Raw genomic sequence first — 46,375 nt, 5'->3', positions numbered from 1 at the left:
AACGATCAGTGCTTCCCCAAGTCTTGCTTCGGATCCGGAAGCTCAGACCTGCGAGCCGGGAGCTAGGGTGTCGCGGGTGCCCGAGTTGACGCAGGAGATGCCTGATCTGACCCGCAGCCGGCGCCGGACGCTGGCGGTGCTGTCGGCGGGTCAGGTGCTGAGCGGGATCAGCTTCGGTGCCACCGTGTCGTTGGGCGCCGTCCTTGCCGCGGTGATCTCCGGGGACGACGCGCTGTCCGGCCTGGCGACGGCGGCCATCACGCTCGGGACGGCTGCCACCTCGATGCCGCTCGCCGCTTTGGCCGGACGCCGGGGGCGGGCGGCCGCGTTGGCGTCCGGGATGGCGGTGGCGCTGGTCGGTGTCGGGCTGGTGATCGGCGCGGTACCCGTCCGGTCGTTTCCGATGCTGCTGGTCGGGTTCGCGCTGATCGGCGCCGGGCAGGCCGCCAATCTGCAGGCCCGGTTCGCCGCCACCGACCTGGCCACGGACGTGTCCCGCGGCCGCGACCTGTCGTTGGTGGTCTGGGCGACGACGCTGGGCGCAGTCCTCGGTCCTAATCTGGTCGGTCCGGGTGAGGCCCTGGGCCATCTGGTCGGCATGCCGGAACTGACCGGTCCCTATCTGTTCACCGTTGTCGGGCAACTGTCCGGCATCGCCCTGTACTGGTTCGGGTTGCGGCCCGACCCGCTGCTGTTGTCCCGGCAGATCGCGCTGAGCCAACGCGGATCGGACGCCCTACCGGAGCGCGCCGACCGTCCGGCGGCGGCGCGCTACGCGATGCTCGCCGTCGTCGGCGCACACGCCGTGATGGTGTCGGTGATGGCGATGACGCCGATTCATCTGTTGCACCACGGGGCGACCCTCACCATCGTCGGCCTGACCATCAGCCTGCACATCGCCGGCATGTACGCGCTCTCCCCCGTCTTCGGCCTGCTCGCCGACCGTTGGGGACGGCTGCGCACCATCGCACTCGGCTACCTGATCCTGGCGGCCAGCGTCGCGGTGATCGCACTCGGGGCGTCCGACGCCCGCTGGGTGACCGTGGCGCTGATCCTGCTCGGCCTCGGCTGGAGCGCCTCCACCGTCGCCGGCGCGGCACTGCTGACCGAAGCGTCCGCTCCCGCGCTGCGGGTCCGCCGGCAGGGTCGCAACGACGCCGCGATGAGCCTGCTCGGCGCTCTCGGCGCGATCGCCGCCGGCGGCATCCTGGGCTGGATCGGCTTCGAAGGACTCGCCCTGCTCACCCTCCCGGTGATCCTGCTGGTCGTCGCCCTGGCGCCGTTCGGACGCCGCTAGCCCAGCGGAGGCGTCTGCTCGACGTCGCACCCTTTCGACGGCCTCGCCCGGTTCAGGCCGGTGCAATTCCACCGAAAGGGAGCAACGTCACCACGGAGTCGGCCGGAGTGGGACGGGGCGGAACTCGCTCAGTCCTCCAGGGTGGTGAGGTCGCCCTCGTCCTGGCCCAACGCGCGCGCCTTCAGGACGCGGCGCATGATTTTGCCCGAGCGGGTCTTCGGCAGCTTGTCGGGGAAGTCGATGGCGTCCGGCTTGGCGATCGGCGACAGGTGGGACGCCACATGCGCCCGCAGCTGCTCGGCCAGCTCCTGACTACCCGCGACACCCACCCGCAGGGTGACGAAGGCGTGGATGGCTTGGCCCTTCACCTCGTGCGGCAGCCCGACCACGGCGGCTTCGGTGACGTCCGGGTGGGACACCAGCGCCGATTCCACCTCGGCGGTGCCGAGCCGGTGACCGGACACGTTGATCACGTCGTCGGTGCGGCCGATGATCCAGAAGTAGCCGTCGGCGTCGCGGCGGGCGGCGTCCCCGGCCAGGTAGACGCCGGGGTACTTCGACCAATAGGTGTCGATGTAGCGCTGATCGTCGCCGTACAGCGTCCGGAACATGCCGGGCCACGGATTCTTCAGCACCAGGAAACCCTCGTCGCCGTCCGGCACTTCTTCGCCGGCCTCGTTGAGGATGGCGGCGTCCTGGCCGAAGAACGGCTTGCCGCCCGAGCCCGGCTTCTGGGGCTCACCCGGCACCTGGGTGATCTGGAACATACCGGTCTCTGTCTGCCACCAGGTGTCGATCACCGGGCAGCGCTCCTTGCCGATCACCCGGTAGAACCAGCGCCACGCCTCGGGGTTGATCGGCTCGCCGACGGTGCCCAGCAGCCGCAACGACGACAGGTCGTGCCGATTCGGCCACGCCTCACCGAAGCGCATCAACGACCGGATCGCGGTGGGCGCGGTGTAGAACTGGGTGATCCCGTAGTACTCGACCAGCTGCCACCAGCGGCTCGGGTACGGGTAGGTCGGGCCGCCCTCGAACATGAACGTGGTGGCACCGGTGAGCAGCGGCCCGTACACCAGATACGAGTGTCCGGTCACCCAGCCGGGATCGGCGGTGCACCACCAGCGGTCCTCGGGACGCATGTCGAAGGAGTACTTCAGCGTCGTGTAGATGCCGACCATGTAGCCGCCGTGGGTGTGCAGGATCGCCTTCGGCTTACCCGTCGAACCCGAGGTGTACAGGATGTACAGCGGGTGCTCGGAGTCGAGCTTCTCGGTCGGGCAGTTGCCCTTGGCGATCGGCAGCGCCTGCAGGTCGTGGTACCAGTGGTCGCGCAGCGGATCCATGACGACCTCGGAGCCGGTCCGCTTGACCACGATCACGTTCTCGACGGTCGGCGAGAATTTCACCGCCTTGTCGACGATCTCTTTCAGCGGGAAGACCTTGCCGTTGATCCACGAGCCGTCGGCGGTGATGACCAGCTTCGACTGGGAGTCGTCGATCCGGTCGGTGAGGGCGTCGGAGGAGAAGCCGGCGAAGATCACCGAGTGAATGGCGCCGATCTTGGCGCAGGCCAGCATGGCGAAGAAGACTTCGGGAATGCGCGGCAGGTAGATCGTCACCTTGTCGCCCTTGACCACGCCCATCGCCTTGAGCACGTTCGCCATCTGGTTGACCTGGCGGTGCAGCGAGAAGTAGCTGAAGGTGCGGTGCTCCTTGCCGTCCTCGCTCTGCCAGATCAGCGCCAGCTTGTTCTTGTTCGGCCCGGCCACATGCCGGTCGAGGCAGTTGTGCACGATGTTGACCTCGGCACCGGTGAACCACTTGAAGAACGGCGCGTTCGAATCGTCGACCACCTTCTCCCAGGGCGAGAACCACTCCAGCTCGCGGGCCCGGTCGGCCCAGAACCCTTCCGGATCGGCGAGCGCCTCGGCCCGCAGCTTGTCGGGGTAGGGAACGTGGGACTCGGCCGCGATCGAGGGATCGGGGTAGACGACGTCGCCTTCGAGCTGTGCCATTGCGGGGATCTCCTCCGTTGGAGCCTGGTACGGGTTATGGCGAGACTAACCGCGCCGAGCGGCCGCGCGAAAGGATTCCGCTCGGTGTTCTGCCATGCAGCACACCGAGTCCTAGCCTGGGCGCATGGAGGCGATCACCCCGGACGCCGCGCGCCGACAGTTGCTGGCGCTGGAGCCGCTGACTCACCGGCTGCCGCCGGGAGCGGACCGGGCCGCGGTCGACGCGCTGATCGCGCCGGCGTACTGGGAGGTGGGCGCCTCCGGCGCGGTCTATCGCCGTGACTACGTGATCGAGGTGGTGACGCAGCGCTACGCAACCGGCGTCGACCCCGACGACAACGCCCGGGTGGTGGACGACTTCGCGGTGCGGCAACTCGCGGACGGCGTCTGGCTCGCCACCTATCTGCTGCTGCAGGGCGAACGCAGCTCGCGCCGGTCAACCCTGTGGGAACGGACGCCGGACGGCTGGCGCGCGCTCTATCACCAGGGCACGCTCACCCAGTCCTAACCCAGCGTGGTGGCGAACGCCTCCAGTGCCTCGTAGGGCAGATCGCCGCTGATCACCACGGTGCTGTCCGGCCCGCTGCGGACCAGGGCACGGGTCCGGTCGTCATCGCTGACGAAACGCTGCCAGGGCTCGCCGCCGAGTTGGCTCTCACCATCGGCCGTGCCACCGCGGGTGGCGTCGCGGATGAGTCCCCGCGGGTCGGCGTCCCGCTCGTCGAGCCCGATGTAGATCTGATCGGGGGTGAGGAAGCCCAGCTGCAGGGTATTGCCGATCGCCGGCTTCTGGTCGAGCCCCGGCTCGCCCTGCGGCGTCCAGCGGGCCCGGACCGGCGTCCAGGTGTCGGGCAGCTCCTTGGGTGCGAGCACCGGGAAGGGTGCCTCGGCGCGCGCCTGGGCCACCACCGGCTGCCAGTCGACGGCTGTCGCCTTGGGTTCGGGGATGCGGCTGAACCACAGGTAGATCAACACGACCGGGATCAGCAGAGCCGCCACGGCGACCAGCATCTGGGGCACGGTGGGACTCGGACGACGGGCTGCCACCCGCCCATTCTCCACTACTTCCGGACGGCCCCGGACGACCTGTCGACCCCACCGCGCACGTCACCCACTACGCTCCCAGCCATGTCACCGGTCCTGCGCAGCGCCGCCGCCCTCGGCGCACTGGTCGCCGCCAATGTGGCGGCCGGGCGCCTGATCGCCGGACCGCTCAACGATCTGCCCGCCGAGCACCGGCTGAACCACGACCTGCGCGGCCGCGGCGGGCCGCCCGCCGCACGCCTGGCCCACGCCGTGTCACACAGCTCCGACACCTCGCGGGCCGTCGGCATCGGCGTCGGTCTCACCGGCCTGCTGCTGGTTCGCGGCCGACGTCGCGCCGCCCTCGAGCCCGGCCTGGCGATGGCGCTCGCCTCGGCAACGCACGTGATCAGTTCCGCGCTGGTCGGACGGCCCCGGCCCGCGGTGGAGCGTCTCGGCACCAAACAGCCCACGTCGAGCTTCCCCAGCGGGCACGTCGGTGCGATGACCGCCCTTGCCGTGGCTCTCGATCACGCCGGACGGGCGTTGCCACGACCCGCGCGGGTGGCGCTCCGTGCCGGGCTGGTCGGCTATCTCGGGCTGCTCGGCTGGTCGCGGCTGTACAACGGCCAGCACTACGCCAGCGACGTCCTGGCCGGCTATCTCAACGGATCGCTCGCCGCTCTGATCGCGCTGCGCGCCACACGTCCAGGCGACGAAGCTGCCGATGCGTGAACTCGGCCGGGCGACGACGCCCCAGGGCGAGATCGTGCTGCGGCAGCGCGGCGAGATCCAGGAACTGATCGTCAACGGCGTGTTTGCGATGGACTCCACCGAGGTCACCAGCGAACTCGCCTTGGCCGACGCCGCCGGCACCGCACCGGGACGGGTGCTGGTCGGCGGGCTCGGGCTCGGCTACACCGCGTCCCGGCTGCTCGACAACGGCGCACGCCACGTCGACGTCGTGGAGCTGGCCGGGCCGCTGATCGAGTGGGCCGTGCAGGGCGTCACCGCTCAGCTGGAACGGGTGGCGCACGATCCCCGGATCCAGTTGCACCATGGCGACATCGCCGAATGGCTGCCCCGGCGCGAGGAGAGCTACGACGCCATCCTGCTCGACGTCGACAACGGCCCGGGCTTCCTGATCCACGTCCAGAACGCGAGGGTCTACGCCGCCGAGTGGCTGCGGACGGCGTCCGAACGGCTCACGCCCGGCGGGGTGCTGGTGATCTGGTCCGAGGACGCCGCCCCTGAGCTGGCTCGCGCACTGGCCGGGCTGGGCGTCCTCACCGAGACGGTGATCGAGGTGGACCGCGAGGGACGCCGGTTCGGCTACGCGCTCTACCAGCTGCGCCGAGCCGCCTCCTGACTGAGGCCATCCCGTCGCTCACCGTTGGTCGAGCTTGTCGAGACCTTTCCCGAGCCGCGGCAGCTTGGTTTCGACAAGCTCAACCAACGAGACCTACTAGCGTGAACCCATGAACCGCATCCCCGGCGCCGTCCTCACCGTCTCCGACCGCGCCAGCGCCGGCGCCTACGCGGACCGGTCCGGACCGCTGGCGGTCAGCCTGCTCGCCGCACACGGCATCGACGCGACCCTGGCGGTCGTCCCGGACGAACCCACAGCGATCCGGCGCGGCATCCGCTCGGCGATCAAGCACGGCGCCCGCGTGGTGATCACCACCGGAGGCACCGGCATCGGCCCGCGCGATGTGACACCGCAGGTCACCACCGAGCTGCTCTCGCTGCCACTGCCCGGGGTGGTGGACGAGATCCGCCGTCGCGGCGCCGAGCAGGTGCCGACGGCCGTGATCTCCCGGGCTGAGGCGGGTATCGTCACCTCGACCAAGCGGCCCTCCGCGTTCGTGGTGAACGCACCCGGGTCGACGGGCGGCGTCCGCGACACCATCGCGGTGGTCGGGCCATTGGTCGCCCACATCGTCGACCAGTTGGACGGCGGCGACCACAAGCCCTAGCCGACGCGATCAGCGCTTCCAGTCGCCGCTGCGTCCGCCCGATTTGGCGACGATCCGGCAGTCGGCGATCACCGCGGACCGGTCGACGCCCTTCACCATGTCGACGATGGCCAGCGCCGCGACGGTGACAGCGGTGAGCGCCTCCATCTCGACGCCGGTGCGGTCGGCGGTCCGGACGGTGGCGGTGATCACCACCCCTGCATCGGTGATCTCCAGATCGAGCACCGCGCCGTGCACACCGATGACGTGCGCCAGCGGCAACAGGTCCGGCACCTTCTTCGTCGCCGCGATGCCGGCGACCCGGGCCACCGCCAGCACGTCGCCCTTCGGCACGGTGCCGCTGCGTAGTGCCTCGACGACCTCGGGCGAGCAGGTCACCAGCCCGGTGGCCGTGGCCTCGCGCACGGTGGGTTGCTTGCCGGTGACGTCGACCATGCGGGCGGCGCCGGCGGCGTCCAAGTGGGTGAAACGCATCCGGTCACACTGCCATGACTTCGAGGATGTCGCCGACCGCGACCGCCTCGCGTTCCTCGGGCACGATCGCGAGCGCGTCGGCCCGGTGCAGTGAGGCCACCAGGTGCGAACCTGAGCCGAGCCGGTGGGTGAGCCGGACTCCGTCCAGTTCGGTGACCACCGGAACGTACTGGCGCCGTCCGCGCGGCGACGGCCAGCCGTCCAGGGCCGCCGCCCGGCGGCGCACCACGGATGCGGACGCGCCGGTGAGGGCGTCCAGCAGGGGCCGTCCGAACATCTGGAACGACACGAACGAGCTGACCGGATTGCCCGGGAAGGCGACCAGAGGGACGCCCTCCACCAGCCCGCAGCCCTGCGGCTTTCCGGGTTGCATCGCCACCGCACAGAAGTCCAAGCCGGCGCCGAGCTGACGCAACGGCTCGTAGGCACCGGCCGACACCCCGCCGGTGGTGAAGATGACGTCGACCTGCGGCAGGCCGGCCAGCAGCTCGGAAAGAGCGCCCGGCTCGTCGCCGCAGCGCGCGACCGTCACCAGTTCGGCACCGGCCGCGGTCACCAGACCGGCGACCATCACCGAGTTCGAGTCGGGGATCTCGCCCGCGGCCAGCGCGCGTCCGGGCTCGACAAGCTCGGCACCGGTCGCGATCACCGCCACCTTGGGCCGCGCGCACACCGACAACTCGCCGTAGCCGACGCTCGCCGCCGCCCCGATCGCGGCCGGGGTGAGCATCGTCCCAGCCGGAAGCACCAGATCGCCGGCGGCCAGATTGTCCGCCGCCGGGCGGATATGGCGTCCGGACGGCACCGATTCCACGATCCGCACCCGGTCGGGCAGCGGCGTCGCGCCGGCCGGCTGATCGGTGAGTTCCACCGGCACGACGGCGTCGGCACCGGGTGGCACCCGAGCGCCGGTCATCACCCGGACGGCGGTGCCGGGCCGCACCGCCGGAATGTCGCCGCCGACGGCCGCGCTCTCGCCGGCCACGGCCAGTTCGACCGGCACCTGGGCGACGTCGGCGGCGCGCACCGCGAAGCCGTCCATCGCCGAGTTGTCGAACGGCGGGACGGCGACCCGCGCGATCAGGTCGTCGGCCAGCACCCGTCCGGCGGCCTGCGCCAACGCCACCGGTTGCGCGTCGAGCCGGCGACCGGCCACCAGGGCCAGCACCCGCTCCCGGTAGTCCTCGACCGCGATCATCGCGCCTCCAGGTGGTCGCCGACCGGCAACCGGGAGCACTCATTCTGCATACGCTCAACCTAGCTTCAGGTTCCCCTCATCGCAGGCTGATAGCGTCACGCCAGCACTCGTGGACTTCGGGGGGAACCGCGTTGAGCAGAAGGGCCTGGCATGCGCCGCTGACGACGCTCGTCGTCATGCTCGCCCTGTCCGGCACCGCACTCCCCGCCGCCGCCGAACCCACCACGCCGCCGCCCACCGCGTCCGCTCCGGCACCTGCCGACAGCCCGGCTCCCAGCGCGTCCGCATCGAGCAGCCCGGCACCGGGTGCCGACGGCACCAACTCGGCGCAACCGTCGACGGACACCGCGCCGGCACCAGGTTCACTCGCCAGTGCCTCGCCGTCCGGTTCAGCCGCTGCCGCATCCCCCGAACCGTCCACCGCTGCGCCGTCCGCACCGCGTCCGGCACTGGACGCCTCCACCGCCCGGTCGAACCTGCTCGCCGTGTCCTGGACGCCCGTCCCCGGCGCTGCCGGCTATCGGGTCCAACTCAAGAGCGCTCGCGCCGGGGCGCCGCTGCAGACCCTGGTCGCCACCCGGACGGCGGCCGCGTTCAGCCGGCTGAAGCCGCATACCCGCTACTGGGTGCAGGTTTCCGCCGCCGACGCCACAGGCCTGCCGCTCGGATCGGCGTCGGTGGAACTGGCGGTGCAGACCCCCTACCCGCTGACGGCTCCGATCGTCGAGACCCGCGCCACCTCGTCCGTGCGCGGCGAACTGTCCTGGATCAAGCCGGCGAAGGGCACCAAGCTGCAGCTGGAGTGGACGGCGCCGGGCAAGAAGCCGAAGCGCAGCACGCCCACCGGTACCCGGCTGGTCGCCCCGCAGCTGCGCCCGGGCACCAGCTATCGAGTGCGGGCTCGGCTGATCAACGCCCGCGGACCGCAGAGCGACTGGAGCGGCGTCCAGCGCCTCACCACGCCGGACGGCGACCCGCTGCGGGTGGGCAGCTACAACATCCAGTGCGCCAACTGCCGAGCCTGGGGTCCGCGCCGGCAAGCGGTGGTCTCCACCATCGTCAATTCCGGCCTGGACGTGGTCGGCCTGCAGGAGGCGTCCCATGCGCTGCTCAAGGGAACCAACCGCACCCAGTTCGAGGACGTCGCCCGGCTGCTCGCGCCGGCGGGGTATCGGCTCACCAACCTGACCCGGTTCAACTGCCGCAACGCCGAACGCCCCAAGAAGTGCAAGCCGGTGCAGCGGGGCGCATCGGGCGCCGTCCGGATCGCCTACAAGACCGCGACCGTCCGGCTGATCAGCCAGGGCTCACAACAGCTGGCCGACCTGCCGGGCATCGGCCGTGACCGATACGTGGCCTGGGCGGTCTTCGAACACCGGATCAACGGCAAGCGCTTCCTGTTCACCAGCACCCACCTCGAGCCGCGCAACGACCCCGCCGGATCGCGCACCTTCTACACCATTCGCAATGCGCAGGCGCGCAAGGTCGTCCAGACCATCGCGGCGCACCGTGGCGGGCTACCGGCGATCGCCGTCGGCGACTACAACTCGACCAAGTGGGACGCGCCGACCAATGCGCCCTACGACATCATGCGGGCGGCCGGCTTCATCGACCCACTGGGCAACGGCTACCGGTCCACCAGCCCGAGCGGCTCTGCCACGGTCGAGAAGCGGATCCACACCGAATACTCGAGCTACAACAACCTGCGGCGCGACGGCCGGCGCACCAGCGGCGTGAACGGCAGCAACCCGGACTACATCTTCGTCACCCGGATGCGGGTCACCGACTACGAAACGGTGGTCAACCTCAACGGCGACGGCACCTTGCGCGGCCCGCTGGCCTCGGACCACAACCTGATCCGAGCCACCGTCCTGCTGCCCTGAACCTGAGCCCTCGCTCGTCATCCCGGACTTCCCTCGTCGTCCCGGACAATCGTCATCCCGGACTTGATCCGGGATCTCTCCCCGCCTGAGATCCCGGGTCGGGGCTGGGATGACGTGAACGGAAGATGACGTGAATGGACCGGCGCTTCCCTGAGCATTTCTCATCCTCATCCCAGCATTGAGAGTGCGTGTGACGCTTGACAACGGCTCCCTGTAAGGTTTGTCGCGTCCCGGATTCCGTCCACCCCCAAGGATTCCTGAGGTGACCATGCCCGCATGCCTTTTCGCGCTCCGCCGCGCCCCCGTGGCGCTGGGGCGCGCGATCGCATCGGATCCGCCGTCCGCTGCTGCGGAGGCATCGCCCTCCGAACCGTGGGTCCCCCTCCCACCGTTCGGCTCGACAAGTCACCACCTGGGTAGGTCCGTCAGGGCTGGCCGGTTCTTCCCCGACCGAGGACCGTCCCCCTATCCCGCGTCGACGACCTGCTCGTCGACCGGGAGCCGTTCCCGTCCCAGAAGAGGAGACTGTCATGCCCCCCGTTACCCATGACGCCACCCCTTACCCGAACCCCTCTGTTTACCCGAACCCCTCTGTCGATCGGCACCCGCGCCCCAAGGCGGTGCGGGCATGAGCCGTCGCCTTCTCAGCCTCGCTGTGGCCGCGTTCACCCTGGCGGCCGTCACCTTGCTCAGCCCACCGACTCAGGCGATCGGCGCCTGGGTGGCGCCCGGCGCACCGGCCGGCGGCGTGCGGTCGACCACCGCGTCCGCGATCTCCTGGACGCCCGTGTGGGGCGCCCCGCGCTACAAGGTGAAGTACTCCACGACGAAGACCTTCAGCTCGCCGAAGTACCTCACCACCACCGAACCCGAAGCCGAATTGAGCGGCCTCAAGGCCGGCACCCGCTACTACGTCGCGGTCGCCGTCGCGAAGACGACCGGCGACCTGCTCAGCCCCTACGGCAAGACCGGTGAGGTGGTCACCCGCGGCAAGGGCAGCAGCTATGTCACTCTCACCCCGGGCGGACTGCAGTTGGTCGCCCGGAACTCCGACTCACTCACCCTCGCCTGGCGGGCGCGCTCCGGCATCGGCAGCTACCAGGTGAAGTACGCCGCCAACTCCAGCCTGTCCGGCGCGAAGTACGTCAGCACCAAGGACACCGGGCTGAAGCTGACCGGGTTGAAGAAGGACACCGACTACTGGGTGAAGCTGCGGGCCAAGTCGACCAACGGCAAGACGACCACCACCTTCAGCACCTCGCTCAAGGCGTCCACGACCGCCGGCAGCGTGGTCGCACCGCTACGGGCCGCCAGCTACAACATCCTCTGCGCCAACTGTTCCTCCAGCCACCCGTGGGCGAAGCGCCGCTCCACCCTGGTGCAGGCGATCAAGGCCCAGGACCTGGACGTACTCGGCACCCAGGAGAGCTCCCAGGGGCTGACGCGCGCCGCGGACGGCACCGACAAGGCCCAGTTCGACGACCTGCTCGACCTGCTCGGCTCGCGGTACGCGATCACCAACTCCTACCGCTACAACTGCGAGAAGTCGACCAGTCCCAACAACTGCAAGCCGAAGGATCGCGGCGCCTCCCACGACGTCCGGATCATCTACAACTCCGACCGGATCGCGGCCGTGCGTCAGGGTTCGCTCGAGTTCGACGCCCAGGCGCCCGACGACACCACGCGTTTCCTGGCCTGGGCCGAACTTCGGCAACGCTCCACCGACAAGCACTTCTTCGTGGTCAACACCCACCTGGATCCGCGGGACGACAGCGTGGGCTCCAGCCTGCATCACAACACCCGCGCCGCGCAGACCCGCGAGCTGGTGGACACGATCAAGAAGCAGAACAGGTCCGGGCTGCCGGTGATCATCCTGGGCGATTTCAAGACGAACAAGTACACCTCGCCGAGTAATGCGCCCTACGACGTGATCACCGATGCCGGTTACCTGGACCCGCTCGGCAACACCTACAAGTCGACGGTCCCCGACCGTTCGGCGATCGTGGAACACCGGATCGGCACCGAGTTCAACACCAAGAACAACCTGGCCGCGACGGCTCCCAAATCGGTCTACACCAACGGCTCCGTGATCGACTACATCTATGTGTCGCGCGGCGTCCGGGTCAACGAGTGGGAAACCGTGGTGGACGTCGACGACGCCGGCAAGTTCAACGGCACCCCGCCGTCCGATCACAACATGGTGCGGATCACCGCCTACCTGCCCTGACCCCCACCCATCGGGTCCGCCGGGCCCTCGATCGTCATCCCGGACCTGATCCGGGATCTCTCCCACCTGAGATCCCGGGTCGGAGCCCGGGATGACGTGACTGGATCAGCACTTCCCCAGGGAGGGCTATTCCGGGTCGGCGGACGACGAGTGCAGCCGGGGCGGGTCGGTGGCGAACAACCGGGCCAGCACCCGCCGTCCGGACTGGCCGTCGTCGTGCGGGTTGAACCGGGCCTGCCACTGGTCGTACTTCGCGGCGTAGGAATCGACGCGATCAGCGGCTGCCGAGCGGACCGCCGGGGCGACCAGCGCCGGGTCGTAGACCACCGGTCCGGGCGCCAGTTCCTCCAGGTCGAAGTACACCCCGCGGAGCGAATCGCGGTAGTCGTCCAGGTCGGGCACGAAGAAGATCATCGGACGCCCGGTGGCCGAGAAGTCGAACATCACCGAGGAGTAGTCGGTGATCAGGATGTCGGAGGCCAGGAACAGCTCGGTGATGTCGGGATAGGTGGTCACGTCGAGCAGATGCTCGGCGGTCACCGCCTCGCTGATCTCGTGGGTGCGGGTGTGCCCCCGCAGCAGCAGCGTGTACCCCGCACCGAGTTCGGCCGCGAGTGCGGCCACGTCGAGCAGCAACTCGGCCTTGGTCTGGTCGTCGCGCCAGGTCGGCGCGTACAGCACCACCGTGTCGTCCAGCGGGATCCCGAGCAGTTCCCGGATCGGACGGCCGTCACCGCCGGCCAGCGCGTCGTTGCGGGGATAGCCCTCCTCGAGGATCGGCCCCTCCCAGGCATAGGCCGAACGGAAGATCTCGCTGCTGTGCCGGTTCTGGCTGAGCAGCAGATCCCACTTGTCCCGCTCCTTCTTGAGCGCCCGCTCCTGGATCGGATCGAAGCCGGGCCGGTCGAGGCCGATCCGCTTGAACATCGAGCCGTGCCAGGTCTGCAGCACCACCTGATGGGGCTGGTGGGCGAATTTGACCCGCAGCCAGTCGTTGGCGATCACCCATCGGGAACGACCTCGGGCGTTCCACCAGGCCCGGGTGTTGTAGACCACCGGGACGGCGCCCGGCGGCACCCCGACCGAGTTGTCCACCACACCCCAGTAGCGGGTGAGCTCCGGATGCTCGGCGGCGATCAGCGCATCGAGCGCCCGCGGGTTGCAGGCGGCCGAACGCCCGTAGAACGACTCGAAGAAGACGCTGTCCTCGGGTTCGAAGGTGGTGTTGCGGTACTCCTCCTCGAGGACCCGCTGGTGGTAGAAGCCCAGCTCGTCGTCGGCCCGCGGCGCCTTCACCCGGAACTGCAGCCGGCGTCCGCCGTCCACCTGGAACCGGAAGCGGAACAGCGGGTGCTGGGTCTCGCGCGGCAACTGGTCGATCAGGTCGCTGTCGGTGCCGATCCAGAACCACTCGTTGTCGGCGGTGAGCCCGCGCAGTGTGTACGCACTCGCCTGGGGCGGCAACGGGGGCCTGCCCCAGGTGCTGCTCATCAGCGGGCAGAACGCCTCGAACCGTCCGTCCTCCACCCGCAGTGTCGCCGGAAGGGTCTGATGGGCGCCGACGAACTGGAGCGACGCGCCGGTGGCATCGCCCCGTACCCGCCCGGCGACCCGGACGCCCAACTCCGGCTCGGTCTCGAACGCCACGGACGAAACCAGCAACGACACCGGTGTGTCACGGACCAGCAGGCACCCGTCCGCGACGTAACCGCTCAGTTCACCGCCCTCGCCCAGTTCGGGACCCGGCCGGTTCACGGCCACCTGCAGCCGACGGCCGTCACGGTCGGTGACCCACGCCTCGTACCAGGCGTGCCGCACCCATCCGTGCAACCCGTCCACGTCCTCGGCGACCAGTCCCGCACCGGTGGTGGTGGACGGCGCCGGCGGCGGCAGTTCACCCTCCAGCCGCAGCACCCCGGACGCTTCGCTCGCCGCGGCCAGCGGGACCACGCCGGTCTCGTTGACCAACTCACCGCCGGTCAGGCCCTCCCCGCGCACCTCGAGCAGCATCCGGCGGCCGGAGAACTCGAGCGAACCCAGCGTCGCGGCGGGCTTGCGGACGTCGATGACCAGGCCCTCGTCGGCCACCCAGCGCGGCACCACCTGGACGCCGTCCAGCGCCCGAGCGGACGGGAATTTGGCCGAGCCGCCGCCGAAACGCTTCTCGAAGCCTCCGGTGCGGGTGCGTCCGCGCCCGAAAACGCTGACCTGTGCGCACAACTGCATCGGCTCGCCGCCGAACAGGCCACGCAGGTCGAACACGGCGCGGAAACCCGTGTTCGAGTAGTCGAAGTCACTGTCCTTGGTCCGCCCGCTGGCCGCCAGGTCACGGCGGAACTCGACCGTCGCCGGCACCCGCAGCCGACGCGGCCCAGCAAGCCAGACCCGCACCACCGGCGGTTGATCGGGGAATCCGATCCCCCGCTCGAACGCGAAACCGGTGATCTCGAACTGGTGGTCGTTCAGCCAGCGCGCGCTCTGCAGCTGAGCGACCCAGGCGACCGGCTTGCGGGCGACCAGGCTGACCAGGCGGCGCGAGCCCAGCAGAGTGGTGCGGTACACCTTGTGCAGCACCGAGTCCGGATTGTCGTTGATACGCCGGAGGGTGAGATAGACCGCACGCTTGTAGAAGTCGATCCGCGACGCCATATGTTTCCTCAGTTGAAGATGGTGGCCTGCGAACGGGCCCGCTCGATGATATCGGCGATCGCGATCGATTCAGCCGTGCGCAATTTGAACGATTCCGGGGTCTGATTGCGGATCATCCAGGCGAACTCGGCAAGCTCGTAACGCAGGCCGTCGCCGTCGAATTTGTAGTAGTACTTCTTGTTGTGCGCCTGATTCTCGAAGCGCGCCTCGAAGTACTCGGTCAGCCACCACGGCGCGGGCACATAGACATAGCCCTTGGTGCCGGCCACCACCAGTTCACCTTCGGCCTTCACCCCGATACCGGTGCGGGCCGAGGCGATCGCATGCTTGTAGACGATGTCGATGCGGGAATACAACTCGACCTCGCTGCCCTCGGGCCGATACGAGTAGGTACGCACGTCGACGTAATCGGTGCCGAGCAGCTTGACGATGGCGAGCAGCGGATAGGTGGCCAGCTCGGAGATGCTGCCGCCGTCCTCGCCGTGCAGCTCGCGCCCCTCGTGGACCAACTTGGTGAAAGTGGCGTCAACCGATCGGACGGTGCCGATGGTGCCGATCCGGGCGACCGCCACCATGCGCTGGAAGCCGGGCGCGAACGCGGTCTTGATGGCCTCGACCAGCACCACCTCGCGAGACGCGGCCAGCTCGTACAGCTCCGTCGTCTGCTGCTTGCTCAGCGTCATCGGCTTCTCGCACAGCACATGGACGCCGGCCTCGATCGCCGCCCTGGCGTAGTCGTAGTGGCTGGCGTGCGGCGAGGCGATGTAGATGGCGTCCACATGCTGCAGCAGGTGCTCGAAGGTCTCGTTGGCCCATTGCAGCTCGCAGCGCTCGGCGAACGCCTTCGCCTTGTCGTAGTTCCTGGTGTAGACGGCTTCGACGCTGACCCCGCTGACGTAGCGCGCCTCGGCCACGAAGCGTGCCGCGATCCGTCCGGCGCCCACGATGCCGACCCGCATCACGCCGCCCGATTCATTGCGCAACTGGGTGCTCGAGACACCCTTGGTGCGGTCCAGGTACACGACCTGGCAGTAATCGTTGAGGTAGTCGAATTTACCCAGCCAGTCCGAGCCGATCGCGAAGATGTCGACGGCGTACTTCTGCATGTCCTGGACCTTCTGGCCCTCGTACTCCTCGATGATGATCTCATCGGCGAGACCGCTGTCCTGCACATTGCGAATGCGATCCATCAGGCTCTGCCGCACATTCAGCTTGCCGCGGGAATCGTCGTAGTTATCGGTGGTGACACCCACGATCAGGTAGTCGCCGAGCTCTTTCGCACGCTCCAGCAGCCGGCGGTGACCCTCATGAAACAGATCGAACGTGCCGTAGGTGATGACCCTCACCGATGTCCTCCTCGCAGAATCCGCGTCCCGGACTGCCGCACGGGCATCGACGTGGCAGGCTGGGGCGGACTCAAGTATCGCAGCAGTCGGAGAGGTATCGATGGATCGCATCATGCGCGCCGCGGCGGGGCGGGGACGTGCGGCGTGGCGAGCGCTCACCGGCGCCCCGGCGCAGGCCCGGCCACCGAAGGAGAAGGCACCCACATCGAGCCCCAGCGGCCCGGCACTGACCAAGCGATCCGATCCGATACCACCGATGCAACCGTTCCCGGATGCGCTCTACCTCTTCGCGGTGGGCGGGTTGCCGCGGAATTTCGCCGGCCGGACGTCGTCGATCTTCGCCAAGGCCCGGCTGTTCAAAGAACTGGCCGGAGTCGATTCGGCGGTACTCACCTTCAACCACTCCTCCGAACTGGACGACGTCACCCAGCTGTTCCGGCAACGCGGCTCGCTCATCGAGGGGATCACCACCGTCAACCTCCTCGACTACCTGCCGGACGACAGCACCCGGGTCGGCCCGCCGGTCAGCCATCAGCTGGACGAACCCGGCCTGCACCCGATCAAGGACGCCGACCAGGAGCTCTACCGGTTCTACGACGACGAGGGCGTCTACCGGATCTACAAGCGCTTCGACTACGCCGGCCGGCTGATCGTCCGGGACTGGTTCACCGTCAACCGCAACCGCACCAGGCGGGACGAGTTCCGGCTCGACGGAACCATCCGGCGCACCGTCTACATGGACCTGGTGCAGAACCGGCCGCGGCAGGACATCTACTACCGCAACGACGGCACCCCGCACTTCAACCTGTGGCGAGTCACCGAGCCCGAGACCGGACGCCACTACATCGAGCAGGTCACCCTGTTCGACACCGAGGGCCGGCCGAGCCGGGTGCTGAGCGGGTACGAGGAGATCCTGCACAGCTGCCTGGACAACTACCTGGCCGGACGGCGCGCCTTCATCTGCACCGAGGCCCGCGACGTCGATCCGTGGATGCTGTCCTATCGCCGTCCCAACGTGAAGCGGCTGTTCGTGCTGCACAACACCCACGTCCGGGCTCCCTACGACAACATCAAACGGATCCGGCCCAGCTATCAGGCCTTGTTCGCCCACCGCGACGAGGTGGACGCCACCGTCTTCCTCACCGACACCCAGCGGGCCGAGGCCGAGGCCGTGTACGGCAAGCAGGCGAACTTCCGGGTGGTGCCGCACGCGGCCCCCGCGGTGTCGCCCGAGCAGACGGTGGAACGGGATCCGAATCTCGTGGTGATGATGGCCCGGCTCGATCCGCAGAAGCAGATAGACCACGCGCTGCGGGCGTGGGCGCGGGTGCACCGCCTGCTGCCCGAGGCCCGGCTGGAGATCTACGGCCGGGGCCCGCTGCTGACCCAGCTGACCGAGCAGATCAAACAGCTCAACCTGGGTTCGTCGGTCACGCTGGCGGGGTTCACCACCGATCCGCACGGCGTCTACCGCCGGGCCGGGCTGTGCATCATGACCAGCAAGTACGAGGGCGCACCGCTCACCCTGCAGGAGGCCTTCGCATTGGGCTGCCCGGTGGTCAGCTACGACCTGCGGTACGGTCCCTCCGACATCATCGAGGACGGCGTCAACGGCTTCCTGGTGCCCTACGGCGATCAGCGGGCGATGGCCGACACCATCGTCCGATGCCTGACTGAACCCGGACTGCTCGCCCGGCTCTCCTCGGGCACCGTGCCGGCCGTCCGGCCGTTCACGCCGGAGTCGTGCGTCGCCCGCTGGTCGGGCCTCTACAACGAACTCGACGCCCAGGGCTGGGCCGAGCCGTCCTGACCGCGGGCGAGGGTCAGTCGCCGGCGCGGTTGCGACGCACCATCAGCACCGCGCCCCAGCCGATCAGCCCGGCCACCACGATGCCGCCGGCGACCAGCCAGCCGGCTGCCGAGTTGTCGGACGCCGCCGGCTGCTCGGCGGGTGCGGTGGCGGTCGGAGAAACCGACGGTTGCGGCGTCGCCGTCGGCTCACTGGGCGAAGTGCCGGGGGTCGACGGGGTGGCCGGCGTGGATTCGCCCGGTTTCGCCGGCTCGGTCGCGTTGGGATCGGGATTGGCCAGTACCGGCGGCTGCTCCTCCTCGCCGACCCAGACCTCCTTGTCGAGCGGCGTCCAATTGCCCTTGCCGTAGGCGAACTGGAAGGCGCCGCCGCGCGGCTTACCGGAGGTGTCGCTGGTGCGGTAGTAGACGCTGTAGGTGCCTTTGGGCAGGTCGAAGTCCAACTGGCTGGTGACGTTGGTGCCCTCCACGATCAGGGCGCCGGTGGTCACGTTGCGACCACCCGCGTCGAACACCAGGATCTTGGCGAGCTTCGCGCTGGCCTTGGTGCGGAAGGCGAGGGTGACCCAGCCGGGCACCTCGGACAGTTCCTGGCGCGGCTGGGGGTCGCTGCCGACCAGATAGTCATCGGCCGCACGGGCCCGAGTGCCCCCCAGTGCGAGCACCGACAGCGTGCCGATCAGCAACGCGGCGATTAGTCGGCGGTAACGCATCGAGGCCACCCTTCGTCACACGGGCGCGGTGTGCACCCTGGAATCCTCGGGCCCACCACAGTACCGGGGTACGAAGTGGCGAAGCGGGAGCCCACGGCTTCCTGGGTTATCATCCTCAGGGAAATCCTAATCAAAGGCACCGCTGAATTTCGCCGCGCCCCGGCGAGTTCTCGCCGGTGTGACGAACTCGGGGGTATGGATGCCGTTCTCGGCCAACCGATCCAACTGGAAACAACGCCTACTCGCGATGCTGGGCGTCGCCACGCTGCTCACCGCGATCGTGGCGACCCCGGCGGGCGCCATCTCGTTCACCATGGACGACAACACCGGTGAGGCGCAGGCCGTCCCGCAGGACCTCAGCGAGTGCCCGACGCTGACCTCGGAGCCACGTGCGTTCGAGGCCTGGTTCAACACCGACGACATGGAGTACCGGGGCTACCTGGACGCCAAGAACCAGTCGCCCTGGAGCTACGCCAACCGGATGGCCCAGATCGTCTGCGGCGCCAAGAAGAACGCCACGATCATGATCGGCATGTACTTCATCCGGGCGATCGGCACCACCGAGCGGCCGGAGTCCGACAGCGAGATCATCTGGCGCGCGATGGAGTACGTGAAGAAGAAGCGCAACGTCAACATCGGCTTCGTGATGGACGGCGGCAGCATCACCCCGGCCTCGGCGAAATCCAACATCGTCAAGCGACTGGTCAGCAGCAAGATCGCCAAGATCTACTGGTGCTACAACGGCTGCTTCAACACCAACAAGTCGAGCGTGTACCCGTACGCGATCAACCACGAGAAGTTCATGACGATCTCGGACACCCTCTGGGCCGGCGACGACAAGAAGCATCCCGCGGTGTTCTCGTCGTCGGGTCAGTTCGCCCGCAGCCAGGTGCGCACCTACTGGCAGGAGGCGTCCCTCATCTACGGCGACCAGAAGCTGTACGACAACTTCTCCGCCCGCTACCAGAACATGAAGATCTGCTCGGGCTCGACCACCGGCTCGGCCGACTGCAAGAAGGGCAAGTTCGTCACCGTCGGCGACGTCAAGCCGACGCTGAAGAAGGACCGCGGCATCTGGATCGACACCCTCTACCGGCACTACACCGACTCGGGCCGCGGCACCTCGGTCTCGTTCAGTCCACAGCCGAAGGACGTCGACGACTACTACTCGGCGCAGTTCAACGACGTCGACTGCCTGGTCGACAACAAGATCCGGGTGGCGATGTACCGGCTCACCATCACGCGGGCAACGATCATGGTGAAATCCCTGGTCAGCCTCAAGAACCGGGGTTGTGACGTGAAGATCCTGCTCTCCCAGCAGGGCGGTGCGCAGACCGTGTCGAAGGACGTGGTGAAGGTGCTGAAGAAGTACAACGCCACCACCATGGTGCGCTGCACCAAGGTGCCGATCCACACCAAGATGATCCTGATCACCCCGGCCACCAGCAACGCCGGCCGGGCTCTGTTCGGCACCGCCAACATGACCACGTCCGGGCTGCGCTACAGCGAAGAGCACGTGATCACCATGGACACCCGCCGCGCCAACAACGCCACCGCCGAGGACATGCGCCGGGCGATCGGCGTCTACCAGGCCGGCTGGAACGAACTGAACCAAGGGAACAGGGCCTGCAAGTGACGAACCGCAGCACAACAATGAGACTGGGCCACCGCAGCCTGATCGTCGCGATCATCGGCACCCTCGCATTCGCCCTCAGCGTGGTCGCTCCCACGCCGCGGGCGAACGCGGCGCTCGGCAAACCCACCAGCGTCTCCGCCAAGGCCATTTCGGGTTCGAACGGCGTCACCGTGACCTGGAAGGCGCCCTCCGACGGCAAGCCGGCCGCCTACCGGGTCTACTACGGCACCAGCTCGAGCCGATCGAAGGCCTCGTCGAAGTATGTGACCGGATCCCCGCTGACGCTGTCGGCACTGAGCACCTCGAAGACCTACTACGTCTGGGTCCAGCCCTGGAGCGCCGCCTCCAGCAGCGGCACCTCGACCGGCGCGGTGAGTTCGGCGGTCAAGGTGAAGACGTCCAAGTTCTCCTACAAGGCGCCGATCGCGATCCAAGCGGTCAACCCGACCAAGACCAGCATGGAGATCACCTGGCGCACGGTGACCGGCTCCCCGGGCTATGTGCTGCGGGCCGAAGCCAAGGGCGAGAAGACCAAGTACCAGTACGGCTTCGACGGCTCGGCGGTGTTCACCGGGCTGAAGCCGGGTGTCAGCTACAAGTTCACGGTGGCCAACCGGCTTCCGGTGGCGGGCAACACCGACCTGCCGGGTATCCGGATGAGCGGCTACTCCAGCGCCAAGTCCACCAAGTCGACCAACCCGGCCACGGTGAAGCTGCCGGACGGCACCACCACCCCGATGTACGACCAGCCCACCAGCTTCAAGGCCACCGACACCGATCACGAGAGCATCAGCCTGTCCTGGAAGGCACCGCAGGGCTATGACGCCGACAAGCACCTGTTCCGCGTCTATTGGGCCGAGAACCAGGAGATGACCGATCATGACGGCTATGCCAGTCTGACCGGCACCTCCGGCAAGGTCACCAAGCTCAGCTCCAACACCAACTACTACCTCCGGATCCGGATGGTGCAGAACTTCACCGATGCCAAGGGCAAGGTGACCACCGTGGCGGTCTCCGACCGCACCGAGGCCATCATGGCGAAGACCCGTTCGCCGAAGGGCTTCATCTCCGGCACGGTGACCGGCGCCGGCGGCAGCACGCTCGCCGACTACGTGGCGGTGGCCTACTCCAAGTCGTCCGGCGACGTGAACGCCCAGGTTCCGGTCTCGACCTCGGGCAAGTACAAGCTCGAAGTGCGCCCCGGCGACTACTACGTGCAGCTCGCCTACGTGGGCAGCGGCAACTACACCACTCAGTGGGTGAACACCAAGGGCACCGCATACGCCCGGGAGGAGGGCACCGTGGTCAAGGCCAAGCTCGGCAACACCCCGGTGACCGCCGACACGGTGAGCATCGGTCAGGGCAGCATCCTCACCGGCAAGGTGGAGGGCAGCAACGGCAAGCCGGTGCGTGACGTCTTCGTGGCCGCCCGCACGGGCTGGACGAAGGACCGCGAAGTGGTGTCGCAGTTCGCCACCAACAGCGCCGGCGAGTTCACCTTGCGTGGGCTGCCCCCGCGCAAGGGCGTGTACATCCGGATCAACGGCTCGCTGATCGGCCGCGGGGCGGCGTCCTCGGCGCTGATCACCACGCCGGCCGCCGGTGACGACAAGAGTGTCGGCACCATGAAGCTTCCGAACTGAAGGGCCACCGCGTGGTGACGTCATCGCCGTGGCGCAAAGCGTTGGGGCGGGGACGCCGCGCGCTGGCCACCTTGGTCGGCGCCCGGGGGACGGTGCCACCGGTGACGCCGCCGTCCGCTGAATCCGACGCGACCGCCCGCTACCGGCAACGCGTGGCGACGGGTGAGCCGCCAGGCCGTGCCGCCCTGTCCGTCGCCCGTGGGGCGCTGGCCGCTGATTCCACAGCGGAGGCGTTGCAGTTGGGGTACGGGCTGCTCCAGCAGCCGGCGACCGCCCAGGCCGGCCGGGCGGTGCTCGGGTTGTGCCATCTGGCCACCTCGACGCCGGCGCAGGCATGGGCCGAGTTCGAGGCGGTGCAGGACGTCGAGCTGCGGGGCGCGGCCTGCCCCGAGTACGCGATCGCCGGCTTCGGTGCCGATCCGGACGGCTGCGCCGCACGCTGCACCGCCCTGGTCGGCGAGGCACCCGACTCACTGACCGGCTATCCCGCGCTGGTGCTCGCCCGTCATGCCTTCTCGGTGGGTCATGAGCCGCTGGCCCGGTTGACCGCCGACGTCGCCGAGACCGGCGGTTTCGGAGAACTCACCGACTACTGGGCGAGCGAGTTCGCCCGGCTGCGCAGCTGGTTCACCGACGGCTTCCGCCGGGCACCCCAACCCGACCTGGAAGCCGACTTCCGCTTCGGGGTGCTCGACTACAAGCAGCCCGACAACGCCTCCCGCAACGTCGGTGACTACATCCAGACCCTGGCCAGCCTGGGCCACCTCGTCCGCCGGCAGGGCTTCGAGTTCGACGGTGATCCCGAACTGGTCGCGGCCATGCGCTCGCTGCGAGGCACGGTGAAGCCCGAGCGGCTGATCGAGGGGCCGCCAGCGCGCATTCAGCTGGTCGAGGTGCAGCGCGACGGCAGCGTCTATCAGGATCTTCCCGCGCCGACCTGGGCGGTGATGTTCGGCTGGTACCTGCATCCCACGTTCTCCGGCGGCTACAACCTGCCGTTCCATCCCAATCTGCGACCGCTGTTCGTGTCGTTCCACCTGAACAAGCCGGACGCCCTCACCCCCGACGCCATCGACTACCTGCGGCGGTGGGCGCCGATCGGCTGCCGCGACTGGCAGACGGTGGCGTTGCTGGACGCCGCGGGCGTCCCGGCGTTCTTCTCCGGTTGCATCACCACCACGGTCGACACCGTATTCGCCCGCACCGGCCCGGACGAGCGCACCGGCACCGCCTACATCGATGCTCAGGAGGCGCCCGAGGAGGGCGAGCAGATCGAGCAGTCGGTGGGTGACATCCGTCCGCTGCCGCTGGCCGAGAATCTGGCGCTGGCCCGCGAATGGGTGCAGCGCTACCACGCCGAATACGCCGAAGTCAGCACCAGCCGGCTGCACAGCTATCTGCCGGCCCGCTCCGTCGGTTGCCGGGTCGACTTCCGTCCGAAGAATCCCAGCGACCCTCGCTTCGGCGGCCTGATCGGCATCGACGACGCGGCCTACGAGCGCATCCGCCACGGAATCCTGGACAAGCTCGCCGCGATGCTGCCGCTGCTGGCGCAGCACACCGACGAAGCGGAGGTCTACCGACGCTGGCGCGAGCTGTGCGCACCCGATGTCGCCGCCGCGCAGGAGTTCCTGGGTGCCTTCGGCTTCGGACGCCGGCCGCTTCCGCAGGTCACCCTGCCGAGCGTCGGTGCCCGGGTGATCGTGATCAACGCACCGCGAGCGAGCAAGCCGCTGCGCCGGCTGCTGGAGTCGGTCTCCCGGCACGCCGCCGGCTACGACGTGATCGTGGTGGGCGCGGAAGCCGACCTCGGCGACGGCGTCCACGTCGTGCCCGCGCCTCAGGGCCAGGAGTTGGCCATGGCCGCGGTGCTGGATGCCCTGCCGGACGCCACCCGCGCCCTGGTACTGACCTCCGACACCGTGCTGCGCGACGACCCGGCGGAACTGTTCGACGCCCCCACGTCGGCGGCCGGCCTGGCCGCCGAACTCGACGTCCGCCGTGCCCGGCAGAGTCTGTCGGTGCTGATCCGCCGGGTCTCCGCCCGGCAGGGTGACGACCCGGGTCGGGCCTTGGCCTTCGTGGCGTCCGCGCATCGGCGCTGCGGGCACGGCCGACAGGTGCCGGACGTCCGGGCCTGCGTGATCGACGCCGGCGCCCTGCGCGCCGCCGGCTGGTCCGACCTGGCCGGTGAGCTGATCGGCACCTACTCGGCACGCTTCGCCGAAGCCGTGGCCGTGGTCACCGCGGGCGACTTCCAGCCGCTGCCGAGCCACGCGCTGACCCGGGTCGCCCTGGAGCGGCACGATCCGGACGCCGTCGTGCTGCTGGGTGCGGGTGCGGCGCGGATCCGCCCGTCCACGCTGACCGGGCACTGACCGCATGACGGATTTTGCTAGCCTCGACGTCATGTCCGACGCCTCCGCCGCGCCGCCGAAGGTGGCCATCATCGTGGTCAGCTACAACGCCTTGTCGTACGCCAGGAAGATGCTGAAGAGCCTGCGCACGACGCGTGGCGTCGACTACGAACTGGTGGTGGTCGACAACAACAGCGGGCGCAAGACCAAACTGTTCTGGACGGCGATGCGGTTCCTCGGCCGGGTCAACCGGCTGGCCCTGCTGGACCGCAACACCTTCTTCGCCGAGGGCTGCAACATCGGTGTCGCGATGGCGCCCCGCGACGCCAGCCACATCCTTCTGCTGAACACCGACACCGAGGTCCGCGACCCTGACTGGCTGCGGCGGATGCTGGCCGTGCACGAGCGCGGCGCGACCGGCCTGCGCTACGTCACCAGCGGCCCCTGGCCGCGCAGCGACGGGTTCTGCCTGCTCGTCGACCGCGACGCCTGGGGCGACGGCCTCGACGAGCAGTTCCAGTGGTGGTGGTCGGTGACCGCGCTGGAGGCCCGCCTGCTGCGCGACGGTCTCCAGGTCAGCGCCGTCCGCGACTACGAGGACGTGCTGGTCCACCATTGGGGCAAGAGCGGCAAGGCGTTCAAGAAGGCTCGCTCGGGCGACGCCAGCAAGGAAACCGTGGCGGGCTGGTTCGACGGCCACCACGTCCGCGTCATCGACCAGCTGCCGGCCGTCACCGACTGAGCCTGGGGCACCTGGTTCGACAAGCTCAATCGGCGGTGACCCGGCTCAGGACTTGACCCGGAACTCGTTGCGAATGCTGGCCGCGTGCGCGACCGCCTCGGCGGTCAACCGGTCGGACTCGGCCACGAAGGTGGCAGTCGGGCCGTGCGGATGGTCACCGAGCACCCAGCGCTTGATCTCCAGCCGCTGCGCGCGCTGGCTGTCGCCGTTCACCACGTCGTCCATCACGGCGGTGAAGTTCTCCAGCGAGCGTTCCATGATGTACGAGGCGCGCTGGGTCGGGAAGGTGTGGAAGAACAGCTCCCGGGACAGCCGCCGCGGGTTGGTGGTCACCAGCGGCCGCTCGGTGTAGAGGAAGTCGGTCACCACACTGGAGATGTCCGAGATCATCGCGTCGGCCATGTCGAAGCACTGGTACAGGGTCAGTTCCGATTCGGGACCCACGTAGAGATGATTGCCGGGATGCCTGGCCAGCAGGTCGACGATCGCCACCCGGGCCTCCACCATGCCCGGACGCTGCACCCCGCTGGCCGGGTGCGGCTTGAAGATCACCCGGACGTCGGGGTACTGGGCCAGGATCCGCTCGATCATCTGCGGGCCCATCCGCTCCAGGGAGGAGTAGTTCGACTCCTCGTAGTAGCCCTCGAAGGTAGGTGCGTAGAGCACGGTGAACGGGCCGCCCGCGGGCAGCGGCCCCACCCGCAGCGACTCGACCTGGGGGCGTCCGACGATCGCGTACTGCTTGCGCGGCATGTGGATGCCGGCCGCTTCGTAACGCTCCACCGCCGCCTCACCGGCCACCCAGACCTCGTCGTAGACGCGGGCGACCGGGTTCGCCGAGGTGGACTTGTCGCTGTCGCCATGGTTCAAGAAGACGTGCTTGAGCCGCGCTTCACGCAGCAGGTGGACGTTCTTCCCTGCGTTGGCCAGGTAGAACGCCAGCTTGACGCTCGGCCTGGTGAGCTCTTCGCAGTGCCGGGTGCTGGGGGCGTAGACCACCGGCAGCGTGGTGGGCCGGATCGGCTTGAGGTGGCTGGCCTCGCGCACCATGATGAACGCCCGCTGGTGGATCTTCTCGATGGTGGGCACCCACTGATTGAGGATGTACTGCGACTGTCCCGCGTCGGCGGACATGTAGACGACCGCTTCGGGGCCGAAGGCGTCCAGTTCGTCGGTCACCTCGCGGGCGATCCTCGCCTGGGACTCCTCCGATCCGAGCCGCCGTACCCGGCGGGCGTAGCCGGCTGAGATCGCCGCGATCACGGCGACGAAGACGATGCCGATCAGCAGCACGATGAGCCAGCCCAGGCCCAGCGTGGCCGCGACGCCGACCAGCACCGCGGCGACGACATCGGTGGTGACCAGCCACTTCGGCATCCAGCTGGACTGCCGGTACAGCCGGGCGAAGGCGACGGTGGACGCCGGCTGCGGCCCCTCGGGCCGGTAGATCAGCGGCGGCTGCTTGGAGGCCAGCCAGGCCGTCCCGGCCACCTGCACCAACTGGGCGAGCAGCACGATCAGCAGCATCGCGGCCCAGGCCAGCGCGGCCACCGGGTGCTCGATCCTGGCCAGCACGGCCAGCAGCAGGATGCCGCGGAGCAGTAGCCGCACGTGGCTGGGCATGCCGAGCCGGCGCATCAGCAACGTCTCGCGCTGCAACTCGCGGCTGGCCAGGTAGTCGATGAACGCGGCCAGTCCGTAAGCGACGACGGCCGGCCACAGCCAGCCCAGCAGCGCCGAGACGACCAGCACCACCCACAACGCCACGGTCGCCACCAGGAAGTGGCGGTTGACCAGCTCGGACACCGGCACCAGCCAGCGGGCCAGCGGACGCTCCCCGATCACCGCGCCGGCGAACTCGAAAGAGCGCGGCATCCGTACCGGTTGCTCCGCCTCGGCGGTCTTGGGCGGGGTGGCGACCGTCACCGTCGGCTCGGGCGCCGTGGCGCTCGGCTGGGCTTCCTGGTCACTCATCGCGTCCTCCGACATCAACGTTTCGACTCCTCATAGGCGCTGACGACCTCGTCGCTGGGGCCGTCCATCATCAGCACGCCCTTATTCAGCCACAGCACCCGCTCACAGGTGTCGCGGATGGACTTCATCGAATGCGAAACCAGGAAGATCGTCCCGGCCTGATCGCGGATCTCCCGGATCCGGGCCTCGCTGCGCTGCCGGAAGCGCCGGTCGCCGACGGCCAGCGCCTCGTCGACGATCAGGATCTCGTGATGGCGCGCCGCGGCGATGGCGAACTTCAGCCGGGCCTGCATGCCCGAGGAGTACGTCTTCATCGGCAGGTCGATGAACTCCTCCAGCTCGGAGAAGGCGACGATGTCGTCGCGCATCTCGCCGATCTCCTTGGAGGAGAAACCCATCGCCAGGCCGCCCAGCACGATGTTGCGCTCGCCCGACAGGTTCGGGATCAGCGCCGCGCCGACGCCGAGGAGGTTGGGCCGGGCGGAGGCATAGACGGCGCCGGACTCGGGCGGGGTGAGCCCGGTGATGGCGCGCATCAGCGTCGACTTGCCCGAACCGTTCGACCCGATCACACCGATCGACTCGTTCTCGTAGGCGACGAACGACACCCCCTTGAGGGCGTGCACCTCGCGGACGCCGCGCCGGGTGCGCGACAACAACCCGCCCTGAGTGTTGCGGGCCACCTTGCCGCTGCCGTAGGCGCGGTAGACGACGTGCAACTCGTCGACCATCACCGCGGGACGGCGGTTCGGGTCCAGCGTCAAGGCGGCTTCAGTCACGTCCGTACCTCTCCTCGGCGACCCAGAAGAAGACCAGCCCCACCACGAAGGTGATCACCGCGTAGAGCGAGAAGTACAGCCAGTAGTACGGGTTGTACGAGCCACCCATCAGCGAGTGACGGGCGATGGTGAGCACCTGGTAGAGCGGGTGGAAGTCGTACACCGCGATCACCCACGGGTGGGAGTCGAAGATCCGGTTGACGTCGAACAACACGCCCGAGGTGTAGAACAGGATCCGCGAGATGAACGGCAACACCTGGGTCAGGTCGCGCACATGCACGGTGAGCCGGGCGGCGATCATCGCGATGCCCGCGTTGAACAGTGTGTAGAGCGCCAGCAGCGGCACCAGCAGCAGCCAACTCCAGGCCGGTGGGTGGCCGAGCAGCGGCAGGATCAGCAGCAGCAACCCCATGGAGGGCAGCAGCGACAGGAAGTGCTCCATCACCTCGGCCAGCGGCAGGGTGAGCCGGGGGAAGGCCAACGACTGCACCAGCGACTGGTTCCCGGTGATCGACTTGGCTCCGTCGGACAGGCTCTTGGAGAAGAACTGGAACAGGAAGACGCCGATCACCACGTGCGCCACGTAGTCGGTCGGCCGCCGGTCGCTCTGCAGGAAGTAGAAGATGGTGCCGTAGACGATGGCGTTCAGCACCGGCTGCAGCAGCAGCCACACGACGCCCAGCCGGTTGTCGTCCAGATCGGCCCGCAGCCGGAACTGCGCCATCTTGACGATGAACTGGCGACGGGCCCAGGTCTGCTTCAGATAGGAAGCCAGGGGAGGACGCGCCCCCACCCGGTGCAGCCCACGGTCAGCTGCCAGTTGGGCCACGGTCATGGATGGACGGGACCTCCGATTTCAGGGCGAAGCCGATTGCCTCGCCACGCCTGGTGCAGTCTAGTGCCTAGGCCGCTGAGACTGTCGCGCTCACGCTCCGGGGTGGCGCGCTCGGGAACCGGACGCCGACGAGCCGCCGCCGGAACATGCGCGGCGGCGGCTCGTCGGGGTCTCAGGAGCGGTGCTGCAGGTAGTAGCTGACCAAGTTCTTGGTCGACGGATCCTGCGCGTCGAGGGCGGCGGTGTCGCCGGCGACGGCGGGCGCGATCTGCAGGGCGAGCTGCTTACCCAGCTCGACACCCCACTGGTCGAAGCTGTCGATACCCCAGATCGAACCCTGCACGAAGGTGATGTGCTCGTACAGCGCGATCAGCTGGCCGACCACCGACGGGGTGAGCGCCGGCGCCATGATGGAGGTGGTGGGCCGGTTGCCCTCGAACACCCGGGCGCTGACGATCGCCTCCGGCGTCCCCTCGGCCCGGACCTCATCGGCGGTCTTGCCGAAGGCCAGCGCCTTGGTCTGGGCGAAGAAGTTGGCCAGGAACAGCTCGTGGACGTCGACGTCGCCGTCCTTCAAGGCATGGGCCGGGTTGGCCACCGTGATGAAGTCTGCCGGGATCAGCTGGGTGCCCTGGTGGATCAGCTGGTAGAAGGCGTGCTGGCCGTTGGTGCCCGGCTCGCCCCAGAAGACCTCACCGGTCTCGGTGGTCACCGGCGACCCGTCGAGCCGGACGCCCTTGCCGTTGGACTCCATGGTCAACTGCTGCAGGTAGGCGGCGAACCGGTGCAGGTACTGCGCGTAGGGCAGCACCGCATGCGACTTGGCCTTGATGAAGTTCACGTACCAGATGTTCAGCAGACCCATCAGCAGCGGGACGTTCTTCGCCGGCTCGGTGGTCACGAAGTGCTGGTCGAGGGCGTGGAAGCCGCCCAGGAAGTCGGCGAAGTTGTCCGGGCCGAGGGTCAGGATCAGCGGCAGGCCGACGGCGGAGTCGACCGAGTAGCGGCCACCCACCCAGTTCCAGAAGCCGAACGCGTTGGCCGGGTCGATGCCGAACGCCTCGACCCGGTCGAGTGCGGTGGAGACCGCGACGAAGTGCTTGGCGACGGCGTCCGCGCGCTGCTCGTCGGAGCCGTCGATGGCGCCGGACTCGGTCAGTGCGTTGAGCAGCCATTCGCGGGCCAGCCGCGCGTTGGTCAGGGTCTCCAGCGTGGTGAAGGTCTTGGACGCGACGATGAACAGCACCGTCTCGGGGTCGACGCCCTTGGTCTTCTCGGCCACGTCGGTGGGGTCGATGTTGGAGACGAAGCGGGCCTCGAGGCCGGGGGTGACGTAGGGCTTGAGCGCCTCGTAGACCATCACCGGGCCGAGATCGGAGCCGCCGATGCCGATGTTGACGATGGTGCTGATCTTCTTGCCGGTGACGCCGACCCACTCGCCCGAGCGGACCCGCTCGGCGAAGGCGTACATCGAGTCGAGCACCTCGTGCACCTGCGCGACGACGTCGACGCCGTCCACCTCGAGCACGTCGCCCTTGGGACGCCGCAGCGCGGTGTGCAGGACGGCGCGGTCCTCGGTCACGTTGATGTGCTCGCCGCTGAACATCGCGTCGCGATGCGCGGCCACGCCGGTCTCATCGGCCAACTGGATCAGAGCGTTCAGGATGTCGTCGTCGATCAGGTTCTTCGACAGGTCGACATAGAGGTCGGCCGCGGTGAAGGAGAACCGGGAGGCACGCTCCGGATCGGCGGCGAAGGCGCCGCGCAGATCGGGGACGAGCCCGTCGTGGAGTTGCTGGAGCCGTGTCCAGGCCTGGGTCGTGGTGGGATCAACGGGTGTCTGCATGGCACGCAGCCTAACCAGGTGATCCGGGCTGGTCACTCCCAGCGGGCGGAATCTCCCGCCCGCTGAACGTGGAGGACGAACGTGGGAAGGTCAGCGATCCTTGACGGCCACGTGGACGTGATCCATGTGGTTGGCGGTCGCACTGCCCCGGTCCGCCATGTGCCGCCAGGTCGGCCGGTACGGCGTCCAGATCTGCTGCCGGTAGATGATGTGGTCGACCCCGAACTCCTTGGCGTGCGCCACCAGGAAGTCGCGGATCGCGTTGCCCTGAGAGGTGTCGGAGTAGGTCATGAAGTCGATCGCCCGGCCGAACTGGTGCACCGACAGGCTGTGCGCCCGCCAGCCACCGACGTTCTTCACGTTCCAGCGGGCCATCACGGCGCGGTAGACCGTCATCGCCTCGGGCTGCAGGCCGAGCACCGAACCCTTGGGCACCTTGCGCTTGGCGGCCGGCGCGTTGGCGTCCGCCACCTGCTTCGGCGACGGCTTGGAGTTGGACAGCGCCGAACTCAGCACCCACGCCTGGCGGTTCTTCACCCGCACCATGCGGTACTTGCCGTTGACCTCGGGGGTGACGACCACCTTGTCGGCCGCGTCCAGGCCGGCCACCTTCGACGCGCCGGACGCCGGGGCGGAGACCGCCGTCACCTTGTCCTTGGCGTACATCGTCCGGGTGGGCTGCAGCGTGGGGCTCTTCACCGCCTTGCTGGCGGCCGCCACGGCGAGGGTGTCCTCGGCGGCGATCTGCGGACGCGACACGTCACGCGAGACGGCGGCCGCATCGCGGCCCGACACGTCGGGCGTGGTCATCGGTGCCGCGATCGGGGCGGCGACGGCCGTCCCTGACATCGCCAGCGCACCGGCGGTCGCCGTGACGGCGAGGCCGAGGAACGCGGCACCGATCCGGTCGGTGGCATTCAGGTGCCAACCACGGCGACTCGGCTTCGAAGCTTCTGGTGCCTCTTCCAGGTGCGACTCGGTGGCAGCGGGGCCCCCGGCCCGTCGCGGCTGGTACATACGGCACAACCTCCTGAGAAATCTAGGACGATTTCTAAAGTTACTCTAAGGATTGGTCTCACCCCAAATCGAGGCGCCCCCACCCGTGCAGACCCGGACGGCGCACCCCGACGACAGCCGCCGCCGGGCAGCCGGGCCCACCGCTCAATCCAAGCGATAACCCTGGCAGCGATGACGCAGCCCCGACAGGTCGGCCTCGGTGATGTCGTCGGCACCGAAGGCGCCCACCGGGCACACCGCCAACGCTCCGGCCTCCAGCCACATCTCGCATTGGAAGCGTTCCAGCTTGCCGGTGGCGATCAGCGGTTCACCGGGGAACATCGCGGTCAGCGTCTGAGCGTACAGGGAACCCAGCGCGTCGCACGGAATCACCTGGACGGCGGCCGGCCGGAGCTCCAGCGCGGTCGCCACCTCCGCGGGCGTCAGGCCACCGAGGACGACCGGGACTCCCTCCGCGGCGTCCACCAACTCGGCGGAGGCGAACGGCGAGAGCAGCAGGTCGGCCGTGCCGCGCCCGGCAGCCAGCCGGACCTGATCGGCGTTGCGCAGGTTGCTCACCCCCAGCCGCACCCGGCGTCCGAAGACCTCGCGCAGTCCGATCAGTTCGGCGCGCCGCTCGAAGGGGACGGTCCAGGCCGACAGCCCTTCCTGGACGAGCACCTCGCCGGCGGCCACCAGGTCGTCGGAGTCGCCGACCGGCAATTCCACGATCATCCGGCTGCCCGCCAGCACCTCCACCCACTCCATGAGGCATCAGGCTAGTGGGCCCGGCCGGCAGCACTAATGTGACGTCATGGAACTGAGCAGCGACGCCATCCCAGCCGGCTCGACCATCGAGCCCACCTACGCCGAACCTTCGTGCGGCGGCCAGAACGTCAGCCCCGACCTGCGCTGGTCGGGGGCACCCGAGGACACCTCGAGCTACGCGCTCACCTGTTACGACCCGGACGCCCCGACCGGCAGCGGCTGGTGGCACTGGATCGCCTTCGACATCCCCGCGGACGTCACCGCGCTGGACGCCGGCGCGGCGCTCCCGGCAGCGGCCCGGGAATGGCAGAACGACTACGGCTACGACGGCTACGGCGGCCCCTGTCCCCCGCCCGGCCCGGCACACCGCTACGTCTTCACCGTGTACGCCCTGGACGTCGCCGAACTCGGCGTCCCCGAGGGCGCCACCAGCGCGGCCTGCCGGTTCAACCTGCTCGCCCACGTGCTGGACAGCGCCTCGTTCACCGCGACCTTCGCCGTGGCAGGTTGAGGTGACCGCCGAGCCGCCCGTTCTTCCCGCCGACTCCAAGGACTGGACCTGGGTGATCGCCCAGGGCTGCCCCGAATGCGGCTGGACGCCGCCGCCGTCGGACGAGATCGCGTCCCGTGTCCGGGCCACCGTTCCGCGCTGGCGGGCGGTGCTGAACCGCGACGACGTGGCCGCCCGGACCCGGCCCGAACGCTGGTCGGCGCTGGAGTACGGCTGCCACGTCCGCGACGTCTGCCGGGTCTTCGCCGGCCGGCTCGACCAGCTGCTGACCGAGGACAACCCCACCTTCGCCGACTGGGATCAGGACGCCGCCGCCAGTGACGGCCGCTACTACGCCGAGGATCCGGCCGAGGTCGCCGAGGACTATGCACGCGGCGCCGAGCAGATCGCCGCGGGTTTCGCCGCCGTCCGTGCCGGTCAGTGGGAACGCAAAGGCACCCGCAGCAACGGATCGCTGTTCACCGTCGCCACGCTGGGTTCCTACTTCCTGCACGACCTGGAGCATCACCTGGCCGACGTCGACGGCTGAGCCCCGGCCACCACTGGTCGAGCTCGACCCCGCCGGTCGAGCTTGCCGAGACCCACCACCGTCAGACCACTCGGTTTCGACAAGCTCAACCAGCGAGCGACGCGGCACTCTCCGAGTCGCTCACGGTACCGTGGTTGAGATTTCAAGGAAGGCTCCGGACGTGCCCAATCCCACCCTGCAGGTCATCGTCGCCAGCACCCGCCCGCGTCGCGTCGGACGCTCGGTCGCCGACTACATCGTCGAGCGGTTCAACGCTCACGGCGGCTTCGAGATCGAGGTGGTCGACCTGGCCGAGGTCAACCTGCCGCTGCTCGACGAGCCGCACCACCCGCGGCTGGGCCGCTACGAACACGAGCACACCAGGGCGTGGAGCGCCACCATCAGCCGCGGCGATGCCTACCTGATCGTGATGCCCGAGTACAACCACTCGTTCAACGCGGCGCTGAAGAACGCCCTCGACTACCTGAATGCCGAATGGCGGGGCAAGCCGGTCGCCGTCGCCAGCTACGGCGGCGTCAGCGGCGGCACCCGGGCGGCGTCGGCGATCACCGAGGTGCTGGTCACCCTCGGCATGATCGTGTCCAACGTGGCGGTGGCGATTCCGATGGTCCAGTCGCACCTCAGCGACGGCCGCTTCGTCGGCTACCCGCAGGTCGACCAGGCCATCGAGGCCACCCACACCGCGCTGCTCACCCTGACCCGCGGACTGACCGGCGCCTGAAGTGGCCATCCTGCTCGATCCGCCCCGGTGGCCGGCCCACGGCACCGAGTTCGGCCACCTGGTGTCCGACTCCTCGCTGGACGAGCTGCACGCCTTCGCACAGGCCGCCGGCATCCCGGCCCGGGCGTTCGACCACGACCACTACGACGTCCCGGTGGCGCGCTATCCGGATCTGATCGACGCCGGTGCGCTGCAGGTGCCGTCCGGTGAACTGCTGCGCCGCCTGGTGGATGCCGGGTTGCGCGTCCGGCCACGCGAGCGGACGCCGAAGCGACCCGTCGCACTCGCCTCAGCCCAGGCGTCCTGGCAGGCACTGCTGCCCAACGCCCCGGCGCTGGCCGACGATCTGCTCGCGCGCTGGTCGGAGCCGCACCGGCGCTACCACGACGTCCGGCACCTGGCGCAATGCCTGGCCGCACTGGATCAGCTGGCCGCCGACACTCCTGTGCCGCGACCGGTGGCCCTGGCCGCCTGGTTCCACGACGCGGTGCACCAGGGCGAACCGCAACGCGACGAGGAGGCCTCGGCAGAACTGGCCGAGGAGTCGCTGATCCCGCTGGTCGGGCCGGCCGAGGCCGCTGAGGTGGGCCGGCTGGTGCGCGTCACGATCGCCCACGACCCCGATCCGGACGACGTCGACGCGGCTCTGCTGGTGGACGCCGACCTGTCCATCCTCGGCCAGCTGCGCGGCCGCTACCACGTCTACCTGCGGGACGTGCGCGAGGAGTACGCCCGCTACGACGACGACCAGTTCCGGCAGGGCCGGCTGGCCGTGGTGCGCGGGCTGCTGGCGCGGCGTCCGCTGTACTCCACCGAGACCGGACGCCGGCTCTGGGCCGCCCGGGCCGAGGTCAACCTCACCGAGGAGCAGGCCCGGCTGACCCGTTGAGGAACACTGACCAACGCGACCACCGTTGGTTGAGCTTGTCGAAACCCGGAGGAAGGGATCTCGACAAGCTCGATCAGCGATGGGTCAGTACGTCCTTGACCTCCGGCTGGCCTGGGCTCGGCCTGACCCACCGCGCTCTACCGTTTCCGCATGACCTCCCGCTACCGACTTCTCGACATCGGCTGGGTGCTGGCGACCAATCTGTTCGTGCTGGCCGGCGTCATCGTCTGGGACTGGCCGGCGGGCAACGTCTTTCTGGTGTTCTGGATCGAGAACGCGGTCCTCGGGGTGACCACCGCGGTGCGGATCGCCACCGCCGAAGGCGCCGTGGACGGACAACCCCGGCCCGATTCGATACTCAGGTTCCCCGCCTGGGGCCGGGTCGGCTTCTTCCTCGTCCACTACGGGATCTTCTCGTTCGTCCATCTCGTCTTCGTGACCATCCTGGCGATCGGGGCAGGGGTCGAGTGGAGCTTCTGGGCGCTCGGCATGCCGGCGCTGCTGATCGCGCTGCGCTACGTCGTCGATCTGGTCCGGGACTGGTTCCTGGGCGGACGGCGCCGCCAGGTGAACGCCGAGCAAGCATTCTGGTCGCCCTATCCGCGGCTGATCGTGCTGCACGTCGCCACCCTGCTGGGCTTTTTCATCGCCTTCCCGTTCGGCGGCGGCCTGCCCCGGGCGCCGTGGTCGGCGGCCGTCGACGGGGTGCGAGCCTGGTTGGCGTCCTTCGGATACTCGCTCAGCACCGGTACGTTGCTGGTCGCGCTCCTGATGATTCTCAAGACGGTGGCCGATCTGGCCATGATCCGCGGCTGGACCGGACGGCTACGCACCACCGACTGAGCCGCCGGGCCGGGTCAGAACGAACGAACACCCCCGCCGGCTGCGGAACCGCGGACTATCGTGACGCCGTGCTTCCGCCCGTCACCCATCGACGACGCCTCCGCGTCTGCCTCGCCGCGCTCGCAGCCGCCGCACTCACCGGCTGCGCGGTCGCTCAGCCGGCCGTCAGCAGCGGCCCGACCCCCGCGTCGTCGACGGCCCCGACCAGCCCGGCCACCCCGTCCGGCACGCCCTCGCACAGCGCGACCACCTCCACCACGCCGTCCGTGTCGCCGACCCGGACCGCGACCACAGCTCCGACCGACACCCGGAAGGCGGCGCAACGCTCGCGGGCATTCACGGTCGACGGCATTCCGGTGGTGTCCAAGAAGCACCCGATCAACGCCGGCTACCGGCGCAGCAGTGTGACCTCGCCCTACGGATTGACCCGCGAAACCCAGCAGGCCCTCGCCCGGATGGTCGCCGCGGCGCGCGCCCAGGGCGTCCGGATCGTCGTGCGCAGCGGCTATCGCAGCTACTCCTTGCAGGCGCAGATCCTGGCCAGCAAGATCCGCGAGTACGGCAGCGAGTCGCTGGCCCGCCGTTACAACGCGGCACCCGGACGCAGCGAGCATCAGACCGGGCTGGCCGTCGACCTGTGGGACGGGGTGACCTGGGGCGTCGGCGTCCGGAACACCAAGACCGGCAAATGGCTGTGGGCGAACGCCTGGCGCTACGGCTTCATCCTGCGCTACCCCAACGGCAAGGAGAAGATCACCGGCTACGCGTTCGAGCCCTGGCACTACCGCTACATCGGTGCCCGTGCGAAGGACTTCGGGGCGAACAGCAATCAGACCCTGGAGGAGTACCTGGGGCTCGCCTGAACGTTGGCGAGCCCGGGAAGGACAGGGGGTGCATCGCTGCGGGACGCGGCCGGCCTGCCACCCTGCTGCCGGCTCTTCGTGGAGTCACTTCCCAGGCTCATTGGATGCGACTGTAGACGCGGCGCAGGGGGTAACCAAGGAAAACTCCGGAGACCTTGGGGAACTCACAGGATCGACCTAGGCGGGGCACAGATCCGCCCGGAAAGCGGTCACCCCCAGGGGTGACTTTCCCGGTGCAATCCCTAGTCAAGTTACGGTTCGTGGCATTGTCGACGGGGCCGTCGCAGCTGGCTGTCACCGCGCTCCCGCCCGATGTCGGGCCAGCCCGGTATCCTTCTCGGACCCCGTCCGACCAGGAGTGCCGATGACCAGCGAGCCGATCACGGCCGAGGTGCTGGCCGTGATCGTGGCGCTCGTCGACGGCGAGCCGTGCGTGCTGACACTGCCCGACGCGCCACGACTGCCGGCCGGTCCGGTGCTACCCGGCCACCGCTCGCTGCAGACCGCCGTCCGGGCCTGGGTCGAGGAGCAGACCGGGCTGAGGATCGGCTACCTCGAGCAGCTCTACACCTTCGCCGACCGCGACCGCGAGGGCGGCGGACGGCGCACCATCTCGGTGTCCTACTTGGGCCTGGTCCGCGGGTTGCGAGCCCGCTCCGGGCAGTGGCGACGCTGGTACGGGCTGTTCCCCTGGGAGGATCGGCGCACCGACGACGCCCTGCTCCACGAGGTCGTCGCGCCCGCCCTGCGCGACTGGGCCAAGACCGGCGATCGCGCCCGCAAGCAGCGTTGCGCCATCACCTTCGGCCTCGACGGACGCCCCTGGCACCCCGATCTCGCCCTGCAGCGCTACGAGGTGCTGTACGAGGCCGGGCTGGTGGCCGAGTCACCGGCCCAGTGGCGCCGCGACGATCTGGTTCCCGGTGAGCGGCTGGACGGCGACCACCGCCGGATCGTCGCCACCGGCGTCGCCCGGCTGCGGGCCACCATCCAGTACCGCCCGGTGGTCTTCGAACTGATGCCGTCGCAGTTCACCCTGGGCCAGTTGCAGGCCTGCGTCGAGGCACTGGCCGGCCGGGTGGTGCACACCCAGAACTTCCGCCGGCTGGTGGAGCAGCAGCAGCTGGTCGAGGAGACCGGCGGCCGCGCCGGCACCGGCGGACGTCCGGCCCGGCTCTACCGCTTCCGCCGCGAGGTGCTGCAGGAGCGCCAAGCCGCCGGCACCAAGCTCCCCGCCCCCCGCTCCCGCTGAGCGGGAGCTGCGGCGGCTCGCATCTCGGCGAGGTTCCGGCTCCGTCATCCCGGCGAACGCCGGGATCCCCGGACGGCGCATCCGAGCGGACCGAGATCCCGGGTCGGAGCCCGGGATGACGGACCCGGGGTGGCGCGGCCCGGAGCCAGGGATGACGCGGGTCGGAACCCGGGACGGCGCGGCCCGGAGCCCGGGACGACGATCGTGTCGGCACCCCGAATTGCACCCCCTTTTGCTCAGATGTAGCATAAGCGGGCAGCCGATGAGGAGGAGCCTCGATGAGCACCACCACCCTGATCACCGCCGACCAACTGTTCCGCAAGGTCGACCATGTTGTTCCCGCCGTCGAGTGGGCCACCATGGCCGACGACGTGGACGCGATCCTGCGCCTCAAGCGCGAGCGCAACGCGGTGATCCTGGCCCACAACTACATGCGTCCGGAGATCTTCCACGGGGTCTCCGACATCGTCGGCGACTCGCTCGCGCTGGCCCGCGAGGCCACCGAGGTCGAGGCCGACGTGATCGTGCTGGCCGGCGTCCATTTCATGGCCGAGACGGCCAAGCTGCTCAACCCGTCCAAGACGGTGCTGATCCCCGATCTGCGCTCGGGCTGCTCGCTGGCCGAGTCGATCACCGCCGAAGACGTCCGCGAACTGCGTCGGCAGCACCCCGGCGTCCCGGTGGTCACCTACGTGAACACCTCGGCCGCGGTGAAGGCCGAGAGCGACATCTGCTGCACCTCGGGCAACGCGGTGCGGGTGATCGAGAGCCTGGGCGTGCCCGAGGTGATCATGATCCCCGACCAGTTCCTGGCCGCGAACGTGGCCCGGCAGACCGGGGTGAAGGTGATCACCCACCCGGGCGCCTGCGAGGTCCACGAGCGGTTCACCCCGGCCGACATCCGGCAGATCCGCGCCGACTACGACGGCGACGTGACCGTGCTGGCGCACCCGGAGTGCCCGCCCGAGGTGGTCGACGAGGCCGACTACGCCGGTTCGACCGCGCAGATGATCGGCTTCGTGGCGGATCGGCGTCCGAAGCGGGTGGCGCTGATCACCGAATGCTCGATGAGCGACAACGTCGCGCAGGAGTACCCCGAGGTCGAGTTCGTCCGGCCGTGCAATATGTGCCCGCACATGAAGCGGAACACGATGGCCTCGATCCGGCACGCGCTGGAGACGATGACCCACGAGGTCACCATCGACGCCGCCGTCGCCGACCGGGCGCGTGCGGCGGTGGAGCGGATGCTGGCGGTGGGGGCGAAGTGAGCCGCCGTGAGGTCGTCGTCGACGGCCCGGTGATCGTCGGCGCCGGCCTGGCCGGGCTGACTTGCGCCATCGAACTGGCCCCGGCCCGCTGCGTCGTGTTGTCGGCAGGCGCGCTCAGCACCGGCACCTCGACCGGCTGGGCACAGGGCGGTGTGGCCGCCGCGGTCGGCCCGGACGACTCCCCCGCCGACCATGCCGCCGACACGCTGGCCGCCGGCGCCGGACTGTGCGACGAGGCGGTGGTGGCTTCGATCACCGCCGCGGCACCGGAGGCCATCGAGTGGCTGACCAGCCAGGGCACGCGCTGGGACCGCAACCCCGACGGGACGCTCCGGCTGGGCCTGGAGGGCGCCCACGGACGTCGCCGCATCGTCCACGCCGGAGGTGACGGCACCGGCGCCGAACTGCTGCGCACCGTGGTGGACGCCGCCCTCCGGCTGGATTCGGTGACCCTGTGGGAGCACACGCCGGCCCGCCGGATCGTGGTCGAGGGCGGCCGGGTCACCGGCGTCGAGGCGGACACCCCCGACGGCCCGGTGGTGCTGCGCACACCGGCGGTGGTGCTGGCCACCGGCGGTATCGGCGGGCTGTTCAGCCACACCACCAACCCGCTGAGCTCGCGCGGGCAAGGGCTGGCGCTGGCCTTCCGGGCCGGTGCCGCGCTGCGCGACGTCGAGATGGTGCAGTTCCATCCGACCGCCCTGGACGTCGCGATCGACCCGATGCCGCTGGTCAGCGAGGCGGTCCGCGGCGAGGGTGCGATCATCGTCAACGAACGCGGCGAATGGGTGCTGGCCGATCCGCTGTCGGCCCGCGACGTGGTGTCGCGCGCCGAATGGGCGCAGTTGCAGGCCGGGCACCGGGTCTTCCTGGACGCCCGCACGACGCCGGGACCCCGCTTCGCCGAGTTGTTCCCCTCCATCCACGCCACCGCCGTGACCGCCGGTCTCGACCCGACCCGGGACCTGCTGCCGATCCGTCCCGCCGCGCACTACCACATGGGCGGCGTCCTGGTGGACGCCGACGGCCAGAGCACCGTGCCCGGCCTGTTCGCGGCCGGCGAGGTGGCCTCGACCGGGCTGCACGGGGCGAACCGGCTGGCGTCCAATTCGCTGCTCGAAGCGGTGGTCTGCGGACGCCGCGTCGCCCGGCGACTGCGCGACGCGAGCGGCCAGTCCCCCACCGGCCTTCCGCCGGCCGAGCTTGTCGAAAACCCGGTCGCGGCGATCACCAACGCTGAATACGGCGCACGTCTCGACGCGCCCGATCGACGACAACTCCACCAGCAGGTGCGTCGTATCGTCACCGCCGGTGCCGGCGTGCTGCGCGACGAGGCCGGGCTGCGCCGCGCGCTGCGTGACCTGCAGCCGCACCTGGACGACGACACCGGCCTGGTCGGCTACCTGGTGGCACACGCCGCGCTGCGGCGCACCGAGTCGCGCGGCGCCCACACCCGCACCGACTTCCCGCAGGTCGCCGAGCCCCGGCACACCCTGATCACCCTCGACGACGTGGAAGGCATCGCCGCATGAGGAACCTGCCCCGACTGCTGATCGAGCCGATCGTCCGCGCGGCCCTGGCCGAAGACCTGGGCCGGGCCGGCGACCTGACCACCGACAGCATCATCGGCCCGGACGCCACCGCCACCGTGCAGCTGGTCGCCCGTGACCGCGGCGTGCTCGCCGGGCTGCCACTGGCCCAGCTCGCCTGGGAGTTGGTCGACCCCCGGATCGAGTGTGACGTGCACCTGGCCGACGGGTCGCGGCTGCAGCCCGGCAGCGTCATCGCCACCGTGCACGGTCCGGCCCGCGGCCTGCTGACCGGTGAGCGGGTGGCGCTGAACTTCCTCGGGCACCTGTCTGGCGTGGCCACCGGCACCGCCACCATCGCCGACGCCATCGCACACACCCGGACGACCGTGGCCGACACCCGCAAGACGATCCCGGGACTGCGTGCCCTGCAGAAGTACGCCGTGGTCTGTGGCGGCGGGTCGAACCACCGCTTCGGGCTCGACGACGCGGTACTGATCAAGGACAACCACATCGCGGTCGCCGGTGGCGTCCGGGCCGCGGTCGAAGCGGCCCGGGCACACGTCGGCCACCTGGTGAAGATCGAGGTCGAGGTCGACTCGCTGGAGATGCTGGCCGAACTGCTCGAGGTCGGCGCCGACGTCGTGCTGCTCGACAACATGACCCCGGACGTGTTGCGCGAGGCGGTGACCATGGTCGACGGCCGGATGGTGACGGAAGCCTCGGGCCGGATCACCCCCGACATCGCGGTGCCGATCGCCGAGGCCGGGGTCGATCTGATCAGCGTCGGCTGGCTGACCCACAGCGCCCGCGTCCTCGACATCGGACTCGATCACCTGGCTGATGTGGATCGGCCCCGGCCGGAGGCGTTCGCGCACTAGTCTGCTCGCCAGGGGCGACCCCGCCCAGGCACGAGGAGCGCGCGGATGGACCAGTTCTGGCGATACCTGTCCGGTGTGTTCGAACTGATCGGACGGGCCTACCGGCTCGATCCGGCCGCACTGACCTGGGTGAAGGAGAGCCCTTTCGCCATTTGGGTCGCCGTCGGCGTCGCGCTGCTGGCCGCCCTCTCGGTGATGATCGGGCACGCCGTCGTCCTGTTGGTCAACCGGATCTCCGGCTGGTGGTTCGCCGCCGGGTTGCTGCTGAGCGCGTTCTGGCTGGTCGTGCTGCATGCTGTCGAATCGGTGGTGCTGTGGGCGCTCGGCTCGCTGATCAGCGGCCAGCAGATCTCCTACCCCGTCGTGCTCGCGGGCGTTCTGGTCGCCACCGCGCCGCAGGTCTGGGGGTTCCTGGTGCTCATCCCCTACATGGGCACCGCGATCAACCGGCTACTGTCCGCATGGAGCGCCATCGTGCTCTGGGCGGTCACCGCCGGCACCTTCGGAGTCGGACGCTGGACGGCATTGGCGATGGTGGCGGCGTCCTGGCTGGTCATGCAGGTGCTGTCGACCGTGTGCGCACCGTGGATCTCACGCGCGCTCGCCCTTTGGTTCTACCGGATGACCGGCCGGCCGATCCGGGTCTCCGGCTCCGACGTGCTGAACGGACGCCCGATGATCGCTTCGGAGGTGTCGGCATGATCATCGGCGACGTCCTCGTCCTGATTCTCGCGCTCATGGTGGCGGCGATGGTGCTGGCACCCCTGGAGTCGCTGCACTGGTGGGCAACCAGAGAGGTGGAGGAACCCGAGACCGACCGCGAACTGACCGCGGCCATCCACACCGCGGCCGAACCCGAGGTCGACGACGAACAACCTCGCAAGTTCCTGGTCTACCTGTCCGGCATCGGAGCGATCGCGGCCAAGGACGTCCCCGAGGAGGAGGTTCCGTTCGTCGAGGATCTGCGCAACCGGCTGCCCGGCTACACCCTCATCGACGACGTCTTCCCTTATGCGGTGGACAACCGCGGCCTCACTGCCGAGCGGTTGCTGGGACGGCTGTGGCGCTGGCTCGATCAGGTGCGGATGAAGAACCCGAACGCCGCGCTGGCGGTGCTGATCAACATTCGCAACCTGCTGCAGCTCTTCGTCTGCGCCGACCGGCGCTACGGACCCACCTACAACATGGGCACCGCCGGCGAGATCCACCGCTCTCTGGTGCGGCACGGCCACCGGCCCGGACGGGCGGACGAGGTGGTGCTGCTGGGCTGGAGCGGCGGTGGCCAGATCGCGCTGGGCGCCACCTGGTACCTGCACGCCATGGGGCTGCGCACCTCGCTGCTGTCACTGGGCGGCATGCTCTCCGATGACATCGCGCTGGCCCGGATCGAACACGTCTGGCACCTGTACGGCACCAAGGACTTCCTGCAGGCCTCGGGCAAGCTGTTGTTCGCCGGACGCTGGCCGATCGCGAAGGCGTCCCCGTGGAACGAGGCGCTGCGCGACGGCAAGATCACCATGATCGAACTCGGCCCGTACAACCACAACATCAAGGAGCACTACTTCGACTACGAGTCGAAGCTGCCCGACGGGCGTAGCTATGCCGGCAAGGTGGTCGACACCATGGCCGACATCCTCGAGCGACGAGACTGACTCCCGCTGCCGTCCACAGCGAGCACTACGGTTGTTGCCATAGCTTCGCCCCGCACCTAGGGTTCGGGGCACCCTGAACACCTGCAAGGAGGCAGCTGTGAGTCAGAGTCCCACGCAACGCCGTGCGGAACGCATCGAACAGACCCGAGCCGGTTTCGACGTGGTCATCGTCGGTGGCGGCGTCAACGGTGCCGGCATCGCCTGGGAGGCCGCCCTGCGCGGCCTGCGGGTGCTGGTGCTCGAGAAGGGCGACATCGGTTCGGGTACGTCGTCGTGGTCGAGCAAGATGATCCACGGCGGCCTGAAATACCTGGAGAAGTACGACGTCCCGCTGGTCCGCGAGTCGCTGCGCGAGCGGGAATGGTTGCTGCAGGCGGCGCCGCACCTGGTCAAGGAACTGCGCTTCATCATCCCCTTCTACAAGGAGAATGCGCACTCGCCGGCGATCCTCGGCCTGGGCATGGTCGCCTACGAGGCGCTGAGCTTCGACAAGTCGCTGCAGCGGTTCTCGATGTTCAGCCGCGACAAGCTGTTGCAGCGCGAGCCCGGGCTCAATCCCGAGGGGCTGACCGGCGGCGCGATCTACTCCGACGCCCAGGTGAACTACGCCGAGCGGCTCAGCTGGGAGATCACCGAGGCCGCCATGCGGGCCGGCGCGCAGGTGCTCACCCACTGCCGGGTCACCAAGCTCAACGTCAGCAACGGCAAGGTCGTCTCGGTCGATTTCCACGACGAGATCGGCGGCGGCGACCACACCGTGCCCGCGTCCGCCGTGGTGAACGCGGCCGGTCCGTGGATCGACGACGTCTGGAGCAACGCCGAGGAGCTGAGGCTGCCCCGGATGAACGGCGGCACCAAGGGCACCCACCTGGTGGTCGACCCGTTCCCCGGGGCTCCGAGGGACGCCTTCTACTACGAGTCCGAGGACGCCCGTCCGATGATGGTCATCCCGTGGATGGGCCGCTATCTGCTGGGCAGCACCGACATCAGGTTCGAGGACGACCTCGACATGGCCTCCGCAACCCCGGACGAGTACGAATACATCCTGCACGAGACCAACAAGGTGCTGCCGGGCGCGAATCTGACCGTCGACGACGTGCATTACTCCTATACCGGGGTGCGTCCGCTGCCCTACGTGGACGCCAACAACGTGGCCGACATCACCCGTCGGCACGACATCCGGCAACTGCCCGGCTCGGACGGCCTGTACACCCTGGTCGGCGGCAAGCTGACCACCTTCCGCCAGGTCGGCGAGGACTTCGGCGACCTGCTGATGAAGCGGTTCGGGCTGAAGCGGAAGAGCGTCACGCACAAGCTGCCGCTGCCCGGCGGCGGCCAGCCGGACGCCGCGAAGATCCGCGCCAGGATCGCCGACTCGGGTCTGCCGAACGTCACCGTCGACCGGTTCGTCGGCCAGTACGGCAGCATCGCTCCGGACGTGGTGGCCTTCGTCACCAGCTCGGACGAACGCCGTGAGGTGATCGACGAGGAGTTCGGCCTGACGGTGGGCGAGGTCGAGTGGGCGATCACCCACGAAGAGGCCCACCGGCTCGCCGACGTGATCGCCCGGCGCACCATGATCGGGCTGGAGAACGATTTGGGACAGCGGGTGGTCGAACCGGTCGCCGCGATCTGCGCCCGCGTCCTGGAGTGGTCCGATGACCGCCGGGACGCCGAGATCGCCGCCTACCACCACTACCTCACCCGTTTCATCCCGCAGAAGGAGACAGCATGAGCGGACAGGGCCTGATCGTCGGGGTTGACCTCGGCCTCACCGGTATGAAGGTCGTCGCGTTCGACGACACAGGAAAGCCCCGCTTCCAGGCGCGCGAGGCGTCCATCCAGGACATGCCGAAGCCGTACTGGGTCGAGCGCGACGGCCGCGACTTCTGGGAACTCTTCAGCAGGATGCTGCGCAACCTGGTCGAGCAGGTGGACGCCGCCGGCGAGAGCCTCGCGGTGATCGGCATCGGCTGCCACGGCGACGGCGCCTGGCTGATCGACGACAACGGCGACCAGGTGCGCCCCGGCATCCTGTCGCTCGACTCGCGCGCCATCCAGACCGCCGCCCGGCTCAACGAATCGGTCGGCGACGACCTGCTCCGGGTCACCGGTCAGCGGGTCGGCCCGGCCTCTCCGGGCGTGGTGCTGGCCTGGCTGAAGGAGAACGAGCCCGAGTCGCTGGAGAAGGCTCGCTGGTTCCTCTCGGCGAAGGACTTCCTGCGCGGCATGCTGACCGGCTCGTTCGGCACCGACTTGACCGAGGCGAGCACCGCCTTCACCGACGTGCACACCCAGCAGTACTCCTCGGAGGCGTTCTCGCTGTACGGCCTGGAGGAACTGGAGCAGAAGGCACCGCCGATCTCGGCACCCGGTGACATCGTCGGCGGGGTGTCCCGGTTGGCGCACCTGGCGACCGGTCTGCCCGAGGGCCTGCCGGTGATCGCCGGCATGCACGACGTGGACGCCGGCGCGATCGGCGCGGGCGCGGTGAAGTCCGGGCAGCTGGCCGTGATGGCGGGCACCTGGAGCATCAACGAGGTCATCTCGGACCGCCCGGTGACCGGCGACAGCTGGTTCTGCCGCGCGTTCGTCGAGCACGACACCTGGATGAACATGTCCATCTCGCCGGCCAGTTCGGCGAACCTGGAGTGGTTCGTCACCACGCTGTGCGCCGCCGAGATGGACGCCGCCCGCCGGGCCGGGCTGAACCCGTACGGCTTCATCGACCGCGAGGTCGGCGAGGTCGGCCTGGACGACCCGGTCACCTTCCTGCCCTTCCTCTACGGCAACCCGATGGGTATCGACGCCTCGGCTTCGGTGTCGGGGCTGCGGGCCTGGCACAAGCGCGGACACCTGCTGCGCGGCATCTACGAGGGCATCGCCTTCAACCACCGGATCCACTGCGATCCGCTGGTCGAGGCGTTCTCGGTGGAGGACATCCGGGTCGTCGGCGGCGTCACCCAATCGGACATCTGGCCGCAGCTGTTCGCCGACACCATGGGCAAGCCGATCCAGATCCCGGTCGGCGGCGAGGGCGGCGCCCTCGGCGTGGCCATGGTCGCCGCCGTCGGCATCGGCCGGTTCGCCACCCTGACCGAGGCGTCCGAGGCGATGGGCACCACGACCACCACGGTCGAACCCACCGCGGACGGCACCAAGCTGATGCAGGAGCGCTTCGAGCGCTTCATGGCCCTGGTCGACACCCAGAAGCCCTGGTGGGCCGCCCAAGCAGCCAAGTGAGCTGA

At 69.1% G+C, this 46,375-nt stretch carries 40 protein-coding genes; 26 read left to right on the top strand and 14 right to left on the bottom strand.

Annotated elements, in window-relative coordinates; genetic code table 11:
- Window positions 1-76 precede the first annotated feature (76 nt).
- Window positions 77-1,297, top strand: coding sequence for an MFS transporter (locus Q0066_RS12415; RefSeq protein WP_298133340.1), 1,221 nt, complete (start codon window positions 77-79; stop codon window positions 1,295-1,297).
- 128 nt (window positions 1,298-1,425) lie between these two features.
- Here Q0066_RS12415 and acs read toward each other — a convergent pair whose 3' ends face one another.
- Window positions 1,426-3,315, bottom strand: coding sequence for an acetate--CoA ligase (acs, locus tag Q0066_RS12410; protein ID WP_298133338.1), 1,890 nt, complete (start codon window positions 3,313-3,315; stop codon window positions 1,426-1,428).
- A gap of 124 nt (window positions 3,316-3,439) precedes the next feature.
- On the opposite strand from acs, the gene Q0066_RS12405 reads away from it, so the two are divergent.
- Window positions 3,440-3,823: a DUF4440 domain-containing protein gene (locus Q0066_RS12405; RefSeq protein ID WP_298133336.1), complete on the top strand. Its 384-nt coding sequence runs from the start codon at window positions 3,440-3,442 to the stop codon at window positions 3,821-3,823.
- On the opposite strand, the gene Q0066_RS12400 is transcribed toward Q0066_RS12405, so the two are convergent.
- Window positions 3,820-4,362 (bottom strand): DUF4245 domain-containing protein, encoded by a 543-nt coding sequence (locus Q0066_RS12400; RefSeq protein WP_298133334.1) that lies wholly within the window; start codon window positions 4,360-4,362, stop codon window positions 3,820-3,822. The two genes, Q0066_RS12405 and Q0066_RS12400, sit on opposite strands and share 4 nt — an antisense overlap.
- A gap of 81 nt (window positions 4,363-4,443) precedes the next feature.
- On the opposite strand from Q0066_RS12400, the gene Q0066_RS12395 reads away from it, so the two are divergent.
- From Q0066_RS12395 to Q0066_RS12385, 3 genes are all read left to right on the top strand, one after another.
- Window positions 4,444-5,073 carry a phosphatase PAP2 family protein gene (locus Q0066_RS12395; RefSeq protein WP_298133332.1) on the top strand — a complete coding sequence of 210 codons (630 nt, stop codon included), beginning with the start codon at window positions 4,444-4,446 and terminating at the stop codon, window positions 5,071-5,073.
- Window positions 5,066-5,707 carry a methyltransferase gene (locus Q0066_RS12390; RefSeq protein WP_298133330.1) on the top strand — a complete coding sequence of 214 codons (642 nt, stop codon included), beginning with the start codon at window positions 5,066-5,068 and terminating at the stop codon, window positions 5,705-5,707. The genes Q0066_RS12395 and Q0066_RS12390 overlap by 8 nt, the downstream gene beginning before the upstream one ends.
- 109 nt (window positions 5,708-5,816) lie before the next feature.
- Window positions 5,817-6,314, top strand: coding sequence for a MogA/MoaB family molybdenum cofactor biosynthesis protein (locus Q0066_RS12385; RefSeq protein ID WP_298133328.1), 498 nt, complete (start codon window positions 5,817-5,819; stop codon window positions 6,312-6,314).
- A 9-nt stretch (window positions 6,315-6,323) separates the two neighbouring features.
- Here Q0066_RS12385 and moaC read toward each other — a convergent pair whose 3' ends face one another.
- Together moaC and glp are read right to left on the bottom strand one after the other, a co-directional pair.
- Window positions 6,324-6,788, bottom strand: a complete 465-nt coding sequence (gene moaC / locus Q0066_RS12380) for a cyclic pyranopterin monophosphate synthase MoaC (RefSeq protein WP_298133326.1) — start codon at window positions 6,786-6,788, stop codon at window positions 6,324-6,326.
- 4 nt (window positions 6,789-6,792) lie between these two features.
- Window positions 6,793-7,986, bottom strand: coding sequence for a gephyrin-like molybdotransferase Glp (gene glp / locus Q0066_RS12375; RefSeq protein WP_298133324.1), 1,194 nt, complete (start codon window positions 7,984-7,986; stop codon window positions 6,793-6,795).
- A gap of 176 nt (window positions 7,987-8,162) precedes the next feature.
- Here glp and Q0066_RS12370 point away from each other — a divergent pair, with 176 nt between their 5' ends.
- Together Q0066_RS12370 and Q0066_RS12365 are read left to right on the top strand one after the other, a co-directional pair.
- Entirely contained in the window at window positions 8,163-9,869 is a 1,707-nt protein-coding gene (locus tag Q0066_RS12370; RefSeq protein ID WP_298133322.1) for a fibronectin type III domain-containing protein, read from the top strand.
- Between the two features lie 628 nt (window positions 9,870-10,497).
- Entirely contained in the window at window positions 10,498-12,096 is a 1,599-nt protein-coding gene (locus Q0066_RS12365) for a fibronectin type III domain-containing protein (protein ID WP_298133320.1), read from the top strand.
- 126 nt (window positions 12,097-12,222) lie between these two features.
- On the opposite strand, the gene Q0066_RS12360 is transcribed toward Q0066_RS12365, so the two are convergent.
- Together Q0066_RS12360 and Q0066_RS12355 are read right to left on the bottom strand one after the other, a co-directional pair.
- Window positions 12,223-14,745, bottom strand: a complete 2,523-nt coding sequence (locus Q0066_RS12360) for a CDP-glycerol glycerophosphotransferase family protein (RefSeq protein WP_298133317.1) — start codon at window positions 14,743-14,745, stop codon at window positions 12,223-12,225.
- A gap of 8 nt (window positions 14,746-14,753) precedes the next feature.
- Complete coding sequence (locus Q0066_RS12355; RefSeq protein WP_298133314.1) at window positions 14,754-16,091, bottom strand: Gfo/Idh/MocA family oxidoreductase; 1,338 nt, start codon at window positions 16,089-16,091, stop codon at window positions 14,754-14,756.
- A 256-nt stretch (window positions 16,092-16,347) separates the two neighbouring features.
- Between Q0066_RS12355 and Q0066_RS12350 the strand changes: the two genes are divergently transcribed.
- Window positions 16,348-17,901: a glycosyltransferase gene (locus Q0066_RS12350; RefSeq protein WP_298133312.1), complete on the top strand. Its 1,554-nt coding sequence runs from the start codon at window positions 16,348-16,350 to the stop codon at window positions 17,899-17,901.
- 13 nt (window positions 17,902-17,914) lie between these two features.
- Here Q0066_RS12350 and Q0066_RS12345 read toward each other — a convergent pair whose 3' ends face one another.
- On the bottom strand, window positions 17,915-18,613 hold the full coding sequence (locus Q0066_RS12345; RefSeq protein WP_298133310.1) for a copper resistance protein CopC: 699 nt from the start codon (window positions 18,611-18,613) through the stop codon (window positions 17,915-17,917).
- A 247-nt stretch (window positions 18,614-18,860) separates the two neighbouring features.
- Here Q0066_RS12345 and Q0066_RS12340 point away from each other — a divergent pair, with 247 nt between their 5' ends.
- Genes Q0066_RS12340 through Q0066_RS12325 form a run of 4 tightly spaced genes read left to right on the top strand, consistent with a single transcriptional unit; the run spans window position 18,861 to window position 24,991 of the window.
- Window positions 18,861-20,249 carry a phospholipase D-like domain-containing protein gene (locus Q0066_RS12340; protein ID WP_298133308.1) on the top strand — a complete coding sequence of 463 codons (1,389 nt, stop codon included), beginning with the start codon at window positions 18,861-18,863 and terminating at the stop codon, window positions 20,247-20,249.
- Window positions 20,250-20,266: 17 nt separating this feature from the next.
- Window positions 20,267-21,892: a fibronectin type III domain-containing protein gene (locus tag Q0066_RS12335; protein ID WP_298133306.1), complete on the top strand. Its 1,626-nt coding sequence runs from the start codon at window positions 20,267-20,269 to the stop codon at window positions 21,890-21,892.
- Window positions 21,893-21,903: 11 nt separating this feature from the next.
- Entirely contained in the window at window positions 21,904-24,270 is a 2,367-nt protein-coding gene (locus Q0066_RS12330) for a hypothetical protein (RefSeq protein WP_298133304.1), read from the top strand.
- Between the two features lie 31 nt (window positions 24,271-24,301).
- Window positions 24,302-24,991, top strand: coding sequence for a glycosyltransferase (locus Q0066_RS12325; RefSeq protein ID WP_298133302.1), 690 nt, complete (start codon window positions 24,302-24,304; stop codon window positions 24,989-24,991).
- 45 nt (window positions 24,992-25,036) lie between these two features.
- Here Q0066_RS12325 and Q0066_RS12320 read toward each other — a convergent pair whose 3' ends face one another.
- The 6 genes from Q0066_RS12320 to Q0066_RS12295 all read right to left on the bottom strand — a co-directional run bounded on the left by Q0066_RS12320 (window position 25,037) and on the right by Q0066_RS12295 (window position 32,189).
- Window positions 25,037-26,965 (bottom strand): CDP-glycerol glycerophosphotransferase family protein, encoded by a 1,929-nt coding sequence (locus Q0066_RS12320; protein WP_298133300.1) that lies wholly within the window; start codon window positions 26,963-26,965, stop codon window positions 25,037-25,039.
- 14 nt (window positions 26,966-26,979) lie between these two features.
- Window positions 26,980-27,744: an ABC transporter ATP-binding protein gene (locus Q0066_RS12315; RefSeq protein WP_298133299.1), complete on the bottom strand. Its 765-nt coding sequence runs from the start codon at window positions 27,742-27,744 to the stop codon at window positions 26,980-26,982.
- Window positions 27,737-28,579, bottom strand: coding sequence for an ABC transporter permease (locus tag Q0066_RS12310; RefSeq protein WP_298133297.1), 843 nt, complete (start codon window positions 28,577-28,579; stop codon window positions 27,737-27,739). Before Q0066_RS12310 ends, Q0066_RS12315 begins: the two co-directional genes overlap by 8 nt.
- Before the next feature lie 172 nt (window positions 28,580-28,751).
- Window positions 28,752-30,425, bottom strand: coding sequence for a glucose-6-phosphate isomerase (pgi, locus tag Q0066_RS12305; protein ID WP_298133295.1), 1,674 nt, complete (start codon window positions 30,423-30,425; stop codon window positions 28,752-28,754).
- A gap of 90 nt (window positions 30,426-30,515) precedes the next feature.
- Window positions 30,516-31,442 (bottom strand): hypothetical protein, encoded by a 927-nt coding sequence (locus Q0066_RS12300; protein WP_298133293.1) that lies wholly within the window; start codon window positions 31,440-31,442, stop codon window positions 30,516-30,518.
- Between the two features lie 144 nt (window positions 31,443-31,586).
- The gene (locus Q0066_RS12295) at window positions 31,587-32,189 is read right to left on the bottom strand and encodes a hypothetical protein (RefSeq protein ID WP_298133291.1); all 603 of its coding nucleotides are present in this window, start codon (window positions 32,187-32,189) and stop codon (window positions 31,587-31,589) included.
- A 46-nt stretch (window positions 32,190-32,235) separates the two neighbouring features.
- Between Q0066_RS12295 and Q0066_RS12290 the strand changes: the two genes are divergently transcribed.
- The 5 genes from Q0066_RS12290 to Q0066_RS12270 all read left to right on the top strand — a co-directional run bounded on the left by Q0066_RS12290 (window position 32,236) and on the right by Q0066_RS12270 (window position 35,682).
- Window positions 32,236-32,700 carry a YbhB/YbcL family Raf kinase inhibitor-like protein gene (locus tag Q0066_RS12290; protein WP_298133289.1) on the top strand — a complete coding sequence of 155 codons (465 nt, stop codon included), beginning with the start codon at window positions 32,236-32,238 and terminating at the stop codon, window positions 32,698-32,700.
- A 1-nt stretch (window position 32,701) separates the two neighbouring features.
- On the top strand, window positions 32,702-33,229 hold the full coding sequence (locus Q0066_RS12285; RefSeq protein ID WP_298133288.1) for a DinB family protein: 528 nt from the start codon (window positions 32,702-32,704) through the stop codon (window positions 33,227-33,229).
- Window positions 33,230-33,389: 160 nt separating this feature from the next.
- Window positions 33,390-33,950, top strand: a complete 561-nt coding sequence (locus tag Q0066_RS12280; protein ID WP_298133286.1) for an NADPH-dependent FMN reductase — start codon at window positions 33,390-33,392, stop codon at window positions 33,948-33,950.
- 1 nt (window position 33,951) lies between these two features.
- On the top strand, window positions 33,952-34,839 hold the full coding sequence (locus Q0066_RS12275) for a DUF4031 domain-containing protein (protein ID WP_298133285.1): 888 nt from the start codon (window positions 33,952-33,954) through the stop codon (window positions 34,837-34,839).
- A gap of 150 nt (window positions 34,840-34,989) precedes the next feature.
- Window positions 34,990-35,682: a DUF6498-containing protein gene (locus Q0066_RS12270; RefSeq protein ID WP_298133283.1), complete on the top strand. Its 693-nt coding sequence runs from the start codon at window positions 34,990-34,992 to the stop codon at window positions 35,680-35,682.
- A gap of 154 nt (window positions 35,683-35,836) precedes the next feature.
- On the opposite strand, the gene Q0066_RS12265 is transcribed toward Q0066_RS12270, so the two are convergent.
- Entirely contained in the window at window positions 35,837-36,034 is a 198-nt protein-coding gene (locus Q0066_RS12265; protein ID WP_298133281.1) for a hypothetical protein, read from the bottom strand.
- Window positions 36,035-36,041: 7 nt separating this feature from the next.
- On the opposite strand from Q0066_RS12265, the gene Q0066_RS12260 reads away from it, so the two are divergent.
- The 9 genes from Q0066_RS12260 to Q0066_RS12220 all read left to right on the top strand — a co-directional run bounded on the left by Q0066_RS12260 (window position 36,042) and on the right by Q0066_RS12220 (window position 46,370).
- The gene (locus tag Q0066_RS12260; RefSeq protein ID WP_298133279.1) at window positions 36,042-36,545 is read left to right on the top strand and encodes a M15 family metallopeptidase; all 504 of its coding nucleotides are present in this window, start codon (window positions 36,042-36,044) and stop codon (window positions 36,543-36,545) included.
- A gap of 364 nt (window positions 36,546-36,909) precedes the next feature.
- Window positions 36,910-37,797 carry a hypothetical protein gene (locus tag Q0066_RS12255; protein ID WP_298133277.1) on the top strand — a complete coding sequence of 296 codons (888 nt, stop codon included), beginning with the start codon at window positions 36,910-36,912 and terminating at the stop codon, window positions 37,795-37,797.
- A 278-nt stretch (window positions 37,798-38,075) separates the two neighbouring features.
- Complete coding sequence (gene nadA, locus Q0066_RS12250; RefSeq protein ID WP_298133276.1) at window positions 38,076-39,065, top strand: quinolinate synthase NadA; 990 nt, start codon at window positions 38,076-38,078, stop codon at window positions 39,063-39,065.
- A complete protein-coding gene (locus Q0066_RS12245; RefSeq protein WP_298133274.1) occupies window positions 39,062-40,597 on the top strand; it encodes an L-aspartate oxidase in 1,536 nt (511 codons plus the stop codon). The genes nadA and Q0066_RS12245 overlap by 4 nt, the downstream gene beginning before the upstream one ends.
- Window positions 40,594-41,475, top strand: coding sequence for a carboxylating nicotinate-nucleotide diphosphorylase (gene nadC, locus Q0066_RS12240; protein WP_298133272.1), 882 nt, complete (start codon window positions 40,594-40,596; stop codon window positions 41,473-41,475). Before Q0066_RS12245 ends, nadC begins: the two co-directional genes overlap by 4 nt.
- 45 nt (window positions 41,476-41,520) lie before the next feature.
- Window positions 41,521-42,177: a hypothetical protein gene (locus tag Q0066_RS12235; RefSeq protein ID WP_298133270.1), complete on the top strand. Its 657-nt coding sequence runs from the start codon at window positions 41,521-41,523 to the stop codon at window positions 42,175-42,177.
- The gene (locus Q0066_RS12230; RefSeq protein ID WP_298133268.1) at window positions 42,174-43,127 is read left to right on the top strand and encodes a hypothetical protein; all 954 of its coding nucleotides are present in this window, start codon (window positions 42,174-42,176) and stop codon (window positions 43,125-43,127) included. The genes Q0066_RS12235 and Q0066_RS12230 overlap by 4 nt, the downstream gene beginning before the upstream one ends.
- A gap of 97 nt (window positions 43,128-43,224) precedes the next feature.
- Window positions 43,225-44,862 carry a glycerol-3-phosphate dehydrogenase/oxidase gene (locus tag Q0066_RS12225; protein WP_298133266.1) on the top strand — a complete coding sequence of 546 codons (1,638 nt, stop codon included), beginning with the start codon at window positions 43,225-43,227 and terminating at the stop codon, window positions 44,860-44,862.
- Window positions 44,859-46,370, top strand: coding sequence for an FGGY-family carbohydrate kinase (locus Q0066_RS12220; protein ID WP_298133264.1), 1,512 nt, complete (start codon window positions 44,859-44,861; stop codon window positions 46,368-46,370). Before Q0066_RS12225 ends, Q0066_RS12220 begins: the two co-directional genes overlap by 4 nt.
- The last annotated feature ends 5 nt before the right edge of the window (window positions 46,371-46,375 follow it).

The sequence above is a fragment of the Micropruina sp. genome, assembly GCF_027492755.1.
In the GTDB taxonomy this organism is placed as follows: Bacteria; Actinomycetota; Actinomycetes; order Propionibacteriales; family Propionibacteriaceae; genus Micropruina.
Note: the sequence above shows the minus strand (reverse complement) of the source record. Positions and strands in the feature narration are given on the sequence as shown.

Excerpts from the sequence above, each read along its gene's own strand:
- glp (WP_298133324.1), bottom strand. The coding sequence starts at position 7,986 with ATGATCGCGGTCGAGGACTACCGGGAGCGGGTGCTGGCCCTGGTGGCC.
- Q0066_RS12385 (WP_298133328.1), top strand. The coding sequence starts at position 5,817 with ATGAACCGCATCCCCGGCGCCGTCCTCACCGTCTCCGACCGCGCCAGC.
- Q0066_RS12295 (WP_298133291.1), bottom strand. The coding sequence starts at position 32,189 with ATGGAGTGGGTGGAGGTGCTGGCGGGCAGCCGGATGATCGTGGAATTG.
- Q0066_RS12325 (WP_298133302.1), top strand. The coding sequence starts at position 24,302 with ATGTCCGACGCCTCCGCCGCGCCGCCGAAGGTGGCCATCATCGTGGTC.
- Q0066_RS12290 (WP_298133289.1), top strand. The coding sequence starts at position 32,236 with ATGGAACTGAGCAGCGACGCCATCCCAGCCGGCTCGACCATCGAGCCC.
- Q0066_RS12340 (WP_298133308.1), top strand. The coding sequence starts at position 18,861 with ATGCTGGGCGTCGCCACGCTGCTCACCGCGATCGTGGCGACCCCGGCG.
- Q0066_RS12360 (WP_298133317.1), bottom strand. The coding sequence starts at position 14,745 with ATGGCGTCGCGGATCGACTTCTACAAGCGTGCGGTCTATCTCACCCTC.
- Q0066_RS12220 (WP_298133264.1), top strand. The coding sequence starts at position 44,859 with ATGAGCGGACAGGGCCTGATCGTCGGGGTTGACCTCGGCCTCACCGGT.
- pgi (WP_298133295.1), bottom strand. The coding sequence starts at position 30,425 with ATGCAGACACCCGTTGATCCCACCACGACCCAGGCCTGGACACGGCTC.
- nadA (WP_298133276.1), top strand. The coding sequence starts at position 38,076 with ATGAGCACCACCACCCTGATCACCGCCGACCAACTGTTCCGCAAGGTC.
- Q0066_RS12345 (WP_298133310.1), bottom strand. The coding sequence starts at position 18,613 with ATGCGTTACCGCCGACTAATCGCCGCGTTGCTGATCGGCACGCTGTCG.
- nadC (WP_298133272.1), top strand. The coding sequence starts at position 40,594 with ATGAGGAACCTGCCCCGACTGCTGATCGAGCCGATCGTCCGCGCGGCC.
- Q0066_RS12350 (WP_298133312.1), top strand. The coding sequence starts at position 16,348 with ATGCAACCGTTCCCGGATGCGCTCTACCTCTTCGCGGTGGGCGGGTTG.
- moaC (WP_298133326.1), bottom strand. The coding sequence starts at position 6,788 with ATGCGTTTCACCCACTTGGACGCCGCCGGCGCCGCCCGCATGGTCGAC.
- Q0066_RS12300 (WP_298133293.1), bottom strand. The coding sequence starts at position 31,442 with ATGTACCAGCCGCGACGGGCCGGGGGCCCCGCTGCCACCGAGTCGCAC.
- Q0066_RS12310 (WP_298133297.1), bottom strand. The coding sequence starts at position 28,579 with ATGACCGTGGCCCAACTGGCAGCTGACCGTGGGCTGCACCGGGTGGGG.
- Q0066_RS12365 (WP_298133320.1), top strand. The coding sequence starts at position 10,498 with ATGAGCCGTCGCCTTCTCAGCCTCGCTGTGGCCGCGTTCACCCTGGCG.
- Q0066_RS12395 (WP_298133332.1), top strand. The coding sequence starts at position 4,444 with ATGTCACCGGTCCTGCGCAGCGCCGCCGCCCTCGGCGCACTGGTCGCC.
- Q0066_RS12265 (WP_298133281.1), bottom strand. The coding sequence starts at position 36,034 with ATGCCGTCGACCGTGAATGCCCGCGAGCGTTGCGCCGCCTTCCGGGTG.
- Q0066_RS12405 (WP_298133336.1), top strand. The coding sequence starts at position 3,440 with ATGGAGGCGATCACCCCGGACGCCGCGCGCCGACAGTTGCTGGCGCTG.
- Q0066_RS12390 (WP_298133330.1), top strand. The coding sequence starts at position 5,066 with ATGCGTGAACTCGGCCGGGCGACGACGCCCCAGGGCGAGATCGTGCTG.
- Q0066_RS12270 (WP_298133283.1), top strand. The coding sequence starts at position 34,990 with ATGACCTCCCGCTACCGACTTCTCGACATCGGCTGGGTGCTGGCGACC.
- Q0066_RS12370 (WP_298133322.1), top strand. The coding sequence starts at position 8,163 with ATGCTCGCCCTGTCCGGCACCGCACTCCCCGCCGCCGCCGAACCCACC.
- Q0066_RS12320 (WP_298133300.1), bottom strand. The coding sequence starts at position 26,965 with ATGAGTGACCAGGAAGCCCAGCCGAGCGCCACGGCGCCCGAGCCGACG.
- acs (WP_298133338.1), bottom strand. The coding sequence starts at position 3,315 with ATGGCACAGCTCGAAGGCGACGTCGTCTACCCCGATCCCTCGATCGCG.
- Q0066_RS12335 (WP_298133306.1), top strand. The coding sequence starts at position 20,267 with ATGAGACTGGGCCACCGCAGCCTGATCGTCGCGATCATCGGCACCCTC.
- Q0066_RS12235 (WP_298133270.1), top strand. The coding sequence starts at position 41,521 with ATGGACCAGTTCTGGCGATACCTGTCCGGTGTGTTCGAACTGATCGGA.
- Q0066_RS12255 (WP_298133277.1), top strand. The coding sequence starts at position 36,910 with ATGACCAGCGAGCCGATCACGGCCGAGGTGCTGGCCGTGATCGTGGCG.
- Q0066_RS12230 (WP_298133268.1), top strand. The coding sequence starts at position 42,174 with ATGATCATCGGCGACGTCCTCGTCCTGATTCTCGCGCTCATGGTGGCG.